Source organism: Gallibacterium salpingitidis, assembly GCF_001678495.1.
In the GTDB taxonomy this organism is placed as follows: Bacteria; Pseudomonadota; Gammaproteobacteria; order Enterobacterales; family Pasteurellaceae; genus Gallibacterium; species Gallibacterium salpingitidis.
On the sequence record NZ_JTJL01000039.1, the window covers coordinates 1 to 49,081 of the forward strand.

Annotated in this window: 42 protein-coding genes and 1 pseudogene; 16 read left to right on the forward strand and 27 right to left on the reverse strand. The window is 36.3% G+C overall.

Features of this window, described 5'->3' with window-relative positions; all coding sequences use genetic code 11:
- Positions 1 to 343 precede the first annotated feature (343 nt).
- The 7 genes from murI to QS62_RS07405 all read right to left on the reverse strand — a co-directional run bounded on the left by murI (position 344) and on the right by QS62_RS07405 (position 7,608).
- Positions 344 to 1,147 carry a glutamate racemase gene (gene murI, locus QS62_RS07375; protein ID WP_066108262.1) on the reverse strand — a complete coding sequence of 268 codons (804 nt, stop codon included), beginning with the start codon at positions 1,145 to 1,147 and terminating at the stop codon, positions 344 to 346.
- A gap of 38 nt (positions 1,148 to 1,185) precedes the next feature.
- Complete coding sequence (locus QS62_RS07380) at positions 1,186 to 1,680, reverse strand: chorismate--pyruvate lyase family protein (protein ID WP_066108138.1); 495 nt, start codon at positions 1,678 to 1,680, stop codon at positions 1,186 to 1,188.
- Positions 1,673 to 3,757, reverse strand: coding sequence for an ATP-dependent DNA helicase RecG (gene recG, locus QS62_RS07385; RefSeq protein WP_066108141.1), 2,085 nt, complete (start codon positions 3,755 to 3,757; stop codon positions 1,673 to 1,675). Before recG ends, QS62_RS07380 begins: the two co-directional genes overlap by 8 nt.
- Before the next feature lie 6 nt (positions 3,758 to 3,763).
- Positions 3,764 to 5,902, reverse strand: coding sequence for a bifunctional GTP diphosphokinase/guanosine-3',5'-bis pyrophosphate 3'-pyrophosphohydrolase (spoT, locus tag QS62_RS07390; protein ID WP_066108143.1), 2,139 nt, complete (start codon positions 5,900 to 5,902; stop codon positions 3,764 to 3,766).
- Between the two features lie 27 nt (positions 5,903 to 5,929).
- Positions 5,930 to 6,202: a DNA-directed RNA polymerase subunit omega gene (gene rpoZ, locus QS62_RS07395; RefSeq protein ID WP_066108146.1), complete on the reverse strand. Its 273-nt coding sequence runs from the start codon at positions 6,200 to 6,202 to the stop codon at positions 5,930 to 5,932.
- A gap of 66 nt (positions 6,203 to 6,268) precedes the next feature.
- Positions 6,269 to 6,898 carry a guanylate kinase gene (gene gmk, locus QS62_RS07400; RefSeq protein WP_066108150.1) on the reverse strand — a complete coding sequence of 210 codons (630 nt, stop codon included), beginning with the start codon at positions 6,896 to 6,898 and terminating at the stop codon, positions 6,269 to 6,271.
- Between the two features lie 77 nt (positions 6,899 to 6,975).
- Positions 6,976 to 7,608, reverse strand: a complete 633-nt coding sequence (locus QS62_RS07405) for a MarC family protein (RefSeq protein WP_066108153.1) — start codon at positions 7,606 to 7,608, stop codon at positions 6,976 to 6,978.
- A 53-nt stretch (positions 7,609 to 7,661) separates the two neighbouring features.
- Here QS62_RS07405 and QS62_RS07410 point away from each other — a divergent pair, with 53 nt between their 5' ends.
- Complete coding sequence (locus QS62_RS07410) at positions 7,662 to 9,569, forward strand: ABC transporter ATP-binding protein (RefSeq protein WP_066108156.1); 1,908 nt, start codon at positions 7,662 to 7,664, stop codon at positions 9,567 to 9,569.
- A gap of 50 nt (positions 9,570 to 9,619) precedes the next feature.
- Here the strand turns inward: QS62_RS07410 and tsaD are convergent, their stop codons facing one another.
- Positions 9,620 to 10,639 (reverse strand): tRNA (adenosine(37)-N6)-threonylcarbamoyltransferase complex transferase subunit TsaD, encoded by a 1,020-nt coding sequence (tsaD, locus tag QS62_RS07415; RefSeq protein WP_066108158.1) that lies wholly within the window; start codon positions 10,637 to 10,639, stop codon positions 9,620 to 9,622.
- 207 nt (positions 10,640 to 10,846) lie between these two features.
- Here tsaD and rpsU point away from each other — a divergent pair, with 207 nt between their 5' ends.
- From rpsU to rpoD, 3 genes are all read left to right on the forward strand, one after another.
- The gene (rpsU, locus tag QS62_RS07420) at positions 10,847 to 11,062 is read left to right on the forward strand and encodes a 30S ribosomal protein S21 (protein WP_013745715.1); all 216 of its coding nucleotides are present in this window, start codon (positions 10,847 to 10,849) and stop codon (positions 11,060 to 11,062) included.
- 112 nt (positions 11,063 to 11,174) lie between these two features.
- Positions 11,175 to 12,968 carry a DNA primase gene (gene dnaG, locus QS62_RS07425; protein ID WP_066108162.1) on the forward strand — a complete coding sequence of 598 codons (1,794 nt, stop codon included), beginning with the start codon at positions 11,175 to 11,177 and terminating at the stop codon, positions 12,966 to 12,968.
- A 49-nt stretch (positions 12,969 to 13,017) separates the two neighbouring features.
- Positions 13,018 to 14,895 (forward strand): RNA polymerase sigma factor RpoD, encoded by a 1,878-nt coding sequence (rpoD, locus tag QS62_RS07430; RefSeq protein ID WP_066108166.1) that lies wholly within the window; start codon positions 13,018 to 13,020, stop codon positions 14,893 to 14,895.
- A 138-nt stretch (positions 14,896 to 15,033) separates the two neighbouring features.
- Here the strand turns inward: rpoD and QS62_RS07435 are convergent, their stop codons facing one another.
- Positions 15,034 to 15,339: a hypothetical protein gene (locus tag QS62_RS07435; RefSeq protein ID WP_066108169.1), complete on the reverse strand. Its 306-nt coding sequence runs from the start codon at positions 15,337 to 15,339 to the stop codon at positions 15,034 to 15,036.
- Between the two features lie 372 nt (positions 15,340 to 15,711).
- Between QS62_RS07435 and QS62_RS07440 the strand changes: the two genes are divergently transcribed.
- From QS62_RS07440 to QS62_RS07460, 5 genes are all read left to right on the forward strand, one after another.
- Entirely contained in the window at positions 15,712 to 17,577 is a 1,866-nt protein-coding gene (locus QS62_RS07440; protein ID WP_066108172.1) for a PTS mannitol transporter subunit IICBA, read from the forward strand.
- Between the two features lie 55 nt (positions 17,578 to 17,632).
- Positions 17,633 to 18,787: a mannitol-1-phosphate 5-dehydrogenase gene (locus tag QS62_RS07445; RefSeq protein ID WP_066108174.1), complete on the forward strand. Its 1,155-nt coding sequence runs from the start codon at positions 17,633 to 17,635 to the stop codon at positions 18,785 to 18,787.
- Positions 18,788 to 18,807: 20 nt separating this feature from the next.
- Positions 18,808 to 19,311, forward strand: a complete 504-nt coding sequence (locus QS62_RS07450; protein ID WP_066108177.1) for an MltR family transcriptional regulator — start codon at positions 18,808 to 18,810, stop codon at positions 19,309 to 19,311.
- Positions 19,312 to 19,652: 341 nt separating this feature from the next.
- Positions 19,653 to 21,041 (forward strand): glycoside-pentoside-hexuronide (GPH):cation symporter, encoded by a 1,389-nt coding sequence (locus QS62_RS07455; RefSeq protein ID WP_066108182.1) that lies wholly within the window; start codon positions 19,653 to 19,655, stop codon positions 21,039 to 21,041.
- An 18-nt stretch (positions 21,042 to 21,059) separates the two neighbouring features.
- Positions 21,060 to 22,013, forward strand: a complete 954-nt coding sequence (locus tag QS62_RS07460; protein WP_066108185.1) for a glycoside hydrolase family 43 protein — start codon at positions 21,060 to 21,062, stop codon at positions 22,011 to 22,013.
- 80 nt (positions 22,014 to 22,093) lie between these two features.
- Here the strand turns inward: QS62_RS07460 and araC are convergent, their stop codons facing one another.
- The 4 genes from araC to QS62_RS07480 form a co-directional block, all read right to left on the reverse strand.
- Positions 22,094 to 22,981: an arabinose operon transcriptional regulator AraC gene (araC, locus tag QS62_RS07465; protein ID WP_066108188.1), complete on the reverse strand. Its 888-nt coding sequence runs from the start codon at positions 22,979 to 22,981 to the stop codon at positions 22,094 to 22,096.
- A gap of 108 nt (positions 22,982 to 23,089) precedes the next feature.
- Positions 23,090 to 24,556, reverse strand: a complete 1,467-nt coding sequence (gene araA, locus QS62_RS07470) for an L-arabinose isomerase (RefSeq protein ID WP_066108191.1) — start codon at positions 24,554 to 24,556, stop codon at positions 23,090 to 23,092.
- A 25-nt stretch (positions 24,557 to 24,581) separates the two neighbouring features.
- The gene (locus tag QS62_RS07475; RefSeq protein ID WP_066108195.1) at positions 24,582 to 25,289 is read right to left on the reverse strand and encodes an L-ribulose-5-phosphate 4-epimerase; all 708 of its coding nucleotides are present in this window, start codon (positions 25,287 to 25,289) and stop codon (positions 24,582 to 24,584) included.
- 9 nt (positions 25,290 to 25,298) lie between these two features.
- Positions 25,299 to 26,978 (reverse strand): ribulokinase, encoded by a 1,680-nt coding sequence (locus tag QS62_RS07480; RefSeq protein ID WP_066108197.1) that lies wholly within the window; start codon positions 26,976 to 26,978, stop codon positions 25,299 to 25,301.
- 274 nt (positions 26,979 to 27,252) lie between these two features.
- Between QS62_RS07480 and QS62_RS07485 the strand changes: the two genes are divergently transcribed.
- From QS62_RS07485 to araH, 3 genes are all read left to right on the forward strand, one after another.
- Complete coding sequence (locus tag QS62_RS07485; protein WP_082966155.1) at positions 27,253 to 28,275, forward strand: arabinose ABC transporter substrate-binding protein; 1,023 nt, start codon at positions 27,253 to 27,255, stop codon at positions 28,273 to 28,275.
- Between the two features lie 67 nt (positions 28,276 to 28,342).
- Positions 28,343 to 29,845, forward strand: a complete 1,503-nt coding sequence (gene araG / locus QS62_RS07490; RefSeq protein ID WP_066108200.1) for an L-arabinose ABC transporter ATP-binding protein AraG — start codon at positions 28,343 to 28,345, stop codon at positions 29,843 to 29,845.
- 22 nt (positions 29,846 to 29,867) lie between these two features.
- Positions 29,868 to 30,842 carry an L-arabinose ABC transporter permease AraH gene (gene araH, locus QS62_RS07495; RefSeq protein WP_066108203.1) on the forward strand — a complete coding sequence of 325 codons (975 nt, stop codon included), beginning with the start codon at positions 29,868 to 29,870 and terminating at the stop codon, positions 30,840 to 30,842.
- A 142-nt stretch (positions 30,843 to 30,984) separates the two neighbouring features.
- Here araH and torD read toward each other — a convergent pair whose 3' ends face one another.
- From torD to QS62_RS07515, 4 genes are read right to left on the reverse strand one after another with little or no spacing between them, the layout of a single operon-like run.
- Positions 30,985 to 31,578, reverse strand: coding sequence for a molecular chaperone TorD (gene torD, locus QS62_RS07500; protein WP_066108206.1), 594 nt, complete (start codon positions 31,576 to 31,578; stop codon positions 30,985 to 30,987).
- Entirely contained in the window at positions 31,575 to 34,043 is a 2,469-nt protein-coding gene (gene torA, locus QS62_RS07505; RefSeq protein WP_066108209.1) for a trimethylamine-N-oxide reductase TorA, read from the reverse strand. Before torA ends, torD begins: the two co-directional genes overlap by 4 nt.
- 12 nt (positions 34,044 to 34,055) lie before the next feature.
- Positions 34,056 to 35,249, reverse strand: coding sequence for a pentaheme c-type cytochrome TorC (gene torC / locus QS62_RS07510; protein WP_066108212.1), 1,194 nt, complete (start codon positions 35,247 to 35,249; stop codon positions 34,056 to 34,058).
- Positions 35,250 to 35,261: 12 nt separating this feature from the next.
- Positions 35,262 to 35,408, reverse strand: a complete 147-nt coding sequence (locus QS62_RS07515; RefSeq protein ID WP_066108215.1) for a periplasmic nitrate reductase, NapE protein — start codon at positions 35,406 to 35,408, stop codon at positions 35,262 to 35,264.
- A gap of 157 nt (positions 35,409 to 35,565) precedes the next feature.
- On the opposite strand from QS62_RS07515, the gene QS62_RS07520 reads away from it, so the two are divergent.
- Positions 35,566 to 36,507 carry an AraC family transcriptional regulator gene (locus tag QS62_RS07520; RefSeq protein WP_066108217.1) on the forward strand — a complete coding sequence of 314 codons (942 nt, stop codon included), beginning with the start codon at positions 35,566 to 35,568 and terminating at the stop codon, positions 36,505 to 36,507.
- A gap of 20 nt (positions 36,508 to 36,527) precedes the next feature.
- Here QS62_RS07520 and ilvY read toward each other — a convergent pair whose 3' ends face one another.
- Complete coding sequence (ilvY, locus tag QS62_RS07525) at positions 36,528 to 37,409, reverse strand: HTH-type transcriptional activator IlvY (RefSeq protein ID WP_066108220.1); 882 nt, start codon at positions 37,407 to 37,409, stop codon at positions 36,528 to 36,530.
- Between the two features lie 167 nt (positions 37,410 to 37,576).
- On the opposite strand from ilvY, the gene ilvC reads away from it, so the two are divergent.
- Both ilvC and tnpA read left to right on the forward strand, forming a co-directional pair.
- Positions 37,577 to 39,055 (forward strand): ketol-acid reductoisomerase, encoded by a 1,479-nt coding sequence (gene ilvC / locus QS62_RS07530; protein WP_066108224.1) that lies wholly within the window; start codon positions 37,577 to 37,579, stop codon positions 39,053 to 39,055.
- A gap of 188 nt (positions 39,056 to 39,243) precedes the next feature.
- Positions 39,244 to 39,669 (forward strand): annotated as a pseudogene (tnpA, locus tag QS62_RS07535) (IS200/IS605 family transposase).
- Between the two features lie 155 nt (positions 39,670 to 39,824).
- On the opposite strand, the gene araD reads toward tnpA, so the two are convergent.
- The 9 genes from araD to yiaK all read right to left on the reverse strand — a co-directional run bounded on the left by araD (position 39,825) and on the right by yiaK (position 47,900).
- The gene (gene araD / locus QS62_RS07540; protein WP_066108227.1) at positions 39,825 to 40,520 is read right to left on the reverse strand and encodes an L-ribulose-5-phosphate 4-epimerase; all 696 of its coding nucleotides are present in this window, start codon (positions 40,518 to 40,520) and stop codon (positions 39,825 to 39,827) included.
- A complete protein-coding gene (locus tag QS62_RS07545; protein ID WP_066108230.1) occupies positions 40,514 to 41,374 on the reverse strand; it encodes an L-ribulose-5-phosphate 3-epimerase in 861 nt (286 codons plus the stop codon). Before QS62_RS07545 ends, araD begins: the two co-directional genes overlap by 7 nt.
- Before the next feature lie 21 nt (positions 41,375 to 41,395).
- Entirely contained in the window at positions 41,396 to 42,043 is a 648-nt protein-coding gene (locus QS62_RS07550; RefSeq protein ID WP_066108234.1) for a 3-keto-L-gulonate-6-phosphate decarboxylase UlaD, read from the reverse strand.
- A 33-nt stretch (positions 42,044 to 42,076) separates the two neighbouring features.
- Positions 42,077 to 43,561 (reverse strand): FGGY-family carbohydrate kinase, encoded by a 1,485-nt coding sequence (locus QS62_RS07555; protein ID WP_066108237.1) that lies wholly within the window; start codon positions 43,559 to 43,561, stop codon positions 42,077 to 42,079.
- Between the two features lie 74 nt (positions 43,562 to 43,635).
- Entirely contained in the window at positions 43,636 to 44,613 is a 978-nt protein-coding gene (locus tag QS62_RS07560; RefSeq protein WP_066108240.1) for a TRAP transporter substrate-binding protein, read from the reverse strand.
- A gap of 15 nt (positions 44,614 to 44,628) precedes the next feature.
- Positions 44,629 to 45,909: a TRAP transporter large permease subunit gene (locus tag QS62_RS07565; protein ID WP_066108245.1), complete on the reverse strand. Its 1,281-nt coding sequence runs from the start codon at positions 45,907 to 45,909 to the stop codon at positions 44,629 to 44,631.
- Positions 45,906 to 46,388, reverse strand: a complete 483-nt coding sequence (locus QS62_RS07570; protein ID WP_066108247.1) for a TRAP transporter small permease subunit — start codon at positions 46,386 to 46,388, stop codon at positions 45,906 to 45,908. The genes QS62_RS07565 and QS62_RS07570 overlap by 4 nt, the downstream gene beginning before the upstream one ends.
- A gap of 10 nt (positions 46,389 to 46,398) precedes the next feature.
- Positions 46,399 to 46,866, reverse strand: a complete 468-nt coding sequence (locus QS62_RS07575) for a NanQ anomerase/TabA/YiaL family protein (protein ID WP_066108249.1) — start codon at positions 46,864 to 46,866, stop codon at positions 46,399 to 46,401.
- Between the two features lie 35 nt (positions 46,867 to 46,901).
- Positions 46,902 to 47,900 (reverse strand): 3-dehydro-L-gulonate 2-dehydrogenase, encoded by a 999-nt coding sequence (gene yiaK, locus QS62_RS07580; protein WP_066108254.1) that lies wholly within the window; start codon positions 47,898 to 47,900, stop codon positions 46,902 to 46,904.
- Positions 47,901 to 48,109: 209 nt separating this feature from the next.
- Between yiaK and QS62_RS07585 the strand changes: the two genes are divergently transcribed.
- Complete coding sequence (locus tag QS62_RS07585) at positions 48,110 to 48,937, forward strand: IclR family transcriptional regulator (RefSeq protein WP_066108259.1); 828 nt, start codon at positions 48,110 to 48,112, stop codon at positions 48,935 to 48,937.
- Positions 48,938 to 49,081: the final 144 nt, after the last annotated feature.

The following is a 49,081-nucleotide window of genomic DNA, read 5'->3' on the forward strand; positions in this document are numbered from 1 at the left end:
CTTCGCTCTTAAAAAAAACTGACTTCGTTATTCAAATCATATGAATCTTCAAATTCAGCATTCAAGATAATTTTTTAATTCTTTTACTTAAAGTAAAAACATCATCTACGAATGCCCACACAGATTGTCTGATAAAATGTTAAAGAACAAAAAACGACGCGTTTTCTTTTTTACTTCAACAACGCGTCGTTGCGGAGGTGCATTATAGTGATTTCAATTCACCTTGCAAGTCCTTTTTTCACAAATTTTGAAAAATTTTATTAATTGCTTATTTTTTAGCTTTTTCCGTTGAATTTAACAACATATTGTCTACCAACTAATCAAGTAATCACTTTATCTATAATTACGGTAGTATCTCATTTAATTGTTGAAGTTTTTTAAACCCCCACTCATCAAACATTTTTCTTACTTCTTCATGATCTACAAATGGTGCAGTGCAATATGCTATTTGTTCTTTTTTGATTTTTTCCGCTGAAAACTCTGGTAATAAAGACTGAACTCGTTTAGCAATAGCCTTGCCTGAGTCAATAAAATGACTTACTTGCGGCAAACAGGCTTTTAATTCCGCCTTTAATAATGGGAAATGCGTACAACCAAGAATTACTGTATCTAATTCATACTCATAACGCCATTCAGATACTGCACGCATTACAGCAAAGTGATCAGCTGGTTTGCCATGTAATTTTTGTTCGGCGATTTCCACTAATTCAGTTGACCCTAGACGTTTTACCTCACAATCTTGTGCATATTCTTTGATCAGATCATCTACATAAGATCGAATTATGGTTCCTTTAGTGGCTAATAAACCAATTACTTTAGTTTGTGTTTTTTGTGCTGCTGGTTTAATTGCCGGAACTGTACCCACGATAGGGCAAGAAAAATTCTCCCTCATAGCTGGTAATACAATCGTACTTGCAGTATTACAAGCAATTACAATTAAATCTATCCTTTCTCTCTCCGCAATCTTTTTACAAATTACTACACAGCGCTGTTCAATTAATTTTTCCGTTTTTTCAGAATAAGGGAAACAGGCGTTATCTAAACAATATAGATAATGACAATCTGGCAATAAAGCTTTGACTTCACGATAAACACTTAAACCGCCTACGCCAGAATCAAAAAATAAAATCGTTGGTACATTTGCCATAATAATAGAAAATTTTTTAAGTAATTGAGTTGGCGATCTTATGCCTTTAACCAAAAATCCTCAAGGAAAAGCTCACTGATAAAAAACGGATGTTGAGAAAGTGTCAGCACTGATCGACGCGCAAATTCAGTCGTTGTTTTTCCCCACATTAATTTCGAACGTTGGATTGGTTGTTGAAATAACCATTCCCCAATTGGTTGATTTCCAAGCTGTTGAATTTGTTGTTTATATTGATTAAAAGTATCAATAGGAATAATGGTTCTCGCAAAAATCCATGGTTGCTGATCACCTAAAAGTATGACTTCTCGTAACCAATATTGTTGTGTATGAACTTGTATTTCTGTATCACCATTATCAGTCACCCATCCCTCAAAGATAGGCTGTACAGAAAATTGATTACACTGTTGTTTTAACGCTGCAGTCAATGAACCAGTAATCATTAGCCATTGTTGCTGTCTTTTTGGCAGCTGATTAAAATCCGCTAACCATTGCATTTGTTGTAAACTTCGACGATAAGATTGATATTTAAGCATTGGAATAGATTGTTTTTTGATTTAACCAACGTTTAATTAATAACATAGCGTGTTCTGGATGCTCTAATAATAATTGATTTGCACAACGTTGCACCGCTGGTAATAACTTACGATCACGTACTAAATTAGCCACCCGAAACTCTGCTGCACCGGTTTGTTTCACTCCTAACACTTCACCCGGGCCACGAATTTCCAAATCTTTTTCTGCGATCGCAAAACCATCATTACTAGTACGCATAATATCTAGCCTTTGACGCGAAACTTTGCCTAATGGTGTTTTGTACAATAAGACACAAAAAGATTCGATCTGACCACGCCCCACACGTCCACGTAACTGATGTAATTGTGATAAGCCTAAACGTTCAGCATTCTCGATAATCATCAAACTTGCATTGGGAACATCGACACCCACTTCAATTACTGTTGTCGCCACTAATACATCAATGTCGCCCTCTTTAAAAACTGACATAACCTCTTGTTTCTCTTGGGGCTTCATTCTGCCATGTACCAAGCCAATACGTAGCATTGGTAACGCTTTTTTGAGATCTTCTGCTAGCGCTTCTGCAGCTTGTGCCTCTAGCACTTCCGACTCATCAATTAATGTGCAAACCCAATACACTTGACGATGATCTTTACTGCAAGCTCGATATACACGTTGAACTAACTCATCACGTCGATCTTCCGCTATTGCCACTGTTTTTATTGGTGTTCTCCCTGGCGGCAATTCATCAATAATTGAAATATCAAGATCCGCATATACTGTCATCGCTAATGTACGTGGAATCGGTGTGGCAGTCATAATTAATTGATGTGGATAAACTCCATTCTTTACCCCTTTTTCACGCAGCATTAAACGTTGTTCCACGCCAAAACGGTGCTGCTCATCAATAATCACTAAAGATAGTGCCTGAAATTCAACTTCTTCTTGGAATAAAGCGTGTGTACCAATAACGACTTGTACTTCACCTTGTTGAATTTGTTGCAACACTTGCTGGCGTTTTTTACCTTTTACTTTTCCTGCTAGCCAACCAACTTCTATACCGAATGGCGCTAACCATTGTGAGAAATTATAAAAATGTTGCTCTGCAAGAATTTCCGTTGGAGCCATAATCGCAACTTGTTGCTGATTATCTAACGCAATCAATGCCGCTAATAAGGCAACCAACGTTTTCCCTGAACCAACATCACCTTGAATTAAACGCATCATCGGTCGAGATTGAGACAAATCTTGCTCAATATCACTTACTACTCTTAGTTGTGCATTGGTTGGAGTAAAAGGTAATGTTGCCAAAAATCGTTGTTTAATATCTGAATGGTAAGTCAAATTTTTGGCTGAATGTCGTTTCGTTTGCTGCTTACTCTGCTGCATAGCTAAATTATGCGCCAATAACTCTTCGAAAGCTAAACGTAACTGCGCAGGATGCTCACCTTTCTCCAATACACTCGCCATCGTTCCTGCAGGTGGGCGATGTAAAAATTGGATTGCCGTTTTTAGATCATAGCCACTTGGATTGAAAGTGGCTGGTAATAATTCTTGTACTGTTTTTTTCGTTAATAATGCTAATGCTTGATCGGTTAATTTCCGCCACGAAGCCTGTTTCAAACCTTCTGTTGATGGATAAATAGGTGTTAAATTTTCCTCCATCTCCAATGGCTCGTTATGGCGAATAATGCGATATTCAGGATGATGAATTTCCGCCATAAAGCGTCCTCGTTTCACTTCACCAAAAGCTTTTACTCTCGCACCGGTGGTAAAACTATTTTTCATCGCTGCATTAAAATTAAAAAAACGCAGCATTACTTTTGATGAACCGTCAGAAAGACTAACGATTAGCATTGGACGACGGGAAAATTGTACTTCGCAAGTTTGCACTATACCTTCAATCGTGGCATAACTATCAGGACGAAGATCTTTCAATGGTGTAATATGAGTACGATCTTCATAACGAAGCGGAAAATGAAATAAGAGATCTTGTACCGAAGAAATTCCTAAACGAGATAATCTTTCTGACATTGCGGCACCAACGCCAGAAAGTACAGAAATTGGCAAATTATCTAAAAGATTTTCCGATTGCATGCCAAGTTATTCATTAATATTTCGCAATACAGCAACAACACCTGATACCGCATTGATTTTACGAATAATTGTTGCTAAATGATTTTTATCACGAGCCGTTAACACGACAAACACTTGATAAACACGCCCATCACGCTCTTCAGTCCAAATACTTTGAATATTGCTACCAGCTGAAGTAATCACAGAAGTTAAATTCGCAAATGCACCATGTTGATTTAGCATTTCAATTCGCAATTCTGCTTCAAACTCAACACTGTTTTCACTCTTTTCCCATTCTACTGGCATATAGTGATCTGCATTTTCTTCACGATGACGGATATTAGCACAATATTCATGATGGATAACTAACCCTTTACCTGGACTAACATAAGCAACAATAGGATCGCCTGGAATCGGGTGACAGCACTTAGCAAAATTAATTAATAAGCCTTCTACCCCTTTAATTAGTACACCTGTATCCGTTTCATGATTATTATTGTTGCTAGGATCGCCATCCGTATCAATTTCTAATTTTTCACCTAATAACCGATGCGCAATCACTACACTAATTTGATTTCCTAAACCGATTTCAGCTAATAGATCATCCAATGATTGTAATTTCAATTCTGCCAATAATGCCGCGATTTTGTTTGGATCCACCTCGTCTAATTTCATTGGTGACAAAGCATGAACAAGTTGTCGTTTTCCTAAAATAATCGCTTCATCACGACGTAATGATTTTAAGGTTTGACGAATTTTGGCTCTTGCTTTTGCGGTCACCACAAAATTTAACCAAGTAGCACTTGGACGCGCTGATGGTGCAGTAATAATTTCAACGGTTTGCCCTGATTCCAATGCTTGCGATAATGCATAAGGTTGACGATCTACTCTTGCTCCAATACAGGTTTGCCCGATATCAGTATGAACGGCATAAGCAAAATCTACCGGTGTTGCTCCAGCTGGTAATTCAACAATGCGACCTTTCGGTGTAAATACATAAATCTCATCAGGGAATAATTCTGATTTCACATTTTCAATGAATTCAAATGAATTACCTGCGCTTTGTTGTAACTCAATTAAACTCTGTAACCAGCGTTGCGCGCGGATTTGTACAGTCGTAGTGTCATTTTTACCACCTTGTTTATAAATCCAATGTGCCGCAACTCCCATTTCCGCCATTTGATCCATATCTTCGGTACGAATCTGTACTTCAACTGGCACGCCATGAGGACCGATCATCGAAGTATGCAAAGATTGATAGCCATTTGCTTTTGGTACCGCAATATAATCCTTGACTCTGCCTGGGCGAGGTTTATACAAACTATGCATTTGTCCCAACACGCGATAACAGGTATCCACATCTTGAACAATAGCGCGAAACGCATAAATATCCATAATCGAATGAAAACGCTGTTCTTTCATTTTCATTTTTTGATAGATGGAGTAAAGATGTTTTTCTCGGCCAAAAACTCTGGCTTTAATCCCTACATCATCAAGACGCCCTTTGATCTCATCAGTAATACGTTGGATCATCTCTTTACGATTACCACGCGCATTTTGGATCACTTTTTGTAATACATAATAACGATGTGGATGTAATGCCTCAAAGCCTAAGTCTTCCAACTCATTTTTAATATGCTCGATACCTAGGCGATGCGCCAATGGACTATAAATTTCGAGCGTTTCTTTCGCAATACGACGACGTTTATCAGGGCGCAATGCTCCGAGTGTCCGCATATTATGCGTACGGTCAGCGAGTTTAATCAGAATAACGCGAATATCTTGTGTCATTGCCAAAATCATTTTACGGAAGTTTTCCGCTTCCGCTTCTTTACGTGTTCTAAATTTCAATTTATCTAATTTAGAAACACCCTCAACAATTTCAGCTACGCTTTTACCAAACTCAGCAGTTAATTCCTCTTCGGTATAAGGTGTATCTTCAATAACATCATGTAATAACGCCGCCATCACAGCTTCATGATCAAGACGCATTTCTGCAATAATTGAAGCAACCGCAACCGGGTGGGTAATATAAGGTTCTCCGCTAGAACGAGTCTGCCCTTCGTGAGCATCACGTGCAATCACAAATGCACGCTTCACTAACTCAATTTGATCATCAGGCAAATAACTTTTAATGATTGTATGTAAACTTTCAAATAAATACATGACTCGTTCTTCGCTTAGATTTAAAAATTATTCGATATCAGCTAACAAAGAAACCGCTTGTAACTCTGCGTGTTCTTGTTCTAAAGCATCATGGCGCTCTTGCGCATCCATAATATCATTATTGATTAAGCCTTCTTCGATTTCACGTAAAGCAATTACTGTTGGTTTATCATTCTCTTCTGGTACTAATGGTTCACGTACATGCAATTGTAATTCTCTTGCACGACGAGCTGCAGTCAAAATCAAATCAAAACGGTTGCCAATTTTATCTACTGCATCTTGGACGGTTACACGTGCCATAATTCTCTCCACAAATTAAATTGTTTAATAATCAATCAAGAAAAAAGGTTGAATATGATACTAAAGCTACTCCGTTTTCGCTAGTAGTTGCGAAATTAATAATTGGTGACGCTGTATTTGGCGTGCTACTTTTAACTTCTCCGCTTTTAAAATCACTTTAATTTCATTCAATGCCTGATCAAAATCATCATTAATAATTAAATAATCATATTCATCATAATGACTCATTTCACTGATTGCTTTTTGCATACGACCTGCAATCACTTCTTCCGAGTCTTGACCACGCCCTACTAGACGGCGTTCCAACTCTTGCATTGATGGCGGCAAAATAAAAATACTTTTCGCGGTTGGTACTTTTTTACGCACTTGTTGAGCACCTTGCCAATCAATATCAAGAAAAACATCAATTCCTTGTTTCAAGGAACGCTCGATCATTGGTAAGGAAGTACCATAATAATTACCAAATACTTCGGCATATTCTAAAAACGCATCTTCTGCTATGAGTCGCTCAAATTCAGCATGATCAACAAAATAATAATGTTTACCATCTTCTTCATTTGGACGAGGTTTACGAGTAGTGTGAGAAATAGAAACCTGCATTTCATAGCGAGGATGTTGTTGTAATAATGCAGCAATCAACGATGATTTTCCTGCTCCACTAGGTGCGGAAACAATATATAAATTTCCTAACGGCATAAATTATTCTCTATCTAATTAAATAGGCGTTATTTTATCACTTTTTCTTCTTTTTTCGCTATCTGATCACGACGAGATTAAGAGGTGACTGTCGGCATCACTTCCATAAAAAAGGCTTTAATACCACTTAAAATATGGTTCACTGCAATAGCCGCCAAAATTAACCCCATCACTCGACTAACAATCGCCGCACCTGTTGTACCAATTAAACGTTGAATCTTATTTGCAGCTAACAACAAGATATAAGTAATTAATAAGACTAGCGCCATAATAATGGCTGTCATAATTTGATCAGTAAAACTAAAACGATGATTATCGGTCAATAACACAATCGCCATCATTGCTCCTGGTGAAGCAATAGAGGGTACTGCCAATGGATATACTGCTAATTCATTTATATTAGAAGATAAACGCATCTCTTGTTCTGCTTTACCTTCACTAAACACCATTGTCAAAGCAAATAATAGCAAGACTAACCCACCAGCAACTTGGAATGCTGTTAATGGAATTTGCATTGCTTCTAATAAAAATTGACCTGTAATTAGAAAGAAAAATAAAATTCCTGTCGCAATTAATACCGCATTTCGCGCTATTTTCTTACGATCTGTCGCGGAAAGGCCAATAGTTTTGGTAAGATAGACAGGAACGGAACCAATAGGATCGATAACTGCCCATAAAACAACAAATTGAACTAAAAAAGAATCAAACATTTAGCAATCCTAAAATTCAAAAATATTAAACTTTATCAAGAGCATACCTAAAAATGTTAACTTTTACAAATTTAACCCTAAAACGTGGTATAACAACTTTACTTGAAAACGCTACTGCCACAGTCACTCCAGGACAAAAAGTTGGACTAGTCGGTAAAAATGGCTGTGGAAAATCCTCATTATTCGCCTTAATCAAAGGAGAATTGCTCCCCGAACAAGGTGATATTTTCTACCCAAATAATTGGGAAATCAGCTGGGTTAATCAAGAAACACCAGCATTAGAAATTTCTGCTTTAGATTACACCATTCAGGGTGATCGTGAATACTGTAAATTACAACAAGAATTAACTTTAGCGAATCAACAAAATGATGGTTATCGTATTGCCTCATTACACGCACAATTAGACACTATTGATGCTTGGACCATTCATGCTAGAGCCGCCACATTGTTGCATGGTTTAGGTTTTGAAGATGCACAATTACAACTTCCAGTTAAGTCATTTTCTGGTGGTTGGCGCATGCGTTTAAATCTTGCACAAGCATTATTATGTCGTTCTGATCTATTGCTACTAGACGAACCGACTAACCACCTGGATCTCGATGCAGTAATTTGGTTAGAAAGTTGGTTAAAAAATTATCAAGGGACACTCTTATTAATTTCTCACGATCGTGATTTTCTTGATCCAATTATTAATAAAGTGATTCATATAGAACAGCAACAATTGCACGAATATACAGGCAATTATTCTGCTTTTGAGATCTTACGTGCCACAAAACTAGCACAACAAAACGCCTTATACCAACAACAGCAACAAAAAATTGCTCATCTACAAAAATTTATTGATCGTTTTAAAGCCAAAGCTACCAAAGCAAAACAGGCACAAAGTCGTATCAAAGCATTAGAAAGAATGGAATTAATTGCACCAGCACATATCGATAATCCATTTTCATTTAGCTTTCCTGAACCTGATTTTTTACCTAATCCATTACTATCGATGGAAAAAGTAAGTGCAGGATATGGCGACAAAACGGTTTTACAACAAGTGAAACTTAATCTCGTACCTGGCTCACGAATTGGTTTACTTGGTAAAAATGGTGCTGGGAAATCGACTTTAATTAAATTACTCGCAGGTGAATTAACACCACAATCTGGTACAGTACAACTTGCTAAAGGTGTACAACTGGGCTATTTCGCCCAACATCAATTAGATATCTTGCGTGCTGATGAAAGTCCTCTTTGGCATTTGCAAAAGTTAGCTCCGACTAAAACTGAACAAGAGTTAAGAGATTATCTTGGTGGTTTTGCTTTTCATGGTGATAAAGTAAAACAGGCTATTGCCTCTTTCTCTGGTGGTGAAAAAGCACGTTTAGTATTAGCACTGATTGTGTGGCAAAAACCTAATTTATTATTACTAGATGAACCAACAAACCACCTTGATTTAGATATGCGTCAAGCCTTGACAGAAGCCTTGATGGATTATGAAGGATCTTTAGTTGTAGTTTCCCACGATCGTCATTTATTACGTAATACTGTTAGTGAATTTTATCTAGTTCACGATCATACTGTTGATACTTTTGATGGTGATCTTGAAGATTATCAAAAATGGCTGCTTAGTTTAGAAACTGCAGAAAAAGCAACGACAGAAACGCAAGCAATAACGAAAGACAATGAATTTTTACAGCGTAAAGAACAGAAACGTCGTGAAGCTGAATGGCGTGAAAAGACTGCACCATTACGCAAAGAAATCCAAAAATTAGAAAAACAATTAGAGCAATACTCGACAAAACTTGCTGAGATAGAAACCGCCTTAGCAGACAACGATCTGTATTTAAATGAAAATAAAGAGAAATTGACACAATTGCTAGGCGATCAAGCAACATTGAAAAAACAACTAGATGCTGTGGAAAGTGAATGGTTAGAAAAGCAAGAAGAATTAGAGAACGCTAAAACCAACGACTAAAAACCTTTTCTCCGTTTTGCACTCAAAACGGAGAAAGCATTTATTTTTGTTTAACTGATTTTTGCCAATTCACTCATACGCCAACGCAGACGAACTTCTACTGCCAATCCAGTTTGCTCTCCAGCTTTTAAACGTAAAAAACCAGCATAAGCAATCATAGCGCCGTTATCAGTACAAAATTGTGGCGCAGGATAAAATACTTCTCCGCCCAATTTTGTCATCAATTCGCCTAAACGTTGTCTTAATTGCTTATTAGCACTTACCCCACCAGCAATCACCAGACGTTTTAAACCTGTATCATGTAAAGCTCGCTGACATTTAATCGCCAATGTATCCACTACTGCCGCTTGGAACGCATAAGCGATATCACAACGCGTTTGCTCATCCTGTTGTGGATGCTGGGCAACCGTATTAGCGGCAAAGGTTTTTAATCCTGAGAAACTAAAATCTAATCCAGGACGATCTGTCATTGGTCGAGGGAAAACAAAACGATCTGGATTACCTTTTTCCGCTAATCGTGAAAGCGCAGCACCGCCGGGATAATCCAATCCTAATAATTTTGCAGTTTTATCAAAGGCTTCTCCAGCAGCATCATCAATCGATTCTCCAAGTAATTGATAATCACCCACCCCATTAACACGAATCAATTGGGTATGTCCGCCAGAAACAAGTAATGCAAGAAATGGAAATGCCGGTACACGCTCTTCCAACATTGGCGCTAATAAATGCCCTTCCATATGATGAACGCCCAACGCAGGGACATTCCAAGCATACGCTAACGAGCGAGCAATCATTGAGCCCACTAATAAAGCGCCAGCCAATCCAGGTCCACAAGTATAAGCAACACCATCAATATCCTGTGCTGATAAATTCGCTTCCGCTAATGCCGCTTGAATTAGCGGTGCAGTTTTACGAATATGGTCACGTGAAGCCAATTCTGGCACTACACCGCCATAATCAGCATGTAAACTAATTTGTGTATAAAGTTGATTGGCGATTAATCCTTGTTTCTCATCATAAATCGCCACACCGGTTTCATCACAAGAGGTTTCAATCCCTAAAACTTTCATCTGTTTGTTTTATCTAACCAAAAATTGGTCAGCATTTTACTCTTTTTTCTTTTGTTTCTCTAGTTCACAACTGAATTACAAACAAAATAAGCTGAATCCTCTCTTTACTTTTTGTCCTAAAATAGATTAAAATTGCGGCCTTTATTGAGTAAAGGTTATCTTTGTATAACCATAAAATTGTATAAATTTCATTGAGGTGATTGGCTCATGCCTGTAATTAAAGTTCGTGAAAATGAATCATTTGACGTTGCATTACGTCGTTTCAAACGTTCTTGCGAAAAAGCAGGAATCTTAGCGGAAGTTCGTAGCCGTGAATTCTACGAAAAACCAACAACTATTCGTAAACGTGAAAAAGCATCAGCAGCTAAACGTCATGCTAAAAAATTAGCTCGCGAGAATGCACGTCACACTCGTTTATATTAATTCATTCTTTAATCTAAACGATATATTTTCAAAACCGTGCTTCTTTTATAAGAGCACGGTTATTTCTTTCTTATTAACCCACATAATTGTTGGCTAGCTTAAGGTAGATACGATGAAAGGACTCATTCCGCGTACTTTTATTGATGAACTATTAGCACGTACCAACATTATTGATGTGGTTAATTCTCGTGTAAAACTGAAAAAAGCTGGGCAAAATTATCAAGCCTGTTGCCCTTTCCATCACGAAAAAACACCATCTTTTGTTGTTAGTCCTAAGAAGCAGTTTTATCACTGTTTTGGTTGTGGCGCACATGGTAATGCCATTTCATTTTTGATGGATTACGACAAGATGGAATTCGTCGAAGCGATTGAAGAATTGGCTGCGTTGCAAGGTGTTGAAGTGCCAAGAGAAACATCATCAACAAACACTTATGCAGCAAGCCAACATTATAAAAGTAAGCGTGATTTACACCAATTAATGCAAGATATTGCAGTTTTTTATCAACAGCAATTAACGCAAGTAATGCCGGCGCAGGCTTATTTACAGCAACGTGGTTTATCTAATGAAGTCATTCAGCGTTTTGCTATTGGTTTCGCTTCTGGAACAAATTCGGTGCTACGTACTTTTGGTCATTCCAATGAAGATCGGCAAAAACTGTTAGATACTGGAATGATTACACAAAACGATTCTGGCACTTATTATGATCGTTTTCGCCAACGTATTATGTTCCCAATTCGCGATCGACGTGGTCGTACAATTGCTTTTGGTGGGCGTGTTTTAGGTGACGAAAAACCAAAATATTTGAATTCTCCTGAAATGGCTACCTACCATAAAGGCAATGAATTATATGGGTTATATGAAGCTTTAGAGCAAAATGATAGTCCCGAATATTTATTGGTGGTCGAAGGGTATATGGATGTGGTTGCCCTCGCTCAATTTGGCGTCACTAATGCAGTGGCCTCTTTAGGTACTGCCACTACCGGTGAACAAATTCAAATTGCCTATCGTGCCACAGAACAAATTATCTGTTGCTATGATGGTGATAATGCAGGGCGTAGTGCCGCATGGCGAGCATTAGAAAATGCTTTACCGCATCTCTATGATGGTCGCCAATTAAAATTTATCTTTTTGCCAGAAGATGAAGATCCCGATACTTTTATTCGCCAAGTTGGTAAAGAAAAATTTGAAACTTTTTTAGCAGATGCTATTCCAATGAGCGAGTTCTTGTTCCAACATTTATTGGCGCAAGTTGATCTCAGTACTAAAGATGGTCGTAGTAAATTAGCCGCCCTTGCCGTACCACTAATTGATAAAATTCCAGGTGAAACATTACGTTTATATTTACGCAATACGCTAGGACAGAAATTAGGCATCATTGATAGTACTTTGCTTGAAAAAATGCTGCCAACCATGATCGCCAGTGCGACTGAAAAAATGAAAGAAAATACAGCTGCACTAAAATCAACACCAATGCGTTTATTGATTGCATTACTATTGCAAAATCCTGAGCTTGCAGATAAGCCAATTACACGCGTTTTATTGAGTAATCCACAAGTATTACAAGATCTAAATCTACCTGGATTATCATTATTTTTACAGATTTATCAAATATGTACAGAAAAAAGCGGCATTACTACTGGGCAATTGCTCGAGTTTTGGCGTGATAAGGAAGAAGAAAAAATTATTGAAAAATTGGCGATGTGGGATCATCTGATAAAAGATGATAACATTGAAGCCTCTTTTTATGGTAATCTAAAATACTTACATTCTAAAGTAATGGAAAAGCGCATAGAAGCGTTAAAAGCGAAAGATCGAACAGATACTTTATCGCTAGATGAAAAAAAAGAACTGATGGAACTGCTAGCAAACAGTCGAAAATTGCTAGCTTCGGTCTATTCTTCATAAGTATGTGAAGAATGATTTCTGCTAATCAACAATTATTGGATGTCAAAATATGGATCAAAATCCACAATCACAGTTAAAACAATTAATTGCACAAGGCAAGGAACAAGGTTATTTAACCTATGCTGAGGTTAATGACAGCTTACCAGAAGACCTCGTTGACGCCGATCAAATAGAAGACATCATTCAGATGATCAACGACATGGGTATTCAAGTACTTGAAACTGCTCCTGACGCTGATGATCTTATGTTGAACGAAAATGTTACCGATGAAGATGCAGTAGAAGAAGCGACCCAAGTGCTTTCTAGTGTTGAATCTGAAATTGGTCGTACAACAGATCCTGTGCGGATGTATATGCGCGAAATGGGTAGTGTTGAATTATTAACCCGTGAAGGCGAAATTGATATTGCTAAAAGGATCGAAGAAGGAATTAATGAAGTTCAATGTGCGGTTGCAGAATACCCGCAAGCACTTGATCATTTATTACAACAATATGATTTAGTTGAAAAAGGTGAAGTCCGTCTTTCTGATTTAATTACTGGTTTTGTTGATCCAAATGCGGTAGATACCGAAGACTATTCTAAATTTATGAACGATGATGTCGGAGATGATGATGAAGATGAAATGTCTTCTTCTGGTGACGATGTGGACGACAGTGATGATGACGAAGATAGTGACAATGATTCAGATAGCAGCTCTGATGGTGATTCAGATAACAGCATTGATCCAGAAGTTGCACGTGAAAAATTTACTGCATTAAAAGAACAACATCAAAAAACCGTTGAAGCTATCGAAAAATATGGTCGCGGTAATAAAAAAGCGAGAGATCAAATTACAGCGCTTTCAGAAGTATTCCAACAATTCCGTCTAGTACCAAAACAATTTGACCTTCTTGTGTTATCAATGCGCGATATGATGAAACGCATTCGTACCCAAGAAAGACAAATCCAACGCCTTGCAGTTGAATATGCCAAAATGCCAAAAGGTGCATTCCAAAAAGCATTTATTGGTCATGAAACAAACGATGTTTGGGTAGAAAAAGCCTTAGCTGCTGGCAAAAATTGGTCTGAAAAATTAAAAGACTATGAAAACGATATTCGTCATGCAATTGAATTACTTAAACTAATCGAACAAGAAAGCGGTTTAACCATCACACAAATCCGTCAAATTGGTGAAAAAATTTCACAAGGCGAATTAAAAGCACGCCGAGCGAAAAAAGAGATGGTTGAGGCTAACTTACGTTTAGTTATCTCTATTGCGAAAAAATATACTAACCGCGGATTACAATTCCTTGATTTAATTCAAGAAGGTAATATCGGTTTGATGAAAGCAGTAGATAAATTTGAATATCGTCGTGGTTATAAATTCTCTACTTATGCAACTTGGTGGATTCGTCAGGCAATTACTCGTTCGATTGCTGACCAAGCGCGTACTATTCGTATTCCTGTGCATATGATTGAAACGATTAATAAACTGAATCGTATCTCGCGTCAAATGCTACAAGAAATGGGACGTGAAGCTTCTCCAGAAGAATTAGCAGAACGCATGGGCATGCCGGAAGATAAAATCCGCAAGGTATTGAAAATTGCCAAAGAACCTATTTCTATGGAAACTCCAATTGGTGATGACGATGATTCACATTTAGGTGACTTTATCGAAGACAATACTTTAGAACTTCCTCTAGATTCTGCAACAGCACAAAGCTTAAAAGTAGCAACACACGAAGTTCTAGAAGGTCTAACACCTCGTGAAGCGAAAGTGCTAAGAATGCGTTTTGGTATTGATATGAATACCGACCATACACTAGAAGAAGTGGGTAAACAGTTTGATGTAACACGTGAACGTATTCGTCAAATTGAAGCTAAAGCATTACGTAAATTACGTCACCCAAGCCGTTCAGAAACATTACGTAGTTTCTTAGACGAATAAGTGAACAAAAAATCAAAGCATAAATAAGGTCAAGTGAAATACTCGACCTTATTTTTTGTCTATTAGACATATAAAAAAGGCCTCTGATCCCTTATGGAACAGAGGCCAAGAGGCACTACAGGAATAATATTTTATTTTTTATGCTGCTACTTTAGGTTCTACATGTGCTCCTTTTTTAAGATGTTCTTGCTTTCCTGCTTTCTTGGCAATCAAATGATGTTTCACACCTTTTTCTTGCTTAGCTGCACTAATATGCTTTCTTTCCATAGCCACAGGCTTTTTCGCTTCAGTATTTAATTCATGTTTCGGCATGATTTGTTCTGCTTTAGCTTTAGGTTCTACTTGATGAGGTAAATCCCCAGCTGCTTGTGCAACACCAACAGTTGCCATCGCAAAAACAGAAACTAACAATGAACTAACAAGCATTTTTTTATTAACTAACATAATTGAATACTCCTTATAGAGTGTTTTTGTTTTTTTATGAACGGAAACCGTTCGCCTTCATGTGGCGCATCTTAGTCCTGAATAATTAGCCGAAAATGAGTAACTACACCGATTTATTTCAAAAGAAAAAATAAATTTGTATCTTTTTTAGCCATAGCTCTTATAGGTTATTTTTAATACCGCAATAATGTGATCTAAATCACACAAAAAATCAAATACATACAATATTGTGATATAAATCACATTTATTAAAAAGTTGTAAAAAAATTTTATTTGAACTACATCACATTTTTGAGATCAAAAATTTCTCGTTTTTAAAACTATGTGTTAATTTTTGCACGAAATTTCTTCTCCATTATTGAGGATCAAATTATGGCTTCTACACAAACAAAATTACGCATACAAAATTTTGGTCGTTTTCTCTCCAATATGGTAATGCCAAATATCGGGGCATTTATCGCTTGGGGATTTATCACCGCACTATTTATTCCAACTGGTTGGATTCCTAATGAAACTCTAGGAAAACTTGTTGGGCCAATGATCACTTACTTACTACCATTATTAATCGGTTACACTGGTGGACGTTTAGTAGGTGGCGATCGTGGCGCTGTTGTTGGTGCAATCACTACTATGGGTGTTGTTGTCGGTTCAGATATCCCAATGTTTTTAGGTGCAATGATTGCAGGCCCGCTTGGTGGTTTCGCAATCAAAAAATTTGATAAATGGGTAGATGGCAAAATCAAAAGTGGTTTTGAGATGTTAGTAAATAACTTCTCAGCAGGCATCATCGGTATGATTTGTGCATTAATTGCATTCTTAGCCATTGGTCCAGCAGTAAAAACATTATCTACTGCACTCGCAGCAGGCGTTGATGTTCTTGTTAAAGCAAATTTACTACCATTAACTTCACTTTTTGTTGAACCTGCAAAAATCCTATTCTTAAACAACGCAATTAACCATGGTATTTTCTCACCATTGGGTATTCAACAATCACAAGAATTTGGTCAATCTATTTTCTTCTTAATTGAAGCAAACCCAGGCCCAGGTTTAGGTGTGTTACTTGCTTATATGTTATTTGGTAAAGGTTCTGCAAAACAAACTGCAAGTGGTGCTGTAATTATCCACTTCTTCGGTGGTATTCATGAAATCTACTTCCCATATGTATTAATGAATCCACGTCTTATCCTAGCAGTTATCGCTGGCGGTATGTCAGGTGTATTAACACTTACTTTAACTCATTCTGGTCTTGTTGCTCCAGCTTCACCAGGTTCAATTTTTGCTGTATTACTTATGACGCCAAAAGCTTCTATGTTCGGCGTAATTCTTGCTGTCATTATTGCTTGTGCAGTGTCATTCGTAATCGCATCATTCTTCTTAAAACTACAAAAAACGGAAGGTTCTTTAGAAGAAGCGACAGCGCAAGTTAAAAATCTTAAAGCTGCACCAACAGCAAATGTGAATCATGTTGAAATCAACTATGCTGGTTTGAAAAAAATCTTTGTTTCTTGCGATGCAGGTATGGGTTCAAGTGCAATGGGTGCAAGTATGCTTCGTAAAAAAGTGAAAGAAGCTGGCTTACCAGTTGAAGTAGCAAACTGCGCTATTAACGACTTACCTGAAGATGCCCGTTTAGTTATTACCCACCAAGATTTAACTTTACGTGCTAAACAACATGTTCCAAATGCAGTACATCTTTCATTAACCAACTTCTTAGATAACAAATTCTATGACAGCTTAGTTAATGAATTAAAAGCAGAACTTAATGCAAAGCCAGTACAGGCAACAACTGAAAGTGCGACGAAAGAAACTTTCGCCTTAGCTGCTAACCAAGTATTTTTAGGATTAAGCGCAGCAACTAAAGAAGAAGCTATCCGTTTTGCTGGTGAACAACTTGTTAAAGGTGGTTTCGTACAACCAAGTTATGTTGAAGCAATGTTAGAACGTGAAAAACTTGTATCTACTTATCTTGGTGAAGGTGTCGCGGTACCTCATGGTACTATTGAAGCAAAAGATGCTGTATTGAAAACCGGGATTGTATTCTGTCAATATCCAAATGGTGTTCGTTTCACTGATGAAGAAGATGGCGTAGCAAAATTAGTGATTGGTATTGCTGCACGCAATAATGAACATATCCAAGTGGTATCTGCAATTACCAACGCATTGGATAGCGAAGAAGCAATCAACACTCTCACTACTACAGGCGATGTAGAAAAAGTGTTAGCATTACTTAAAGGTTAATATGAAGTAAGAACGTAGTGTAACCACTACGTTCTTTTTATTTAGGAGAATTAGAATGAAAGCATTACATTTTGGTGCAGGTAATATTGGACGTGGTTTTATTGGTAAATTACTTGCTGATGCAGGTATCCACGTTACTTTCGCTGATATTAATGAAACGGTAATCAATCTATTGAATAAACAACAATCATACTCGGTAAAAATTGTTGGTGAAGGACAAAATAAAATCGAGATCGTCAAAAATGTTGATGGACTCAATTCAGCTAATCAAGATCAATTGTTAGCAAAAATTCAAGAAGTCGATCTTATCACTACCGCAATCGGCGCAGGTGTATTAAAAATTATCTCTAAATCATTAGCGCAAGGTTTATTGGCACGTATCCAACAAGGCAATACCAAACCATTAAATGTGATTGCTTGTGAAAATATGGTTCGTGGAACTACCGCCTTAAAAGAACACATTTTCACGCATTTATCCGAAGATGAACAAAAACTCGTTAGTCAATATGTTGGCTTTGTTGATTCAGCCGTCGATAGAATTGTGCCGCCAGTAGAAGCTAATGCAGAAGATCCATTACAAGTCACAGTTGAAGAATTTAGTGAATGGATTGTCGATGAAACTCAATTCAAAGGCGAAATTCCTAATATTCCAGGTATGGAACGTACTGATAATTTAATGGCGTTTATCGAACGTAAATTATTCACACTCAACACTGGACACGCTGTAACAGCTTATTTAGGTAAATTAGCTGGCTATCAATTTGTAAAACAATCAATTGATGACGAAAATATCAAGCAACAAGTAAAAGCAGTAATGCAAGAAAGTGGTGCTGTATTAATCAAACGTTATAATTTCGACCCAGCAGCTCATACTGCTTATATCGAAAAAATTCTAAAACGTTTTGCAAACCCATACTTACAAGATGATGTTGATCGTGTTGGTCGTGAACCTTTACGCAAACTCAGCTATAATGACCGCCTTATCAAGCCATTACGAGGTACTTTGGAATACCAATTACCTCATAGCATGATTTGTAAAGCAGTAGCCGCAGCATTATGTTACACCAACGCTAATGATCCACAAGCCGTAGAACTGCAGCAAACCCTTGCAGAACAAGGCGTTATTGCAACTTTAACTAAATATACTGGCCTTGACGACCAAGCGATTTTTGCTGAAATTGCACAAGCATATGCTGCATTAAAACACTAATTGTTTAGGAAAGGGTCTAAATGATCGAAGAAAAACTTAATGAAGTTACCACTGCACGCGGTTTAATTATTGCAGCAGTAACCATTTTTGATGAAGCGATTGATCATTTAATTAATAAGGTTTTTCGTAAAACAGATTTTGTGGTTGAATCCGTTATTGAATCACTCTTTGAACATTCAGGCCCTTTATTCGACTTTAAAATACGTCTTAAAGTACTTTTAGGCTTAGGCGTTATTTCCAAAGAAATTTTTGAAGATATTAATGCCTTTATCAAATTAAAGGAAATTATTAACAATCAAGAACAAGAAGCCTCTTTCAGTGATCCTATGTTCTTGAAATTTATCCAACAGTTACATTGCATTAAAGAATCTTTATTTATAAAAGATCCTATTCCCGATCCTAAGGCAACAGATTCACTATTAGAACAAGTCAAAATTATCCGTTGGGAAAAAATGATTCGTTCCTATTTAATTCTTTCTATTTTGCATATTAATGAAGCGCTGCAAATAGAGAGTCCTTTGTAATCCATTCTACTATCCAGCAATATATTCTTGTATATTCTCAGCATATTTAGCAAAGTTTTTATGTTGAATAGAAGATTGCCTATATTTAGATTATTGCATTATTCCGCATAGATTGGCTGAATATATGGACTATTCTGCCGTTCATTTTTTCTGTGATCTAGATCTCTTTTTTTCATTCCCTATTTTCTTAGGATAACCCTCGAAAATAATTCGCGAATTAATTACTAGGCTGTTCAATATTATTTTTATCTAAGGTAGCAAAATAAATATCAGTACATACAACTGATATTAATCTTTAGCCATTCCTAATGATAAAAATATGATCTACTAAGGATATTTTTATGGATCAAAATAAACTTTCAATAAAAGAAAAAATTGGCTACGGCATGGGAGATGCTGGATGTAATATTATTTTCGGCGCCATCATGTTATTCGTGAATTATTTTTACACCGATATTTTTGGTCTAGCTCCAGCATTAGTTGGTGTATTACTACTATCTGTCAGAATTATTGATGCAATCACCGACCCTATTATGGGTGCCATTGCTGATAGAACACAAAGTAAATATGGTCGTTTCCGTCCTTATTTATTATGGATAGCATTTCCTTACGCTTTGTTTAGTGTGTTAATGTTTACAACTCCTGATTGGAGTTATAACAGTAAAGTGATTTATGCTTTCGTCACTTATTTCCTTTTATCCATTACTTACACCGCAATTAATATCCCTTACTGTTCTCTTGGTAGCGTGATTACTAACGATCCAAAAGAACGTGTTGCTTGTCAATCTTATCGTTTTGTTTTAGTTGGTATCGCAACATTATTACTCTCACTTACATTATTACCAATGGTGGAATTTTTTGGTGGCGATGACAAGGCTAAAGGTTATCAAATCGCGATGACTATTCTCGCCTTTATTGGTATGTGTATGTTCCTTTTCTGTTTCGCGACAGTACGTGAACGTATTCGTCCAGCTATTCCAACCAATGATGATTTAAAAGCTGATCTTAAAGATGTTTGGAAAAATGACCAATGGGTAAGAATTTTACTGTTAACACTCTGTAATGTTTGCCCTGGTTTTATCCGAATGGCAGCAACTATGTACTATGTTACTTGGGTAATGCAACAAAGCGCACATTTTGCAACTTTATTTATTAGTCTAGGTGTTGCAGGAATGATGGTAGGCAGTATGTTAGCGAAAGTATTGACTGATCGCTGGTGCAAATTAAAAGTCTTCTTCTGGACTAATATTGTATTAGCAATCTTTTCATGTGCATTTTATTTCTTAGATCCTCATGCCACAGCATTAATCGTCGTACTTTATATCTTATTAAACATCCTACATCAAATCCCATCACCATTACATTGGTCATTGATGGCAGATGTTGATGATTATGGTGAATGGAAAACTGGAAAACGTATTACCGGCATTAGTTTCTCTGGTAACCTATTCTTCCTCAAACTTGGACTTGCTATCGCTGGTTCTATGGTAGGTTTCCTTCTCTCTTGGTATGGCTATGACGCAAGTGCCACAGCCCAAAGCGAATCTGCGCTCAATGGTATCATGCTACTATTTACAGTAATTCCTGGTATCGGTTATCTCATTACTGCTGGTGTAGTAAGACTCTTAAAAGTAGATCGCGAATTTATGAAACAAATTCAAATCGACTTAGAAAAACGTCGTAATAATTATCAAGAACTTAACGAATTGCATACACATAAAGCTATTTAAACCAGAGGTATTACATAAATGATTACCTATCCAAATCCATTTATTGAACAACGTGCTGATCCCTTTATCTTACAAAAAGATGGTTATTATTATTTTATTGCTTCAGTGCCAGAATATGATCGTTTAGAAATACGTCGTGCTGATTCATTACTAGGTTTACGCGAGGCAATTCCTACCGTAGTTTGGCGTAAGCCTGCATCTGGCCCTATGAGCCAACTCATTTGGGCACCTGAATTGCACTATTTAGCAGGAAAATGGTATATCTATTTTGCGGCAGCACATACTCAACAGCTAGATCACCTTGGTATGTTCCAACATCGTATGTTTATACTTGAATGCAGCGATGCAGATCCTTTAACAGGCACTTGGATCGAGAAAGGGCAAATGAAAACTCATTTTGATACTTTTGCATTAGACGCTACCACATTTTCTCATCAAGGCAAACAATGGTATCTCTGGGCGCAAAAAGATCCTAATATTCCAGGGAACTCTAATTTATACCTTTGTGAAATGGAAAATCCATGGACACTAAAAGGCTCGCCTATGATGCTTAGCCGTCCAGAATATGATTGGGAATGTCGCGGTTTTCTAGTTAATGAAGGACCTGCAGTATTGAAACATGGGGATAAACTATTTATTAGTTACTCCGCCAGTGCTACTGATGAAAATTATTGTATTGGCTTACTCTGGATTGATATTCATGCAGATCCTTATGACATCACTAATTGGCACAAATCACCAACACCTGTATTCCGTACCAGTTATGAAAATCATCAATATGGTCCAGGACATAATAGTTTTACCAAAGATAGTCATGGTGAAGACGTTTTAGTGTATCACGCACGTAATTACACTGAAATTGTTGGAGATCCACTCTATGATCCTAATCGTCATACACGTTTAAAATTAATTAAATGGGACGAAAATGGAATGCCTAATTTTGGTATTCCACAACCAGATACAACGGCATAAAGTTATCCACAAAAAAGCCCTGCTCTCTTTGCAGGGCTTTTTCAACATTATTTACTACTAAGCTAAAAATATAAATACTACTAAATCAATTCATCTTTTAACTCTACTTCACTATTTTCACTTCTATTTTCTACAAAACTCTCACGAAATACTTTAGGGCTCACGCCAACTTTCTTCTTAAAAACCCTTGAAAAATATAGAGGATCTGTAAATCCGACATTACGTGAAATAGCACCAATCGGTATATTAGTTGTAAATAACAGCTGCTTCGCATAATTAATTCGCTGATCATCCCGCCATTTTAAAATGGACATTCCCATTTCCTGACTAAATAAATGAATCAATCGAGAAGGTGATAAATATACATGAGCGGCAATTTCATTAATACTATAATCTTGTTTTATATCATCCATCATATAATTAATCGCTTGCAAAATTCTAGCATCAATTTTTCTTGAAAAACTTGCTGGTTGCAGACGCTTACAACGAATTAACAATTGTTCTAAATAATTTTCTGCTAATTCTGTAGAATAAGATTGTGTCGATTTACTTTGTTCCTCAACATCAATAAATAATTTTTCAATACAGTGATAAGATTGCTGATCAATATTTCTGGTTAAGAAAATTCCATCAATATTTTCTTCCCATTGCAAAAAGTCTTTCCAATATCCTCTTGGACGGAAATAAATCCAACGGTGATACCAACTCTCCATTTCTGGATGGCGTTGATAATTATGTATAATATGTGGTGGAAATAGAATTAAATCGCCTTTTTTTACTGAGAAATATTCTTTTCCTGAATAAATATATCCCATACCTTGTGTAGTAAGATTTAATATATATCCTTTCATACCATTTGGTCGATCAATAATAAAATCCAGTATTTCACCTTGATGAATAGGTGTTAGCCCTGCTACCAAATGCAGATCAAATTTATATCCAGGCAATAAAGGATTATTATTTTCCATAATAGACAAACCTTCCCAATAATATGATTTAACTAAACAACAAAATGCATTTATCAGTAATTACTGATAAATGCATATTCTATACAAAATTAGGATGATGTATTGTTTTTATTTTAAAAGACGTTTGAACTCACGAATTTTTGTATCTTCATCAATAACTACCATCTCAACATTAGCAATGTCGGCAAAATTATCCAACATTTCTTGTGTAACTGCTTGAGAATAAGTTGAGTGGTGAGCTGCACCAGCATAAATCCACGCTTCCCCAGAAACAGCAAGATTTGGTAATGGCTTCCATAATGCTCTTGCTACTGGGAGATGAGGCATATCTTCTGGCGGAGTAACAGTTTCAAGATGATTACTCACAAAACGGAAATGATCGCCTAAATCAATTAAAGAAAGATTGATCGCTCTACCCGCTTTTCCAGTAAACACAAGACGAGCAACATCACATTTACAACCTATAGTATGCAAATGAATTTCAAGACGAGGGCGAGCTGCAGCAATTGAAGGACAAACTTCTAACATATGGGCACCAAGCACCTGATCTTCTGCAGAGAAATGATAGGTATAATCTTCCATAAATGAAGTACCACCAGGTAATCCTTTAGTCATTACCTTCACTATTCGGGTCATTGCGGCTGTTTTCCAATCTCCCTCACCACCGAAACCATAGCCTTTATCCATTAAACGTTGTGTCGCTAAACCAGGAAGATTTGTTAATCCAACAAGATCTTCAAAATTATTAGTAAATGCCTTACAACCTTTTTCTTCTAAGAAACGTTCTAAACCAAGTTCTAAGCGAGCTTCTTGTTGTAAAATTTGACGTGATGCTGGTGTTGTTAGCAGCTCTTCTGCAACTTCATATTGTTGGCAATACTCTTCAATAAGTTTCTCAACATCTTCATCACTAACAGCATTTACGACTTTTGCTAAAGCACCAACACTATAAGCGTTAACCTCAAAACCAAATTTGATTTGTGCTGAAACTTTGTTACCTTCTGTCACTGCAACTTGACGCATATTATCGCCAAATCTAGCAACTCTTAAATTCTGAGCTTCATTCCAACCAATCGCTGCACGTCCCCACTGATCTAATGCATAGTGCACAGTAGGATTTTTCCAATGCCCTACAATAACTTTTCTATTAATACCTAAACGGGTACAAATAAAGCCAAATTCTCTATCGCCATGTGCACTTTGATTGGTATTCATAAAGTTCATATCAATACTATTCCATGGCAAAGCAGCATTAAATTGAGTATGCAAATGGACAAATGGTTTATTTAAACTTTGTAATCCTTTAATCCACATTTTTGCTGGCGAAAATGTATGCATCCATAAAATAATACCGACGCAATTTTTATCATTATTTGCTGCTAAACAAAGATCATAAATTTCAGTTGGGCTTTTTGCTGTTCCTTTATAAACGATCGGCATGGAAATTTGTTGGCTTTGGTTAAAATTCGCCACGATTTCTTGGCTATCTTTATCTACTGTGGCAAGCACCTCTTCGCCATATAATGTTTGTGAACCAGTGATAAACCATAATTGTTGTTGATAAATTTTTTGCATAAATGTCACCTTTTATCTTGCTCTGTCATTTTTGTCCATAATAGGCATCGCTACCATGTTTTCTAAAATAGTGTTTATCAAGAATATGTTGATCAATTCTTGTTAACTCTGGATTCAGTAATTTGCTAAATAAAGCCATCTTGGCCACTTCCTCTAAGACCACTGCATTATGTACCGCATTATCAGGTGAATTACCCCAGGCAAACGGCCCATGCTCGCTGACCACAATCCCTGGAATAGCTAAAGGATCTTGTTGTTGAATAGTTTCAATGATCACTTTCCCTGTGTTTTTCTCATAGGCTTCTTTGATTTCTTGCTCTGTTAATGCACGACTACATGGAATATCGCCATAAAAATAGTCCGCATGTGTTGTTCCTAACGCAGGAATTGCTTTTTTCGCTTGCGCCCAAACTACCGCGTAAGGTGAATGTGTATGAACAATGCCCTTGATCTCTGGATATTGGCGATAAAGTTCTATATGCGTTAATGTATCTGAAGATGGTCGTAATTTACCTTCAATCACATTACCATTGAGATCCACTACTACCATACTGTCTGCGGTCAACTTGTCATAATCAACGCCACTTGGTTTTATCACCATAAATTGACGATCTTCGGTAATCCCTGAAACGTTTCCCCATGTAAAAGTAATCAATTTATATTTAGGTAATGCCATATTGGCTTGATAAACCTGTTCTTTTAAATAACTGATTTCATAACGATTAAAAGTCATAACGTTGTCCTATTTCTCAGTTTGAGCCGCAGTTGCCATAATAATTTCTTCCATATAATTACCAAACATAAGATATTGTTCATATCTTTCTCGGTAATAACGGCTTCTTTCTCTATCTGGTTGATATACTTTGATAAATTTACTTGACATCGCCTTTTGAGCGCTAATGCTATCGGTATAAACACCAGCAGCTAATGCAGCGAAAATCGCAGCACCTAATGCACAACATTGGTCTGATTTAACAACGGCAATTTCCGTTTCCATCACGTCACTACATAACTGCATAATACTTGCTGATTTTTTTGAGATACCACCAATAGCGATAATGCGTTTAATCGTCATCCCTTGATCTAAAAAGCAGTCATTAATAGCTTTTGCACCAAACGCTGTTGATTCAACTAAACAACGAAAAATATCTACAGCATTGGTACCCAAGTTCATATTGACGATCGCCCCTTTTAAATGTTGATTAGCAAAAGGTGTTCTACGACCATTAAACCAATCTAACGCTAAAACATGGCTATCAGAATGATGTTCAATCAACTGGGAAAGTGTTGGTAATAAAGAAGAGGAAATATCCTGTAATTTTTCCTTAAGTTCAGGATATTTTTCTGCACCTAACTGAAGAGGCCACGCTAGTAATCGTTGATACCACGCATATACATCACCAAAAGCTGATTGTCCTGCTTCCAAAGCGACAAAGTCAGGTAATGCGCTACCTTCTACTTGACCACAGATACCTTCAATGAGTTTTCCTGTAACATCTTCTCTTTTCACCATCAAAATATCGCAAGTAGATGTACCTATTACCTTCACTAAATCATTTTCTCTCGCTCCGGCACCGACAGCTCCCATATGACAGTCAAAAGCCCCAACAGCAACACTAATGCCAATAGGTAAGCCTAATTTTTCCGCCCATTGTTGGTTCAATTTTCCTGCTTCTTGATCTGAGGTATAGACTTGTTTTGAATAATGCGCACGTAATGATTTTAAGGTTGGTGAGATCGCGGTTAAAAATTCTTCACTTGGTAAACCATCCCAATCAGCATGCCATAATGCTTTATGCCCTGCTGCACAGACACCACGTCGAATTTGATTTGGTGCAATATTTCCGGTCAATAATGCTGGTACCCAATCTGCTAGTTCTACCCAAGTATATGCAGCCTTAGCAACTGCGCTATCTTGTTCATTAATATGAGCAATTTTTGCCCAATACCATTCTGAAGAATATACGCCACCAACATATTGCGTATAATCTGGAAACTCTCCCGAATGGGCTAACAGATTAATTTTTTCCGCTTCATCTATTGCAGTATGGTCTTTCCATAAAATAAACATAGCATTTGGATTTTCAGCAAATTCCGGTTTTAATGCCAATACCACACCATTTTCATCTACCGGAGCTGGTGTCGAACCTGTTGTATCAACACCAATACCAATAATATTATTTACAATGTCCTTGTTTACTGAAGATAATGCCTGTTGTACAGCTGATGTCATCGCATCAATATAATCCTGCGGATGATGACGAAATTGAGATATCTTTGCATCAGAATATTTCCCTTCCATCCATCTAGGATAATGACAAACACCACTGCCTAATTCATTCCCATTTAATACATCAACAATTAATGCCCTAATAGAATCTGATCCAAAATCTAATCCTATTACATATTTATTCTCTTCCATTTTTATAGTCCCATTAAGCTATTAATGCAGACCAAATAATCGGAATTTATCCCTATTTTTTCTATATCTATTTCTGTTATTAATATGGAATTTATTGCTATTAATTTTTTACTAATTTAAATAAAAAACCTTACCAAATCTCTCATAATTAATTTAATGGCTAAATATATGGACATTTAGGTCATAAATTTTTTTTGTGATCAAGCTCACTTAAAAAAAATATTTTTTTATGAAAAATGAAGCCCGACTATTTAATCACCATGAGGGAAATATCATGAAAAAAAGAACCTTTTTAAAAAGTATTTTAGCTTCTAGTTTACTTCTAGGTAGCTTATCTATTTCTATGAATGCATCTGCAGCACTTTTTGGTAAAAGTGATAATGAAAAAGTAAAAATTGGTTTCTTAGTTAAACAACCTGAAGAACCATGGTTCCAAACTGAATGGACTTTTGCTGATAAAGCTGGTGCAGATTACGGTTTTGAAGTGATAAAAATCGCCGTTCCTGATGGTGAAAAGACATTAAATGCTATTGATACTATCGCAGCTTCTGGTGCAAAAGGCTTTGTTATCTGTACCCCAGATCCAAAACTTGGATCTGCCATTATAGCCAAAGCGAAAGGATACGATCTCAAGGTGATTACTGTTGATGATCAATTCCTTAATGCTAAAGGTGAACCTATGGAAGATGTGCCTTTAGTGATGATGGCTGCAACTGATATTGGCCGCCGCCAAGGTGAAGAACTTTATAAAGAAATGCAAAAACGTAAATGGGACATCGCTGAAACCGCAGTGATGGCTATTACCGCTGACGAATTAGATACCGCTCGTCGTCGTGTTCATGGTTCGATTGAATCCCTCACTAAACTAGGTTTCCCAGCAGAAAAAATTTATCGAGTACCTACCAAGACCAACGATATTCCGGGTGCATTAGATGCGGCAAATTCCTTATTAGTACAACACCCTGAAGTGAAAAAATGGTTAATTGTTGGTATGAATGACAATACTGTATTAGGTGGTGTACGCGCAACAGAAGGACAAGGTTTTAATGCAGATAACGTCATTGCCATCGGTATTAATGGTACTGATGCGAAAAATGAACTTGCTAAAGAAAAACCTACTGGCTTCTATGGTTCTTTATTACCTAGCCCAGACGTTCATGGTTACCATACTGCTGAATTACTCTACAAATGGATTACAAAAGGTGAAGCACCAAATCCAACTCACTTAGAAGTATCTGATGTCGTGTTATTAACACGTGAAAATTATAAAAAAGAGTTGGAGAAAAAAGGTCTATAACTTTATTAAATTCATTTCCTCTATTTCCAGTATTGAATAACTGGAAATAGAGGTAGCAGGAGGGAATATGAATGATAAAATTAAATTATTAACTTTCCATAAAATAAGCAAAATATTTCCTGGAGTAAAAGCACTTTCTAATATTACTTTTGATGTAAAAGCTGGAAGTATTCACGCATTAATGGGTGAAAATGGTGCAGGAAAATCGACACTCTTAAAAATATTAAGTGGATTATATCAACCTGATGAAGGTGAATTAAGATTAAATGATGTCCCTATCGTAAATAATAATACAGCAAAGGCATTAAAGAATAGAATTGCGATTATTTATCAAGAATTAAATCTTATTCCAGAATTAACTGTTGCTGAGAATATTTATCTTGGCCAATTTCCAATAAAAAATGGTTGTGTTGATAAAAAACTTTTAAATCAAAATGCTAAACAAATTTTATTACGTTTAGGTGAAACTATTTCTCCTGATACTCCATTGAAAGAGCTATCTATTGGGCAACGACAAATGGTAGAAATTGCGAAAGCACTCAGTAGAAAAGCACAAGTTATTGCTTTTGATGAACCAACAAGTAGTCTTTCTAATCGAGAAATTCAAAACTTATTTAAAGTTATCCGCGAACTTCGTGATAGCGGTTGTATCATTATTTACGTCTCACACCGTATGGAAGAAATCTTCTCTTTATGTGATGCCATCACTATTTTTAAAGATGGTACACATGTGAAAACTGAATATGATATTCATCAACTGACTAATGAAAAATTAGTGAGCTTAATGGTTGGTCGTAATATCAACGATATTTATCACTATACATCTCGTGAATATCAAGGGCCTGGTTTATTTGTCAAAAATCTAAAAGGGGCAAAACTCTCCTCAGAAGTATCATTTTCCGTACAAAAAGGAGAAATCTTAGGATTATTCGGATTAGTTGGAGCTGGTCGTACCGAACTATGCCGTTTGATCTTTGGTGCTGATCCAAAACAACAAGGTGAAATCTTTTTTGAAGATCAAAAATTACAAATCAATAGCCCTAAAAATGCTATCAGTTATGGTATCACTTACTGCCCTGAAGATCGCAAAGCCTGTGGTATCGTGCCAATTCTATCGGTAAAAGAAAATATTAATATGAGTGCTAGACCAAATCATTTAAGTCTAAACACTTTTATCCAAGAAGACTGGGAAGATATTAATGCTAAAAAACAAATCGCTGCATTGAGAGTTAAAACCCCATCAGAATACCAATTAATCGGTAACTTATCAGGTGGTAACCAACAAAAAGTGATCTTAGGTCGTTGGCTTTCATTAAATACCAAAGTGATCATTTTAGATGAACCAACAAGAGGTATTGATGTTGGCGCTAAATCAGAAATCTATCAATTTATCTACGAACTTGCGAATAAAGGCGTCTGCGTCATTATTATCTCCAGTGATTTACCTGAAGTTTTAGGCTTATCAGATCGCCTATTAGTGATGAAAAATGGGGCAATTACTGGGGAATTAGCTAGATCACAATTTAGTGAAGAAGCTGCTCTTAAATATGCAATGCTAAACAAAAATTAAAGAATTACTGAGGAGAAAGTTTATGGCTACCGAAACCCTTACGCGTACTCACAACAATTTTAATTTATCTCGCTTTTGGGATAAATTTGGCATGTTATCTATTTTTGCCATCATTTTTATTATTTGCCTATTATTTATTCCTAACTTTTCATCTTTCGTCAATATGAAAGGACTTGGCTTAGCCATTTCTATGAGTGGTTTAGTCGGTTGTGGAATGATGCTTTGTTTAGCAGCTGGTGCATTTGACCTTTCCGTCGCATCTGTTATCGCCTGTTCTGGTGTAGTCTGCGCTGTCGTCATCAATGCAACAGGAAATGTTCTTGTTGGCGGTATAGCTGGAATTGCTATGGGAATCATCTTTGGTTTAATTAATGGATTTATTGTTGCCAAACTAAATATCAATGCATTTATCACTACACTTGCTACTATGCAAATTGCTCGTGGTTTTGGTTATATCATCTCTGATGGTATTGCAGTCGGTATCAAAGAAGAAAGCTTCTTTGCTCTTGGTAACACTAATATTTTTGGTATTCCTGTACCTATCTGGTTAACTATTATTGCTTTTATTATCTTCTCAATCTTATTAAATAAAACATTATTCGGTCGTAATGTTCTCGCGATTGGTGGTAACGAAGAAGCTGCAAGATTAGCCGGTATCAATGTAACCAAATACAAAATTATTATCTTCACTATTTCTGGTTTAATGGCAGCTATTGCCGGTGTTGTGTTAGCAGCCCGTATGACTAGTGGTCAACCAATGACATCTATTGGTTTTGAATTAACCGCTATTTCTGCTTGTGTATTAGGCGGGGTCTCTTTAAATGGTGGGATTGCAAAAGTTTCTTATCTTATTGCGGGTGTACTTATCCTTGGTACCGTCGAAAATGCGATGAACTTATTAAATGTTTCACCATTTGCGCAATACGTTATTCGTGGTTTAATCCTTATCATCGCTGTTATCTTCGATAAATATAAAAATATTTTCATCAAAAATTAAATTTCTAACTCTAGCTCCTAAACTAAGCCTGGTTTACCCATTTCAAATGGGTAAACCTTTTTTATTTCACCAAACTCCGCCAAAACGCATTCACCAGATTTTTTAGCCCATAAACCTAAAAGAATAAACCTTAACTATCGATTTAAATCAAACCTGCGTCTTTTAACAAAAGGTGATGCAATATTTTCAATAATGGTTGATAAAAATGGAATTTTGTTTGTATTTGTCCTATTTTTTCTAGTAGTAACTCAAACCATACTAAAATGTGTTGCCGAATAAATAGCTCTTGCTCATCAATGGAACGTTGCTCAATCAATTTAATTAATAATTCTAGATGTACGCAAAGATGATCTGCTGGTTCTTTGAGATCTTGATTAAGTTGCAGATGAAAACTTGCTAGCAGATGATCTAAATACTGCAAATGTTGCTCTAATACCTCTTTGTCTAAATATACTGAAGCATAGGGTACTGCACTGATAGTACTGTCTAGTAAAAACAATTGTGCAAAATCAGCTGCTAATTCTAAATAAGCAAATTTATCGTTAGACAAATCTCTTAATACTTGTTTAAGCTCTATAATCTCTTCAGCAAATCCCTGATTAGTGAGAAAACAGAATAAATCATCAAACGTTCCTGTCTGATATGCTAATAATTGTTGTTGGGATAACTCTTGGCTTAACAAACTATTAAGCCAAGTATAGAGAAATAGACGTTCTTGCGTTGATAATTGCATCATAATGCTACTTCAATTGCTCCAGTGAACCCATTTGGCATAGGAGCAACACCAGTAAATTTTTCAATATTTACTAAACAGGTATTCGCAGATACTGCCTGTGATAATTTAGATGTTCCTATATCTAATGTCATCGTATTAGGATCGCCATATGTATCAATAGCACCAATCTTTTCATCCAATGGTGAATACCAAGCACCTTCTTGCAAACGTACTACGCCTTCAGCAAAATTATCGGATAGATGAGCTCCTACAATAGCTTGTCCGCGCTCATTATAAATCCTAACCAGATCACCATGTTTAATACCTAATTTTTCAGCATCTTTTGGATTCATAAATAAAGGTTCTCTTCCTTGAATACTATATGTTTCACGTAATTCTTTTGCTTCACATAACTGTGAATGTAAGCGTTTATCTGGATGAACAGATTGTAACCAAAACTTATACACCTCTGATTTAGGGCCACCATGTGAACGTTCCATCTTTTCAAACCACATTGGGTGGCCTTTACAATCATCATAATTAAAATTAGCGATAGTATTACTATAAATTTCAATAAAGCCAGATGGTGTCCCCAAGGCATATAATTCAGGATCTTCACGAAAATCTGCATGACGTACCCAAGGTTTACCTTTTGGAAATAAGACATATCCTTTCTGCCAAAATTCTGCAAAAGGAGGCATTGCAAACTTACCTTTATTCTCATTACGACAATCTTCGTAAAGTTTTTCTACCCACATCATTTCATCCATATTCCGACAATACTCTTTTTCCTTTCCGAATCGACGACACAAATCTTTAAAAATTTCAAAATCGGTTCGAGATTGATATAACGGATCAATTAACTTATGCATAGCAATCACACCACGATTACTATAAGAACCATATCCATCAATATCATTACGCTCAAAAGATGTACAAGCAGGTAATACAATATCTGAGAAACGGCAAGTTGCGGTCCAGCTATAATTGATAGATACAATAGTTTCCAAGTTTTGGAAGCCTTTTTTCATTTTGTTCCTATCTGAATGGCGATGCCAATGATTACAGCCACTAAAAATAGCCATTTTAAATGGCGCATAAATAATTTTTTTACCATTACATTCAATACTTGTGCCTGGATTCAATAAGGCATCCGTCATTCTGGCACAAGGAATTGTTCTACTATACCCCTTATAATCAGTGTTGTTATATTTTGGTGTTTGTCCTTCATCCACATTTAAAGGAAACGAGCCAGGCATCGCTGCTCCGGATGCTGGGATACCAATAGAACTATAATGGTGGGCAAAACTAATACCACCTCCAGCTAAACCTATTTGTCCTAACATAGCTGCCAATACCGTTCCCATCCAATACGGTTGTTCACCATGTTGCTGACGCTGAATTGCCCACCCAAAAATCAGTTGAGTACGCTTACCAACTAACATTCGGGTAAACTCTCGAATTTTATCTGCTGATATGCCACAGATTTTTTCTGCCCATTCTGGAGTTTTTGCTATTTTATCTTCTGTCTTACCAAGTAAATAAGGTACAAACTTATCAAAACCTACGGTATACATATCAATAAACTTTTGATCATATAATTTTTCTGTATATAAAACGTAGGCAATCGCCAGCATGAACGGTACATCTGTTTGTGGGTGAATATACTGATATGAACAACCTAAATAGTTTTGCGTTTTACTTTTAACAGGATCCACACAAACAACATTAATCCCTTTCTCTTGTATTTTTTGTTTTAATTGTTCTAAATATTCATATGCTTCATGAGTTTCGCAATTCCAGCCAACTTGTAAGTTCTTAATAGGATCACTTGCCCAGAAAATAATATTCTCACTCTCTTTTAAAATAATTTCCCAAGAAGTCCCTTGTGAATAGACTTCTGTTGAACCTAGCACATAAGGCATAATGACTTGCCCAGCTCCTGCAGAATAATCTCCCGTCGTACTGACACTATTACCATGCATACTTATAGCCCGAATCATATGATTACCACAGCTATGAAATTGCCCTGTTGATCGCCAACCGACTGCGCCGGTATGTAATGCCCAAGGACCATAATTTTTTTGTACTCGTTCTAATTCTTCATAAAATAAATCTAATGCTTCATCCCAAGTGACTCGTACAAAACGATTATCTCCTCGTTGTGATGTATCACTCTTTTCACGTTTTTTTAACCAATCCAAACGTACCATTGGATAACGGATACGAGCATCACTATAAATCAATCCTTTAATACCATTAATCATTTCTGTTGGGTATTTATCGAGCTCGAAAGGTTTTATATCAATGACTTTTCCATTTTTCACTTGCGCTCTAATTGCTCCCCAATGTGAACCAGTTATTTTCCACTCAGAAATATTTTGTTCTTCAGCAAACACACTTCTCGATACAAGAAAATTTGGAGAACCTAACACAGCTGCCATAACTGACATATTCTTTAAAAACTGACGACGTGACTGTTCCATTAATTGTTCCCCTTATTTATTCCCTTGTTCAACTTCTTGTTTTTTATGTGATTGAAAGTCTGAAGAATGTAATTGCAAATAACGTAATACTTCTTTACTTGTTGCCTTATCCATATTGGTAAAACCAACCATACCATTAAATAATCCAATCCATGAATTCGCATCGAAATGCGCGACATCTGGTTGTCTATGGCAAATACTACATTGTTCTTTATAGGTATTTTCTAATGTATTCCAGACCGTATTAATATCTTCGATTAAAGATGATTTAGGTATCCATACTTGAAGTTTTATATGCTGCCAAACGAGACTGGTTAACGGATCTTCTTTACTTTCTATTACTTCAAATTTGGCATTTTGCATAAAGTCTTTTGTCATGATTGCATCTACAATATTCTTGCCAAATGCGTTATACCAAATACGACCAAATCCTTTCGCCTTTCTCCACATATACAACTCAACTAAATCAGCCTCTTCACCCGATTTTATGAATGTTACTGGTACAGCAGTTTCCAATTGACCAATATGCTGACTTCTCTTTTCATCAAAAAATAATTCTGTTTTGCCTTTAGTGTAATAGGTGTTTCCTTGATTTAAGGATGTAATCACTAAATTCTCAAACTTAGAAACAGTAATATTATTTTCATTCTGCACTGGTTTGTGATGAGCGATGCCCTTATGACAATCCATACAGCTTTGATTACGTTCTGCCGCTGGTTTCATTGCTTTTTGAGCAGCTAACGACATATTTTCAAAATTCATCCGCTCATAGCTATGGCAGTTTTTGCACTCCTTAGAACCATTTGCTGCAAATCGCTTCCATTCTCTTTCTGCCATTTCTAAACGATGTTTCTCGAAACTCCCTTCCTCTTTGTATTTTCCCATTAATTCAGCTAATACTTCTCTACTAGCCTGCATCTTCCTCGCAAACTTAGCGGTTTTATCATGAGGTAAGTGACAATCAGAACATGTCGCAGTAACACCTGCGGTATTTGACCAATGTGGACTATTCTTTAATTCATTGAATGGTTGTTGCATTGAATGGCAACTGATACAAAATTCTTCTGTACTCGTCGCATCCATGACATCATTAAATTTTTGCCAACTAATAGCACCTGCAATAAACCCCAATACGACTAATATTCCCAAACCAATTTTATGTGATGGTTTAAGAAAAAAATCTTTTATTAATTTTATAACTCTCATTTTTTTACTTCATCAAGCAGTTGGTAATCCAATAACAAACATTTGTAATAGCCAAACAATAAAACCATATGCACCGACACAAGCCACCATCAACAAAGGTAAAACAATGATGGCTAATATTAATGCCCTGGTTAAATCAAATAGAGAATCCCTAGACATAGCGCTCCCACCTAACCCAAAAAATCTTACATATTGTAGAGAAAATGCTTAGACTAAAAAGAAACTAAAATTCCTTTTTATGGTAAAATCGTACCATTTTTAAATAATGTGCCACTTATAATTAATTACGAATTCCTTTATTCGGGATAAATGTGTTATGCAATTAAAGAAATTACAGATTGATGAGAACTTTAAAGAAACTATTGCTTATAATGATAATGCGATACCCGTTTCAACTTGTGTATCTTACTTTGACGAATATTTTCAACGCCAATGGAACTATCATTGGCACGAAGAGCTTGAATTCGCAATCTTACTGAGTGGTTGTGTTGAATATACAATTTATGACGAAACACAAAAAACAACACCAATTACTTTATTACCTGGTGATGGCATTTTTATCAACTCTGGTAGACTTCATAGTGCAAAAGCATTAACAACAGAAACGATTGTTGCCGATTTCATTTTGCCAATTACTTTTTTTGATGCTAAACCGTTCCAGATTTTCTCTAAAAAATTATTATCACTCGTCATAGAATCTGATACATCTTTTCTATTTTTTGAACACCAAAAACAAGAGGACAAAATCATTCTATCTTCCATACAAGAATTATGTGAAATTACAGAACAAGAGAACTGTTTTGAATTACATTGCATTGAAATGGTTTGCCGTATTTGGCGTTTAATCACAGACAAAGTTTTGACTTCATCTACTGTTCAAATCACCTCTTCACACAAAAAACTACAATTACAACGTTTAAAAAAAATGCTGTCCTACATTCACAGCCACTACAATCACTCTTTTACAATTCAAGATATGCTTAAATATACAGGGATTAGTCGTTCAGAATGCTTTCGTTGTTTTCAAAATATCTTAAATAAAACACCGATCCAATATATTCGTGAATACCGACTATCAATGGCAATGATGCTACTGGCTAACACCACTAGAACACTATCAGATATTTCTTTCTCTTGTGGTTTCCAAACGCCAAGTTATTTTGGAAAAGAGTTTCGTAAGCAATATGGATCTACCCCTAAAACTTATCGAGAACAACTAAAATCAAGAACAGACAAAGAAATTAATCTTAAAAGTTGAGTTTTTATATTTAAACTATTTTATATAACCAAACTCCGCCAAAATGCATTTACCACAGGGTTTTGTAGATTTTTTTGATTGACACATACACCTAAAGAAAGAAAATCAATGCTAGGTTCAATGTTTAAATAGGTGATTTGTGTGTTCATTGGGTTATGAGCAATAACAACATCTGGCAATAATGCTAAACCAAATCCCATTGCGACCATCGGCACAATCCCTTCGTGCCCTGCCACAGTGGCATAAATCTTCGGATGTTTAATACCTTTTTGTTGAAACCACTGCCCAATTTTTTGTCTAGCCGGGCCTTCCACCGGCACAATAAAAGGAATCTCTTGCCAATTAATTGGTGTTTGCTGCAACAACTGATTAGCTACACAAGCTACTTTTGGGGCAATTAAAGAAAAAGATAACAAATCAATACGATGGAAAATCACACTATCCGGTAATTGTTCCGGTTCCCCGGCAATGGCTAGATCAACCTGTCTATTTTGCACTTGCTGTACTGCTAACGCAGGATCACCTGTCGTTAGCTGAATTTCTACTTTCGGATGCTTTTGTCGAAAACGCGCTAAAATTTCCGGTAAATGGCTATAACTTGCTGTCACAGAACAAAATAGACGAATTTCACCAACTAAATCCATTGTATTTGGTTGTAGTTGTTGCTGTAACAATCGCCACTCTTGCAATGTTTTTTCAGCAAATTGGTAAAATTGTTCCCCTGTCGGCGTCAATTCTACCGAACGGTTATCGCGCCAAAATAATGTTTTGCCAACTTCATCTTCTAATCGTTGAATTTGACGTGAAAGGGTTGATGGACTGAGATGATTCAATGCAGCAGTTCTCGCAAAGTTTTTACTTTCGCAAAGATGTAGAAATAATTTTAGTTGTTGAAAGTCCATATTGTTATCCCATCAAATGGTTTTGTTAAAAATATTGCATATATTGCAATTACAGATTCCAATAATATCAATTTACGCAATAAAAAAAAGGCTTATACTCAAATCATAACAGTTATTTACTGACTTAAGTAAACACAATTAATCTATTACGACTCACAGGAGTATTTATGGCTAACTATTTCAATACATTAAACTTACGTCAAAAACTTGATCAATTAGGTCGCTGCCGTTTTATGGATCGTAGCGAATTTGCTGATGAAGCAAACTTCTTAAAAGGTAAAAAAGTAGTCATCGTAGGTTGTGGTGCACAAGGTCTAAACCAAGGTTTAAATATGCGTGACTCTGGTTTAGATGTAAGTTACGCATTACGTAAAGAAGCGATTGCTGAAAAACGTGCTTCATTCCAACGCGCTTCAGAAAATGGTTTTGTAGTAGGTAGCTATGAAGATCTTATTCCTCAAGCTGATTTAGTCATCAACCTTACCCCAGATAAACAACACAGCAGTGTTGTAAAAGCAGTAATGCCACTAATGAAACAAGGGGCAGCACTAGGTTACTCTCATGGTTTAAATATTGTTGAAGTTGGTGAACAAATTCGTCCAGATATTACTGTTGTAATGGTTGCACCAAAATGCCCTGGTACCGAAGTACGTGAAGAATATAAACGTGGCTTTGGGGTGCCAACGTTAATCGCTGTTCACCCAGAAAATGACCCTAAAGGTGAAGGAATGGCAATTGCTAAAGCGTGGGCAGCAGCAACTGGCGGTCATCGTGCTGGTGTATTAGAGTCATCTTTCGTTGCTGAAGTAAAATCTGACTTAATGGGTGAACAAACTATCCTTTGTGGTATGTTACAAGCTGGTTCATTAATTTGTTACGACAAATTAGTTGCAGATGGCAAAGATCCTGCTTATGCAGCACAATTAGTACAATATGGTTGGGAAACCATCACTGAAGCATTGAAATTAGGTGGTATCACCTTAATGATGGATCGCTTATCTAATAGTGCAAAATTACGTGCATTTGAACTTTCTGAACAAATCAAAGCAATGTTAACCACTTTATTCCAAAAACATATGGATGACATTATTAGCGGTGAATTCTCTGCAACAATGATGGCAGACTGGGCAAATGGCGATAAAAACCTACTTACTTGGCGTGAAGAAACAGGTAAAACTGCATTCGAAAATGCGCCTAAATATGAAGGAAAAATTAAAGAACAAGAATACTTCGATAATGGTGTATTAATGATCGCAATGGTAAAAGCTGGGGTAGAACTTGCTTTTGATACTATGGTTTCTAGCGGTATTATCGAAGAATCTGCTTACTATGAGTCTTTACACGAATTACCATTAATCGCCAATACCATTGCTCGTAAACGTTTATACGAAATGAATGTTGTTATCTCTGATACCGCAGAATACGGTAACTATCTATTTGCTAATGTTGCAACACCAATTATGCGTGAAAAATTGGTACCTCAATTACAAAAAGGTGATTTAGGTGAAGCAACACCAACAGTAGAAATTGATAACATTACATTACGTGATGTCAATGATGCAATCCGTAATCACCCAATCGAAAAAGTGGGTCAAAAACTACGTGGTTATATGAAAGATATGAAACGTATCGTGGTGGTTGGTTAATCTATAAGCTCTACATAAAAAATAGTGGGAATGATCCCACTATTTTTTATTATAGCCAGACAATGTCTGGCTATAAAAACCATACGCTATGCGTATGGAATCAAAAAGCTTAAGCGGTGAACAAAAAAATCCTCCGATATAATGAAAAAGGCTGACAACCAAACTTCATAATATAGGAGGAAATGCCAATGGTAAGTAAGACCAATGACGACTCAAGTCTATCACACACAAGATGGAACTGTAAGTATCATATTGTTTTTATCCCCAAATTTCGTAGAAAGGCAATCTATGGGAAATTAAGGATGGATATAGGAAGTATATTGAGATAATTGTGCAATTACAAAGATGTCGAAATAATAGAAGCACATGCGATGAAAGATCATATTCATATGCTGGTAAGAATCCCCCCCCCCCCGAAGCTGGCAGTGTCGAGCTTTATGGGCTATTTGAAAGGGGAATCATCATTGATGATATTTGAAAGGCATGCGAACTTGAAATATAAGTATGGAAATCGGAATTTCTGGGCAAAAGGGTATTATGTGAGCACAGTAGGTTTAAACACGAAAGTTGTAGAAGAGTATATCAGGAATCAAGAAAAGGAAGATATGATTTAAGATAATTTATCGAAGAAAGAATATGTAGACCCCTTTAAGGGGTAAATCACAAAGTTATTAAGCGGTTGTCAGTATTCACATGCCCCTTGAGGGACATGTGAAGTTTTAGGCCCTTATAGGGTAGCCGAAAAACCGCACGTTTCACGTGCGGATTGTTATTGTCCGTAATAAGCATTCTTGCCATGCTTACGTAAATAATGCTTATCGAGCAACACCTGTTGCATCGAATGAACTTGTGGGTTTAATTGGTAACTCATAAAATTCATACAAGCAATTTCTTCTAAAACTACTGCATTATGTACTGCATTATGAGGATCTGTTCCCCAAGCAAACGGACCATGTGAATTGACTAAAACAGCTGGGATGTCTTTTGCCTCGATACCTCTTTTATGAAAAGTTTCCACAATAACTTTCCCTGTTTCTAACTCATATTCACCTTGAATTTCTTGTTCTGTCATCTTGCGTGTACATGGAATAGCTCCATAAAAATAATCAGCATGTGTGGTACCTAAAGCGGTTAAATCTAACCCTGCTTGTGCCCAGGCAGTAGCATGTCTTGAATGAGTATGAACAATCCCTCCAATTGTTGGAAATTGGCGATAGAGTTCTAAATGCGTGGGGGTATCAGAAGAAGGTTTTTTATTCCCTTCAACAACTTTACCTGTTGTTAAATCTACAACAACCATATCGTCAACCGTCATTATATCGTAATCAACACCGGAAGGTTTAATAACCACTAATCCGGATGCTCTATCAATACCACTAACATTCCCCCAAGTGAAAGTGACTAAGCCATATCTAGGTAAATCTAAATTTGCTTCAAATACCTGTTGTTTTAATTGTTCTAACATATAATGCCTCCTTCTTGCATGTGATGCTCTATCCAACGTCTTGCATTAATAATTTCTGTTATAGGTTCCTCTGCTTTTTCAGTCCACATCTCAATTAAAAAAGCACCTCTATAATTTAAATTTTGTAATGTTCTAAATACATTAACAAAATCTACACACCCTTTACCAAAGGGCACATCCCTAAATTGTCCTTTGCAAGTTTTAGTAACAGCAAAAGTATCTTTTAAATGAATAGCTGCAATACGATCGACACCTAATGTTAATTCTTTAGTAACATCATTACCCCATGCAGTTAAATTACCAACATCTGGATACACTGTGAACCATGGGGAAGCAAAACGTTTATCCCACTCTTTCCACTTCGTAATAGAATTCATAAATTCAGTATCCATAATCTCTACGGCCAACATCACTTGATTAGCTGCAGCCCTTTCTATTGCCCAAGCTAAACCTTCTGCAAAACGATTTATTGTACCTTCATCCTGTTCTTCGTAATACACATCATAACCAGCCAATTGAATAGTACGGATCCCAAGATCCACGGCCAATTGAATTGCTTTTTCCATAATGCTATAGGCTTGTTGGCGAATATTTTCATCACGACTACCAAATGGAAAACGACGATGTCCTGATAAACACATTGATGGAATAGTCACTCCAGTCTCAAGGATCTCTTTGACAATTTCCAAACGTTGTTCCTTACTCCAATCCAAACGGCTTAAGCGTTCATCGGTCTCATCAATAGAAATTTCAACAAAATCAAATCCACAAACCTTTGCTACTGCTAAACGCTCCTTCCATGTTAAATTTTTAGGGAGTGCCTTCTCATAAATACCTAACTTATGCTTTCTCATGTTATCTCCTACATAAATTATCTATGACCAATTTTGTTTGATTGCTTGTTGAAACTCTTGAGCCATTGCTGCACCATGTTCCCCAGTTAATCCTCTACCAGCAATAAAAGCTTTAACATTAAATTTATTAAATAACGCTAGTGTTTCCGGTTCAATACCTCCAGTAATAGAAAGCTGTAACCCTAAAGACGATAGTTTCTCAATTTTCTCTAAATCAGCTTCAGTCCAACCAATTCCAGCTAACTCTGCATCTCGAGGACGGTGATAAATTGCTTGAGTAATACCTAAATCTACCCATTGTTTTGCATCTGCATAAGTCCAATGTCCATACAATTCGATTTGAATTTCACCACCAAATTGATCCGCTACTTTTTTACTTGCTTCGATTGTCGCAATATGTGCTGCTGCGGAAACCGTTATCCAATTGGTACCAGCTTCAAACGCCATTTTTGCCAATACCGAACCCGCATCTGTCGCTTTCATATCGCAAACTAAAATATGTTTCGGATATTTTTGTCTTAATTCTTTTACAGCTGACATACCTTTAGAAAAGGCAAGAATTGTACCAACCTCAATAATATCGATATAATCCTTTACTCCCTCAACACTGTTGATTGCTACATCCATATCTTGGCAATCTAACGCTAATTGCAATAATGGTCTTGTCATAACATCTCCAAAGTATTTTTCCTAATAAAATCATTACACTAATGTTTTTAAAGCATTAACAAATTGAGTATAGCGATAGTATTTCTCTCGATATTTTTCATGTGCCGACCAGTCTGGTGAAACAACTAAGACTTCATGTTGTAATTGTTGTTGCGCAGTTGTAAAGTCCGGATATATTCTGCCACCAACCATAGCAGCTAATGCAGCACCTAAGCATCCTGTTTCCGACACGATAGGAATTTCAATTGGTAATCCGCTTAAATCTGCAAGCATTTGCATCCACACTTTTGATCTTGCCGGACCTCCAGTTAATCTTAAAACTTTTGTAGTAGGGAAACGTTTCAGCACTCGTTCCAAATGAGTCATTAAACTAAAAAGCACACCTTCATAAACAGCTTGCAATAAATGTGCTGTGGTATGAAGAGACTGCAACCCATAAAAACCAGCACTCATTCCCAACCCAGCATTAGAACCATATAAGAAAGGAACAAACAAAATACTACTCTCAGCCTTTGGTAGTTCCTCTATCATTTGATTAATTTCGTCATAACTTAATTGTGGCCACTGTTTAGTAAACCACTCTAAATTTGCTGCTGATGTCGGGCTTGCTTCATGCACTAAAAATTGATTTCTTTGTGCATAACGCCCATAAACGAAAGGAAGTTTCTGTGACTCATCAATATAATCTGTAATTCCACTGACAACAGTCCACGTACCTAGAACAACATTTAACTTACTATTCTCTCCTTTTTGTTCACATTGGATACCTGAACAAATAGCAGTAGAAACTACATCAAATAAACCTCCCATTACTGGAGTTCCAACAACTAATCCAGTTTCTTTCGCTGCCTTTTCTGTTAAATAACCTGCTATTTCTGACGATTGTATGATTGGTGCAAAACAAGGTATTACTTCTTCAATTCCTAATAAGGAAGCAAGTTGGGTGTCATATTCACCTGTTTGCATACTATAAAGATTAGATTCAGAAATATTCGTTACCTCACAAGCTATCTTTCCAGTTAAACAAAAACGTAGATAGTCATGAGACATAAATACTGTACCAATATTACTATAACATTCTGGCTGATGTTCTTTTAGCCAGCGTAAAATAGATACTGGATGCCCAGTCCAAAGCGTCTGACGAGTAATTGGATACAATTTTTGTGGAATGTTTTGCTGTTGCCAATTTCTAACGATATCTAAAGAACGTTGATCAGATGATAAAATACCACGACCTAATGGCCGTTGTTGTTTATCCAGCAAAAATACCCCTTTTCCTTGTGCAGAAATACCAACACCTTTGACTAAACCTGGAGCAATATTACTCTGTTGTAAAACACCTTTAATAACACCTGCACAACTAGACCATAATTCGTTTAAATCTCGCTCAGCCCATCCTTGATACTCATTAATTACTGTCAAATTTTTTCTAAAAGTACCGTACTCTTGCCCGTTATCATCATAAATACCAGCTTTGATAAAGGTGCCACCACAGTCTATTCCAAGCCAAAATGCCATTATTGCTCCCTACTATAATCAGGAGAGAGAACACATCCCCTCTCCAAAACATTTAAATAATGAATATGGTGAAATTATTTTGCTAAAGCATCGACCGCTTTAATAAGAGCATCACCATTTTTCTCAATAAAGAATTGACGTACAGGTTGTTCAACAATCGCCTTGAATGGTTGGACATCAACATTCTCAACAACTTCAACTCCAGCTTGTTTCATCTTATTTAAAATCTCAGCTTCTTTCTCTGCGTTAAGTTTACGCTGATACTGTCCAGCTTCTTGTGCAGCAGCAACAATGGCTTTTTGTACTTCAGGTGAAAGAGAGTCAAATTTAGCTTTATTCATTACTACAATTAGTGGGGTATAACCATGGTTAGTTAGTGATAAGTATTTTTGTACTTCATAAAGTTTTGCTGACCACACAATACCAATTGGATGTTCTTGAGCATCTACCGCCTTAGTTTCTAATGCTGTATATAATTCAGATAATGGCATTGGCACTGGATTTGCACCTAATAATTGGAAGGCTTTAACATACATAGGATTTTGATTGGTACGAATCTTTAACCCTTTAACATCATCAGGTTTATTAATTGGACGTTTAGAGTTAGTCATTGAACGGAAACCAACTTCCCAGAACGCTAAACCTTTAAGGCCTTTATCTTCTAACTCTTTAAGTAGTCCTTGCCCAATCTCTCCATCTAAAACACGATATGCATGTTCTTTATTTTGGAAAATAAATGGAATATCAATAACATTCAAATTAGATACTAAGCCACTAAAATTAGGCGAACCAGACATTTCAATATCAATCGTACCACCGCGAACACCACTAATCATTGCTTGTGCATTACCTAATGTACTATCTGGGAATAAGGAAAGTTTAATTTCCCCTTTAGTCTTTTCTTTTAATAATTCATCAAATTTTTTGGCTGCAAGATGTTGTGTATCACTTCTCGGTGCTTCATATCCAAAACGTAATGAAGTTGCAGCTTGAGCACTTACCGCAGCAGCAATTAAAGTTAAACTAGCAAAAAGAACTGTTAATTTTTTCATTTTTTTCTCCTTAAATTAAGGTTGTAGCCAATGGAAAGGCACTAAGACAAGAGCAGGAAAGAAGATAAACAACATCAACAATCCCAATAACATTGTCATATACGGTAAAATTCCTTTTGCTGCCTGATCAAAAGGCAACTTAGAAACCCCCGTAATAACATTCAATACATTACCAATCGGTGGTGTAATCAAACCAATAGATGTATTCAGAATAAATAACACACCAAAATAAACAGGATCGATACCGGCTTCATCAATCAAAGGCATTAACACTGGTGTAAGAATTAATACTGTTGGTGTTAGATCCATCACCATACCAATAACAAATACAGCAACCATAATCACTACTAATAGCATTGTTGGTGAATCTAATAACGGTTCAAGTAATTCCGTGATTTGTTGTGGTAATTCAGCGATAGTAATTAACCAACCTGATACTTGAGCAGCTGCAACAAGTAACATCACCACTGCGGTAGTTTTTGCGGAAGCAACTAAGACTTTATAAAGTTGAGAAATTTTTAGTTCACGATAAATAAATAATGATACAAATAATGCATAGAACGCAGCTACCGCACCTGCTTCTGTTGGTGTAAATATACCTAAACGGAATCCTCCAATAATGATCACAGGTAGTAATAATGCCCAGATACTATTTTTAAAAGAAATACATAACTCTTGTTTCGACGCTTTTGAGAAGGTCATTAAATTTAAACGTTTTGCCTGCCATGCCCAAAGAAGCGCTAAACATATTCCCATTAAAATACCCGGGAAAATGCCTGCTAAAAAAAGTTTTGTAATAGATACGCCACTACTAACACCAAAGATAATAAATGGAATTGATGGTGGAATAATTGGGGCAATAATTCCTGCTGCACCAATAAGTCCTGCAGAACGATTTATCGGATATCCTGTTGTCTTCATCATAGGAATCAACATTGCTGCAACTGCTGCCGTATCTGCAACAGCTGAACCAGATAAACTCGCCATAATCATTGCTGCGATAATAGCAACAAATCCTAAGCCTCCACGTTTATGACCAACCAACTTCATTGGCAAATCAATGATACGTTTAGACAACCCTCCCTCATTCATAATCTCACCAGCCAAGACGAAAAATGGAATAGCAAGTAAGGAGAAACTATCTGCGCCACTAACTAAATTTTGTGCCAAAATTTGTGGATCAAAAACATCGAGATGAAACATTAATGCCACAGAACATACAATTAAGGAAAAAGCGACAGGAATACCTAAAAAAATACTTCCTAATAAGACAACGAGAAAAATAAAGATAGTCATACTTTTTCTCCTTTAAAAAAGATCACTGTATTTATCAACAAGCGAGATAGCAGTAAAAGTCCTACACATACACTCATTAGCACACTTGCTAAAAAACTAATGCCTGTTGGGATACTAGAAATTGGAGAAAGGTTATGCCAGTTAATAATCATCTGTTGATAACTACCAACAAAAATGAGATAGCAACAAGCCAGCATTATTACATCAGTACTTAAACTCAATAAACTCCGACCTTTTGCCGATAACTTCTCTGAAAGAATTGCAACATTTACATGAGAATCTTCCATAAAAGCTAAAATAGCCCCTAAAAAAATGACCCAAACAAATAAAAAACGAGATAATTCTTCTGTCATAGTAAAGCTAGTATTAAAACCATAGCGAAGTACGACATTCCAAAAAACTAAACAAGACATCACTGCTAACATAACAGCAACACATATCTCTAATAGCTTTTTAATATATAAACTGAAACTCTCCATACTCCCCTCTTTATTTCAATAAATCTATTGAAACCTTCACTACAATTTTTCGAATAGATGAAGAATTTTGATAAATACAAGCTGGTCTATGAATATCTTGTGGAAAAAACACCGCAAAATTACCAGGATTCATAATCAGCATCGTTTCATTTTCAACATCTTTATAAAATAAAATATCTCTATCTGAATCATAAGGTTTGGCAATTTCTAAAGGAGGTGGGTTTACAGATACACCAATCATCTCTACACCACTATGTAAATATTGAACATCTAAATAACGTTCATGTGCTTCAGGTAACAATGTTGATTTCTCTTGAGTAACTAAATCTAACACTTGAGCAAAAATAACATCTCCCTCAATTGGGTAACGCCCAACTTCTAATTGTTCGAAATCAGTTTGTTGTAGAAATGCTAATGCCTTCTGAATTGCAGCTGGATAATGACTAAATTCCACTTGCTTAATATGTCCAAAAAACATATACACCTCCTATAAAAAATTGAATTAGTTAATACCTATAAAGATTTGAGTTTTTGCCATACAGTGTCATCTACAGGGATACCATTTGCTTTGTTATCCGCTAGCAGTGTTGTGAATTCATGCCCTGGTAACCGCACTTCTACATTTGGATCGGCACGTTCTGCTGTTTTTACATATTCAATGATGCGATTTAGTTTCTCATCTTTGGTCTTACCATCAATTAAGCGATCTACTTCAATAGCAATAAAAACTTGAGAGACACAATATTCGTCATCTTTCTCCTCTGTAACTTCTGCTACAGATAGTCCATTAGAAAGTAATGTTGCAATCATATCGAGTACTATTGATAACCCAGATCCTTTCCAGAATCCCATTGGTAATAAACGACGATTACGTTCAATCGTTGCAGGATCACGCGTTAAATTACCATTATCATCAAACCCTGCATCTACAAACGTTTGACGTCCCGCTAAACGATTTACCTCTAACATTCCATAGGAATACATTGAACAAGACATATCTACCATCGTAATAGGATTACTAGGAATAGCGATAATAAGAGGGTTAGTACCAATACGACATTCCTTTGCTCCCCATGGTGGCATCACTGCAATCGAATTTGTCCAACAAATTCCGATATATCCTTTCTCTGCAGCCTGCCAACCATAACCACCACCACGCATCCAGTGATTTGCATTTTTTAATGCAACTACGCCAATACCAAACTCATCAGCAATATTCATTGCACGATCCATCATTTTTTTCGCGGTTAAATTCCCGATGGCTTGATGAGCATCCCATTGTTCAATTGCTCCTAAAGATAAGACTTTTGTCGGTTCAGCTTCTGGATGAATATCGCCCTTCTCTAACTGTTGAATAAATCTAGGAAAACGATTCACTCCATGGGAATAAACTCCAGCTTGTGTTGTATCAGCAAACATAGTTGCACATGCCTCAGAAGTTTTTTCACTTACTCCTCTTGATAACAACACACGTTTAAACTCAGCTTTTAGCTCTTCATAACTAACTCTCATATTCTCTCCTCAATATTTCATATTGTGAAATGATATTTCGTATAATAAACTTAACTTAGAGTTAGTCAATCAACAAAATTATGTCTATTTTATATTTGTGATCTACTTCTCATTAATTTTGTGATTTAAATAGCAGCAGATTTTAAAAAGGCATAGTAATATATTGGTAATAAATAGAAGCTGTCATTGATAAAGAGAGTTAGATAGAAATGAATCAAAAAAATGAAACAATAAAAAACATGGAGGAAAAAGTTACAGGAAGTCAAAGCTTAGTGAGAGGATTGCATCTTCTTGATATTTTAAGTAATTATCCGAATGGTTGTCCTCTAGCACGCATTGCAGAACTCGCTCAACTAAACAAAAGTACAACGCATCGACTTCTACAAAGTTTACAATGTGCAGGCTATGTTAAACCTGCTCTCGCGGCTGGAAGTTATAGGCTTTCTACAAAATGTCTGGCATTAGGACAAAAAGTTCTTTCTTCTATCAACATAATCAATGTTGCAGCTCCCCACTTAGAACAATTAAATCTAACTATCGGTGAAACAATAAACTTTTCATATCGTGAAGATGATCAAGTGATTCTTATTTATAAACTTGAACCAACTACAGGTATGATTAGAACCCGTTCATATATAGGCCAATACATGCAACTTTACTGTTCTGCTATGGGAAAATTATTTTTGGCTTATGATTCTTCAATTAAATTGGCTGACTATTGGGAAAGAAATCAAAATATTATTCAACAACTCACATTTAACACCATTACTAATCTATCAATCATGCAGCAAGAGCTTGTTTTAATTAGACAAAATGGTTTTGCAATGGATCGTGAAGAAAATGAATTAGGCATCTCTTGTATTGCTGTTCCTGTGTTTAACTTAAAAGGTAAAATCCAATACACTATCTCTGTTTCACTATCCACTATCAAATTAAGCCAATTAGGGCATGCTCATATACTCAAGCCCCTTCTAGAAGCGGCCCGAAATATTTCAGAAGAACTAGGTTGGACAGATACTAACACCCCATCCATTTAATCTTTTATGTATCCACATCTATTTAGTTATAACTAAATAGATGTGGATTTTCTCACTCTCATACAGCATTCATCCCTATTCTATCAACGTTTGAATATTAATTTTGTTACTTATTTATTAATTTAATTAAAAGGTCTAATAGAC

Excerpts from the sequence above, each read along its gene's own strand:
- QS62_RS07520 (WP_066108217.1), top strand. The coding sequence starts at position 35,566 with ATGCAATTAAAGAAATTACAGATTGATGAGAACTTTAAAGAAACTATT.
- QS62_RS07515 (WP_066108215.1), bottom strand. The coding sequence starts at position 35,408 with ATGTCTAGGGATTCTCTATTTGATTTAACCAGGGCATTAATATTAGCC.
- rpsU (WP_013745715.1), top strand. The coding sequence starts at position 10,847 with ATGCCTGTAATTAAAGTTCGTGAAAATGAATCATTTGACGTTGCATTA.
- QS62_RS07450 (WP_066108177.1), top strand. The coding sequence starts at position 18,808 with ATGATCGAAGAAAAACTTAATGAAGTTACCACTGCACGCGGTTTAATT.
- QS62_RS07480 (WP_066108197.1), bottom strand. The coding sequence starts at position 26,978 with ATGGAAGAGAATAAATATGTAATAGGATTAGATTTTGGATCAGATTCT.
- QS62_RS07380 (WP_066108138.1), bottom strand. The coding sequence starts at position 1,680 with ATGCTTAAATATCAATCTTATCGTCGAAGTTTACAACAAATGCAATGG.
- QS62_RS07560 (WP_066108240.1), bottom strand. The coding sequence starts at position 44,613 with ATGAAAAAATTAACAGTTCTTTTTGCTAGTTTAACTTTAATTGCTGCT.
- QS62_RS07475 (WP_066108195.1), bottom strand. The coding sequence starts at position 25,289 with ATGACTTTTAATCGTTATGAAATCAGTTATTTAAAAGAACAGGTTTAT.
- QS62_RS07570 (WP_066108247.1), bottom strand. The coding sequence starts at position 46,388 with ATGGAGAGTTTCAGTTTATATATTAAAAAGCTATTAGAGATATGTGTT.
- QS62_RS07440 (WP_066108172.1), top strand. The coding sequence starts at position 15,712 with ATGGCTTCTACACAAACAAAATTACGCATACAAAATTTTGGTCGTTTT.
- yiaK (WP_066108254.1), bottom strand. The coding sequence starts at position 47,900 with ATGAGAGTTAGTTATGAAGAGCTAAAAGCTGAGTTTAAACGTGTGTTG.
- QS62_RS07575 (WP_066108249.1), bottom strand. The coding sequence starts at position 46,866 with ATGTTTTTTGGACATATTAAGCAAGTGGAATTTAGTCATTATCCAGCT.
- araH (WP_066108203.1), top strand. The coding sequence starts at position 29,868 with ATGGCTACCGAAACCCTTACGCGTACTCACAACAATTTTAATTTATCT.
- QS62_RS07405 (WP_066108153.1), bottom strand. The coding sequence starts at position 7,608 with ATGTTTGATTCTTTTTTAGTTCAATTTGTTGTTTTATGGGCAGTTATC.
- QS62_RS07445 (WP_066108174.1), top strand. The coding sequence starts at position 17,633 with ATGAAAGCATTACATTTTGGTGCAGGTAATATTGGACGTGGTTTTATT.
- torD (WP_066108206.1), bottom strand. The coding sequence starts at position 31,578 with ATGATGCAATTATCAACGCAAGAACGTCTATTTCTCTATACTTGGCTT.
- dnaG (WP_066108162.1), top strand. The coding sequence starts at position 11,175 with ATGAAAGGACTCATTCCGCGTACTTTTATTGATGAACTATTAGCACGT.
- torA (WP_066108209.1), bottom strand. The coding sequence starts at position 34,043 with ATGGAACAGTCACGTCGTCAGTTTTTAAAGAATATGTCAGTTATGGCA.
- spoT (WP_066108143.1), bottom strand. The coding sequence starts at position 5,902 with ATGTATTTATTTGAAAGTTTACATACAATCATTAAAAGTTATTTGCCT.
- gmk (WP_066108150.1), bottom strand. The coding sequence starts at position 6,898 with ATGCCGTTAGGAAATTTATATATTGTTTCCGCACCTAGTGGAGCAGGA.
- QS62_RS07585 (WP_066108259.1), top strand. The coding sequence starts at position 48,110 with ATGAATCAAAAAAATGAAACAATAAAAAACATGGAGGAAAAAGTTACA.
- QS62_RS07410 (WP_066108156.1), top strand. The coding sequence starts at position 7,662 with ATGTTAACTTTTACAAATTTAACCCTAAAACGTGGTATAACAACTTTA.
- rpoZ (WP_066108146.1), bottom strand. The coding sequence starts at position 6,202 with ATGGCACGTGTAACCGTCCAAGATGCAGTAGATAAAATTGGCAACCGT.
- torC (WP_066108212.1), bottom strand. The coding sequence starts at position 35,249 with ATGAGAGTTATAAAATTAATAAAAGATTTTTTTCTTAAACCATCACAT.
- tsaD (WP_066108158.1), bottom strand. The coding sequence starts at position 10,639 with ATGAAAGTTTTAGGGATTGAAACCTCTTGTGATGAAACCGGTGTGGCG.
- QS62_RS07555 (WP_066108237.1), bottom strand. The coding sequence starts at position 43,561 with ATGGCATTTTGGCTTGGAATAGACTGTGGTGGCACCTTTATCAAAGCT.
- QS62_RS07460 (WP_066108185.1), top strand. The coding sequence starts at position 21,060 with ATGATTACCTATCCAAATCCATTTATTGAACAACGTGCTGATCCCTTT.
- ilvY (WP_066108220.1), bottom strand. The coding sequence starts at position 37,409 with ATGGACTTTCAACAACTAAAATTATTTCTACATCTTTGCGAAAGTAAA.
- QS62_RS07550 (WP_066108234.1), bottom strand. The coding sequence starts at position 42,043 with ATGACAAGACCATTATTGCAATTAGCGTTAGATTGCCAAGATATGGAT.
- QS62_RS07565 (WP_066108245.1), bottom strand. The coding sequence starts at position 45,909 with ATGACTATCTTTATTTTTCTCGTTGTCTTATTAGGAAGTATTTTTTTA.
- QS62_RS07435 (WP_066108169.1), bottom strand. The coding sequence starts at position 15,339 with ATGTTAGTTAATAAAAAAATGCTTGTTAGTTCATTGTTAGTTTCTGTT.
- QS62_RS07455 (WP_066108182.1), top strand. The coding sequence starts at position 19,653 with ATGGATCAAAATAAACTTTCAATAAAAGAAAAAATTGGCTACGGCATG.
- araG (WP_066108200.1), top strand. The coding sequence starts at position 28,343 with ATGAATGATAAAATTAAATTATTAACTTTCCATAAAATAAGCAAAATA.
- murI (WP_066108262.1), bottom strand. The coding sequence starts at position 1,147 with ATGGCAAATGTACCAACGATTTTATTTTTTGATTCTGGCGTAGGCGGT.
- araA (WP_066108191.1), bottom strand. The coding sequence starts at position 24,556 with ATGCAAAAAATTTATCAACAACAATTATGGTTTATCACTGGTTCACAA.
- recG (WP_066108141.1), bottom strand. The coding sequence starts at position 3,757 with ATGCAATCGGAAAATCTTTTAGATAATTTGCCAATTTCTGTACTTTCT.
- araD (WP_066108227.1), bottom strand. The coding sequence starts at position 40,520 with ATGTTAGAACAATTAAAACAACAGGTATTTGAAGCAAATTTAGATTTA.
- QS62_RS07485 (WP_082966155.1), top strand. The coding sequence starts at position 27,253 with ATGAAAAAAAGAACCTTTTTAAAAAGTATTTTAGCTTCTAGTTTACTT.
- ilvC (WP_066108224.1), top strand. The coding sequence starts at position 37,577 with ATGGCTAACTATTTCAATACATTAAACTTACGTCAAAAACTTGATCAA.
- rpoD (WP_066108166.1), top strand. The coding sequence starts at position 13,018 with ATGGATCAAAATCCACAATCACAGTTAAAACAATTAATTGCACAAGGC.
- QS62_RS07545 (WP_066108230.1), bottom strand. The coding sequence starts at position 41,374 with ATGAGAAAGCATAAGTTAGGTATTTATGAGAAGGCACTCCCTAAAAAT.
- araC (WP_066108188.1), bottom strand. The coding sequence starts at position 22,981 with ATGGAAAATAATAATCCTTTATTGCCTGGATATAAATTTGATCTGCAT.